This window comes from Micromonospora sp. NPDC049114 (assembly GCF_040648635.1).
Lineage (GTDB): Bacteria > Actinomycetota > Actinomycetes > Mycobacteriales > Micromonosporaceae > Micromonospora.
The window spans coordinates 1-55747 of sequence record NZ_JBEZEA010000008.1 but is presented as its reverse complement, the minus strand read 5'-3'; the positions used below and the strand labels follow the sequence as shown (position 1 = coordinate 55747).

Here is a 55747-nt window from a genome sequence, read left to right as displayed (position 1 = left end):
CGACCCGGGACCTGACCGGGCTCGCCCCGCCTGCGAAACCGGCACGCCGCTGGACCCCGGGCCGGGTGGTGGCCACCCCGGCCGCCCTGGAACACCCGCACGGGCAGCGGATCGTCGACCGGGTGCGGGCGCTGGGCATCGAGGTGGAACGGCTGCGGTCGAACCGGCTCACCGGCGTACGGGGGCAGACCGACTCCGAGACGTACGCCCGCGCCAAGGCGACCATGGCGATCGTCGTGAGCCCGCCGTCGCGGCGCGTCCTGCAACCCATCGCCCCCAGCGCCGACTGGCGCGTCGATCTCGCCGAGGGCTGCCCGGCGCACTGTCAGTACTGCTACCTCGCCGGTTCGCTCTCCGGCCCGCCGGTGACCCGGGTGTACGCGGACCTCGACGACATCCTGGCCGGGTTGGCCCCGTACGCCGGGCGCGGCACCGTGACCAGCCGCAACGCGCGCCGCGCCGACGAGGGCACCACCTTCGAGGCGTCCTGCTACACCGACCCCCTCGCGCTGGAACACCTGACCGGCAGCTGGCGGCGGGCGGTGCAGCACTTCGCCGAGTGGGACGCGCCCGTGCAGTTGCGCTGGACCACCAAGTACGCCGACGTGGACACCTTCGTCGGGCTGCCCCACCACGGCCGCACCCGGGTCCGGTTCAGCGTCAACTGCGCCCCGGTCAGCGAACGGTTCGAGGGCGGCACGGCGCGGGTGCCGGACCGGCTCGCCGCGCTGCGCCGGCTCGCGCTCGACGGCTACCCCGTCGGGCTGACCATCGCGCCGATCATCGCGCTGCCCGACTGGCGGGAACGCTACGGCGACCTGCTGGACCAGGTCCGCGCGGCGGTCGACGGGGTCCCGGAGCTGGACCTGACCGCCGAGCTGATCACCCACCGGTTCACACCGGGCAGCAAGGAGGTGCTGCTCGGCTGGTACCCGCGCACCCGTCTGGAGATGGACGAGGAGGCCCGCAGCCGCAAACACGGCAGGTTCGGCGCGGTGAAGTACGTCTACCCCCGCGACACGATGGCCGAGCTGCGGAGCTGGTTCACCGACGAGCTGACCGCCCGGGTCCCGGCCTGCCGCATCCTCTACTGGACCTGACGCGCCCCTCAGACGCCGACGGTGCCGTCGACACCTTCGCGCAGCAGGTCGGCGTGCCCGTTGTGCCGGGCGTACTCGTGGATCAGGTGCAGCATCACCAGCCGCAGCGACACGGTCTCGCCGGAGCGGGCGTTGTGGCCGGTCACGTCGAGCGACGCGGCTGCCCGCTCGATCCGGCGGGCGTGCTCGACCTCGCGCTCCCAGGCGTCGAACGCTTCGGCCCGGGTGGAAGCGCTGGCGTCGTACGCCTGCTGGAAGTCGCCGGTCTCCGACCAGACCAGGGGGATGTCCTCGCCGTCGATGACCCGTCGGAACCACGCACGTTCCACCTCCGCCATGTGCCGGACCAGGCCCAGCAGGGACAGCGTGGACGGCGGCATGGACCGCCGGCGCAACTCCTCGTCGGTGAGGCCGGCGCACTTGAGGGCCAGCGTCGCCCGGTGGAAGTCGAGGAAGGCGCGCAGCGTCTCGCGCTCGTCGCCGGTGAGCGGGGGGCCGATCCGTTCGGTGGTCATTGACGTGATCATGCCGGACGGTGCCGCCGGCGGTGGTGTCGGGCCACGCGTCAGCCGACCGAGGAGCGGGCCACCGGCGCGGCGAAGTACGTGCGCGGGTGCGGATCGTCGCGGAGGCTGTAGTGCCACCACTCGCGGTCGTAGTTGACGAACCCGGCGGCGGTCATCAACCGTCGCAGCAACTGCCGGTTGTCCCGTGCCGTGCCGGTGACGTGCGCATCGTCGGTGTGCGCCCGGACGTCGAAACAGTCGAACCCGGTGCCCATGTCGATGCTGTTGTCGGCGAAGCGCCGTCCCGCCGGCGCGGTGCACGGGACCAACCGCTGCCCCGGGACGTACGCGGGCTGGTCGGCGGGTGGCTCGTCGACGAGCGTGAGGTCCAGCGTGCTGCCCCGGCTGTGGGCGGTCGGCGCTCCGATGTAACCGTCGGCGAAGAGCCGGTCCTTGGCCAGGTCCGGATAGAACTCGGCCTTGGTTTGCTGCTCGCCGGGGCGCTTCGACCAGGCGACGAAGTCGTCGACCGCCGGTTGCGGGCGGTAGCAGTCGTACACCTTGAGGCTGTGGCCGCCGGCCAGCGCGGCGTCCTGGACCCGGCGCAGCGCCTCGGCCGCCTGGCGGGTGAGCAGGCACAGCGGCTCGGGGTAACCGGCGATCGGCCGGCCCACGAAGTTGTGCGCCGTGGCGTAGCGGATGTCGGCGTGGATGCGCGGGTCGACGTCGGTCAGCACCACGAAGCCCGGCAACCCGCCGGTCGCCGTCGGGGTCGGGGTCGGGGTCGGGGTCACCGACGACGGTACGGGGCTCGCCGTCGGCGGGAGCGGGGCCGCCGGGCCCGGACGCGGCTGCGGATGCGAGCAGCCGCCGAGCACCGCGACGAGCGCCAGCACGACGCCGCCGCTCACCCACCCTGACCTGCGCACCCGTCCTGTCTATCAGCAGCGGCAGGTGCCGCGCGCCGGATCAACAGCCGGCCGCGGCGAGCCCGTTCAACCGCCGGCCGGGACCGGAGCCGGATCGGCAATGGCCGGCGCCGGGTCGGGGGTTTCGACCAGGTGCGCGCCGAGGAAGCGCAGGGCCGCCTCGTCGTCGTCGATCCCGCCGGCCTCGTGGCCGTTGTACCGCCACACCGACAGCTCCGTCGCCCCGGCGTGGGCGTTGTGGGCGGCGTAGACCCCCGACGGCGGCACGATGTCGTCCATCAACGCCACCGAGTAGCGGGCCGGCCGGCGGCAGCGTCGGGCGAAGTTGACGCCGTCGACGTACGACAGGGTGGACAACACGCGCTCCTCGGCGTCCCGGTGGATCGCCAGGTAGTCGCGGATCTCCCGGTAGGGGTGGGCGTCGGTGACCACCACGGCACGCGGAATGTCGCAGAGGAACGGCACGAGGGCGACCACGGCCCGCACACCGCGCGCCAACGCGCCGGCCGCGAGCGCCAGCGCGCCACCCTGGCTGTGCCCGAGCACCGCCACCCGGGTCGGGTCGACCATCGGCAGGGTCCGGGCCGCGTCCACCGCCCGGACCGCGTCGGCGATCAACCGCCGGTAGTAGTAGGTGCGGGGATCGGCGATGCCCCGCGTCGCCACGCCGGGCGCCTCCGGGCCGGCGGCGCCCGGGTCCGCCGTGACGCCCCGGCTCCAGCCCGAGCCCTGCCCCCGGGTGTCCATCTGCAGATGGGCGAACCCGGCCGACGCCCAGAGCAGGTTCTCCAGCGCGTGTCCGCGCCCGCCGCCGTAGCCCACGTACTGCACGACGGTCGGCAGCGCCGTGCCGGCGCCGTGCGGCACCCGCAGCCAGGCCCGGACGGGCTGACCGGCGAACCCGGGGAACGTCACGTCGTACACGTCGATGGCTTTCAGGCCGGTCACCACGGGTTCGAGCCGGACCGGCCAGGTGGCGTCGCGGGCCTGCGCCAGGGTGTCGGCCCAGAACTCGTCGAAGTCGGCCGGGTCCCGCACCACGCCGCGGTACTCGCGTAGCTGCGCCTCGGGCAGGTCCGTGTGCATGGCGCCCCCCGCAATTTCCGGAATATTTCCGCAACTCAGCCGAACGCTAGAACCGACCTGGCGTGTCGTCAACCCCCGTCCGTGAGGCAAGATGGCGCGAGGGGCGGGCGTGCCGTTCCGGGACACTGGATGGACGACGCTCGTGGTCGTCTCTCCGGAGCGGTGAAGGAGACGCGGGTGGACGCGGACGACGGACGCAGGGTGACCATCACCGCGATCGCACGGGAGGCCGGGGTCTCGGTGCCGACCGTGTCACGGGTGCTCAACGGTCGGTCCGATGTGGCCCCCGACACCCGCGAACGCGTCGAGGAGCTGCTGCGCCACCACGGCTACCGGCGCCGCAGCAGCCGCAGCGTCCGCCGCGCCGGCCTCGTCGACCTGGTCTTCAACGACCTGGACAGCCCCTGGGCGGTGGAGATCATCCGGGGCGTGGAGGACGTCGGGCACGGCGCCGGGGTGGGCACCGTGGTCTCCGCGATCCACCGGCAGCCAACGGCGGCCCGGCAGTGGTTGCAGAACCTGCGCACCCGCGCCACCGACGGCGTCATCTTCGTGACGTCACACCTGAGCCCGCCCCTGCACGCGCAACTGCGCCGCCTCAACGTGCCGGTGGTGGTCGTCGACCCGGCCGGCGTGCCGGCGATGGACGTCCCGACGATCGGCGCCACCAACTGGGCCGGCGGGCTCGCCGCGACCGAACACCTGCTGGCGGTCGGCCACCGGCGGATCGGATTCGTGGCCGGGCCGACGCACCTGCTGTGCAGCCGGGCCCGCCTCGACGGCTACCGCGCGGGACTGGAGGCCGCCGGCGTGCCGGTGGACGACGCGCTGATCTACCCGGGCGACTTCTACCACGCCTCCGGCTTCGCCGGCGGCACGGCGCTGCTCGACCTGGCCGACCCGCCCACCGGCATCTTCGCGGCCAGCGACCAGATGGCGTTCGGCGTCTACGAGGCCATCCGCCGCCGTGGCCTGCGGGTTCCCGACGACGTCAGCGTGGTCGGGTTCGACGATCTGCCGGAAGCCCGTTGGGCGTCACCGCCGCTGACCACCGTCCGGCAGCCGCTTGTCGAGATGGGCCGGCTGGCGGTGCGGACGGTGTTGCGACTGGCCCAGGGCGAGGGCATCGACTCGCCCCGGGTGGAGCTGGCCACCGAGCTGGTCGTCCGGGACAGCACCGCCGTCCCGCCGACCGGCTGACCCCTTCGGTTCCGACGGCTCGAACCGGGGCGGATTCCGGTTCCACCTGTTCCGGTCCAGCCGCGAAAATTCCGGCCCGCCGCAGCGACGACAACAGACCTGCACGCCTCGCGGCGCGGTGGGCGACGTGGGGCCGCCCACCGCGCCGAGCGGGATCAGTGGTGGTGGTGTGCCCGGACGGCACGCCGGATGGTCACCGGCAGCGCGGGAGCGCCGTCGACCGGCGCCGGGTCCTCGGCCGTCGGCGCGATTCCCTGGGCGGCGATCCGGTCCAGGGTGGCGAGCCCGGCGGCGTCGACAGTGCCGAAGATCGTGTAGTTGGGGCGGAGCGCCGAGTCGGCGTACACCAGGAAGAACTGGCTGCCGTTGGTGTCCGGCCCGGCGTTGGCCATCGCCAGCACACCCCGGGCGTAGACCCGGCGGACGCCGGTCGGGTCGGTGGGGGCCGGCGGCAGGTCGGTCGGCAATTCGTCGCGGTACCGGTAGCCGGGGCCACCCTCACCGGTGCCGGACGGGTCGCCGCACTGCAGCACACTGAGCGTCGGGTACGCGGTGAGCCGGTGGCACGGGGTGCGGTCGTAGAAGCGCTTGCCGACCAGGTGCAGGAAGCTCTGCACCGTGCACGGCGCGGCGGCCCGGTCCAGTGTCAACCCGATCGGCCCCTGGTTGGTGGAGAGGGTCACCCGGACGCTGCCCCGGTCCGGGGTGCGGCGCGGGTCGGGCGGCAGCGGCACCGGCCGGGCGGCGGGCTCGTCGGGCGTCTCGGTGTAGGCGCACGGGCCGTGCGTGGTGCGCGGCGGGCGGGCATCGGCGGCGGACGCGCTCACCGCGTCGTCGGCCGCGCCCGGCGCGGCCACCGCGGCAGCCGACGCACCGACGATCAGCGTTGCGGCGAACGCCGTGACACCCGCGAGGCGGGTCAGCGCGCGCACCGACCGGCGGGGTGCCGCCGCGCCGGACGGCGTTTCGAGTTCACTCGACACAGGGATCCTCCTGGGCTCGTGCTGCCAGAAAGACCGGAGTCTATGGATGCCGGGGCCCGTTGTCGATCTGACCGGGCAACCGGCGGCGGCGGTGCCACAGCAACCCGCCCAGCAGTACCAGCACTCCCGCGCCGCTGAGCGCGACCACCGACCACAGCCATCCCGAGGCGGTGCCCGCCGGGCCGCTGGCCGCCGCGGGGCGGGGCGGACCGGGCGCGGCCAGCGCGGACGGCGCGGCCGACGGCGTGGCGGTCAGCTCACCCGGCTCGACCAGGCGGCCGACGTCTGCGTCGCGGGGCAGCGAGAAACCCCAGTCCAGCAGGGCCGCCCCCTGCTCCCAGCCGCGCATCGGCGCCGGCTCGGCACCGAGCAGCGTCACCACCAGCCGACGCCCGTCCCGCTCCGCCGCGCCGACGTAGGTGTGCCGCGCCAGGTCGGTGAAGCCCGTCTTGCCGCCCAACGCACCCGGGTAGCGGTAGATGAGCTGGTTCTCGTTCTGGATCTGGAAGCCCTTGGTCCGCTGCGCCGGCTGAGCCGGAATCGTCGCCAGCCGGGTGAGCGCGTACCGCCGGAAGGTCGGCTGGGCGAAGCAGGCCCGGGCGATCAGCGCCAGGTCGTACGCGCTGGTGAACTGGCCCTTGCCGTCCAGACCGGACGGGGTGACCGCGTGCGTCTGGAGCGCGCCCAGGTGGTGTGCCTGCTCGTTCATGGCCCGCACTCCCCCGGCCGCGCCGTCGGACCCGCCGCCCAGCCGGGCCAGCGCGTTCGCCGCCTCGTTGCCGGAGTTGAGCAGCAGCCCCAGCCAGATCGTCTCGATCGTGTAGCGGCCGCCCTCGACCAGGCCGACGGCGGAGGAGCCGGGTTCGATGTTCATGTCCGCCGCGGTGACGGTCACCGTCTGCGCGGGGTCGAGCCGGGGCATCATCGTGGCCGCCAGCAGCAGCTTCTGGACGCTGGCCGGGGTGCCGTACTCGTGCGGGCCGCAGCCCCCGAGCACCTGGCCGGAATCCAGGTCCGCGACCAGCCACGAGGTGGCGGTGATCGCCGGTGGCGTGCCCGCGCCGGGCGGCACGACGAGGCCGCTGGTGGCCAACCCCGCGCCGCCGACCACCCGCGCTTCGGGCACGGCGGGTGGGGGCGAGGGCCGTGGCGGGCGGGACATCGCCGGCGCCGGCACCCGTGGACACCGCACGGTCGGCACGGGGGCGGCGGCACCCGTGGCGGCGGCTTCCGTCGGGGCGACGGGCGTGGGGGCCGCCGCGGCGGCCGGGACCGGCCCGGGAGCGAGCAGGACGGCGGACGCCGTAACCGCCAGCAGCGCAGCTCTCATGTGCCCGACCCTAGTCAACAAGATCGCCCGGCGGGAGCGGTTGGCCGCTCGACCATCCGGCGGCGGCCCACTCCACCAGGAGCGTGTCGCGTCGCCGGCGACGCCGGTGGTCAGGCGACGTGGCGCAGCCAGCGTCGCTGCCAGGGTGTCTCGACAGCCTTCCGGTGGTAGCCCGCCCGGACCCAGGGCACCGCCTGCTCGGCAGGCAGGCCGTCGAGGATCGCCAGAGCGGCCAACGCCGTTCCGGTCCGGCCGATCCCGCCGCGGCAGGCCACCTCGACGCGTTCACCGTCGTGTGCCCGACGCAGAGCCGCGCGCAACGCGTCGAGTGCGTCCGCCCGATCGAGCGGCACCCAGAAGTCGGGCCACCTGATCCGGCGGTATGGCCAGGTCGGCTCCGGGCCGGGTGCCAACAGCAGGGCGAAGTCCGCAGGCGAGGCGGTCGCGGCGACGCGGCGGCCGCGCACCGCGGCCCCGCTCGGCAGTACGAGCAACCCCGTCTGCTCCGACCAGATCTGCGCGGCAGTCACCGGGACATTGTGCCGCGCACGAGGGCGGCTCATGGTGCACGGCGGACACGGAAAAGCGCCGCCCCCGACCGGGTGGTCGAGGGCGGCGCCGGTGTCGGTGTGCAGGTCGCCTCTCGGCGAGTGGCGCGACGCGGCTCCAGCCGGACGGTATTCCGCGAGGGCTATGTAGGTGAGGCCCGGGGACACTGAGTCACACCGACACTGTGCACAACCAGCGGACGCCCGCCGGTGTTCCCGCCCCAGCGCAGATCTTGGACAGTTACCGTCCGCTCGGAACGGTAACTGTCCAAGATCCGCGCCGCGCCGCGCCGCGCTGTACGGGCCGGGCCGAGCGGGCCGTCCGGGCGACCCGGCGGGTGGGCATGCCGATGGCCGGCACCCCAGGGGGGTGCCGGCCATCGGTCGGGTTGGGCTGTGGGTCAGCTGTTCCAGTACTGGCCGACCAGGTCGGCCGCCTGCTGCTCCCACTGGGCGTACGCGTCGGGGTACGCCGAGACCTGCACGGTCTGGGCGGCCTCGGTCAGCGGCATGTCCTGCCAGCCGTCAACCTGACGCAGGCCCTTGAGGAACGCGGTCGTCGAGTACTCCGGGTCGGTGATCTGCTCGGGCGTGCCCCAACCGCTGGACGGCCGCTGCTGGAACAGACCCAGCGAGTCGTGGTCGTTCATGTCGCCGAGGTGACCCAGGTTCTCCAGCTTCGACTCCTGCAGGCTCGTCGCGATCGAGATGACCGCGGCGCGCTCGGGCAGGCCAGCCTTCTTCGTGGCGGCGATGATCGCCTTGACGTTGGCGGTCTGCTCGTCGTTCAGGTCGATGTGCGACTGGGCACCCTGGGTGCCGTGCGGGATCAGCTTGCTCGTGTCGGGCTTGTCGGCCTGCACCACGGCCACCGGGCGGGCGTCCGTGCCCGGGGTGGCGACATGGGCGATCGGGCCGGCGAAGACACCACCGGCGAACGCGAGACCGGCAACAGACAGCATGCTCTTACGGAAGATCGTGTTCATGGGGGTAGCTCCTTCGGGGGTAGGAACACCCGCCTCACCGCCGGGGAGCGGCGACGCGGATGTGAGCACCTCGTCCGGCGCTGCACAAAACAGGGGAAAAGTCTGGGGGGCGGCCTGCGAACCGGGGAGGCTCGCGGCGCCGGGACCGTGTGTAACGACCACCGGTCCGGGGTCATTCCCGGCCCTCACCGGGGCCAGGTTGCGGACCCGGGGGCGGGCCCACTGTCGTTCGGGGGTCTGCAACGACCCGGCCCGGCCGGCCATTCCCCATCCGGTCGAGCGGGTGGAGGTGGCCGTGGTCCTGCGATCGTCAGGGTGTGTAACGACCCCCGGCCGGCCACGATTCCGGCCCAGGGATGCGACCGGTCACAGCCTGAAGACCCCAGGATCGAACATTTCGCCCGCGATCATCCACCCGAGTGGTCCGGAGCGGGCCGTCAGGTGACGATCCGCCCGGGACCTCGGACACCTCAGGCTCGGGATGAGCCGGACATCCCGGGAGCTAAGACGGGGTGCCCAGGTAGCGCAGGACCGCGAGGATGCGGCGGCTGTAGCCGGTCGTGTGGGCGAGGCCGAGCTTGTCGAAGATGGCGTTGACGTGCTTCTCCACGGCGCTCTGCGACACGTGCAACCGTTGGGCGACAGCGGCGTTGGTGTGCCCCTGGGCCATCTCGTGCAGGACGTCCCGTTCGCGCGGGGTGAGTCGACCGAACGGGTCGGGTCGCTCCGATCCGGCCACCACCTGGCGGACCACCTCCGGATCGAGCGCGGTGCCCCGGGCGGCGACCCGGTCGAGGGCGTCGAGGAAGTCGTCCACCTGGGCGACCCGGTCCTTGAGCAGGTATCCGATGCCTTCGGGACGGTCCGCGAGCAGGCGGGCGGCATAGCGCCGCTCGACGTACTGGGAGAGCACGAGGACGCCGGTGTCCGGCCACCGCTCGCGGATCTCCAGCGCGGCACGCAACCCGTCGTCGGTGTGGGTGGGCGGCATCCGGACATCGGTGACCACCACGTCGGGACGGGACCGGGCGACCGCCTCGACAAGCTCGTCGGCGGTGCCGACGGCGGCGACGACCTCGTGGTCCTCCTCGGCCAGCAGCCGCGTGAGGCCCTCCCGGAGCAGGGTCGAGTCTTCGGCGAGAACTAACCGCACGGCAGTTCCGCGAGCACTGTGGTCGGGCCGCCGGCCGGACTCGTCACGACCAGCCGACCGTCCAGCGCGGCGACCCGCCGAGCCAGCCCGGACAGCCCGCGCCCGGTGAGATCCGCGTCGCCGACACCGTCGTCGTGCACCCGCATGCGGACCCACCCCTCCCGTACGCCGATCTCGACCGTGACCAGGTTAGCGGCGGCGTGTTTCGCGGCGTTGGTGAGCGCTTCGCAGGCCACGAAGTAGAGCACCGTCTCGATCTGTCGTGCGGGGCGCAGCGGCAGGTCGCAGCGGATCCGCACCGGCACCTCGGAACCGCGGGCGACCATGGCGAGCACCTCACCCAGGTCGCTGGCGTCCAACGCCGACGGGTAGACCCGCCACGCCACCTCGCGCAACTCCGCGACGGCCCGCTGCACGTCCTCGTGGGCCTGGGTGACAAGGGCGCGGGTGCGGTCGGCGTCGCGGGCGCGGCGGGCCCTCCCGAGCAGCATCCCGAGGGCGACCAGCCGCTGCTGGAGACCGTCGTGCAGGTCACGTTCGATGCGCTGCCGTTCGGCGTCGACCGCCGCGATGACCGCTGCCCGGCTGGTGGTCAGCTCCTGCACCCGCCGGGTCAGCTCCGCCCGGTGCCCCGGCCGCAGCAGCCGCCCGGCCAGCCGGACGTCCAGCGCGGCGATGCTGGCGAGGGCCTGGATGTTGAGCAGGAGCAGCACCGCGCCGACGGCGACCTGGGACAGCGCGTCGAAGAGGCTCAACTCTCCGCGTACCGCCGCGCGCAGCACGATCCCCGCGAGCACCAGGCCGATGCCCAGCACGGCGTACGCCAGCAGGCCGAGCGTGCCGGGCAGCAGCCGGGCGGCCAGGTAGCCGACCTGCCGCCGGGTCGCCACCTCGTGCGCCGCGGGCGGCTCGTCCGCGCCGAGCAGACCGGCGAGACGCCGACGTTCCAGGCGTACGAGCTGTCCCGCGCACCGTCTGGTCAGGTCGGTGGCCCGGCGGCCGGCCGCGGGCGCGAGCGCGGACACGGCGAGCGCGACCGCCGCGACGGCCAGGAAGCCGAGCTCGACGGCGGCCGTGGCACTCCCGACGGCGACGCCGAACGGCAGCCGCAGCCGAGTCCACCACGGGCCGGTTGGCCGCTCCCCGGTCATCTGGCGTCCCTTCGGGTGGCGCCCCTTTCGCTCCGCTTCACCGGAGACCTCCGCGAGACGCTAGCGCTCGTCCGAGGCCCAGGAACTCCCCCGGTAGAGGGTGCCCCGACCGCCCGGATCCGGCATCCCCGACGGCGGCGCACCATGGCGAGAAGACCCCGGGTCCGAGCCGGAGCGGTCGGCCGACGCGGGGTTTCGCGCCGAGCGGCGGGCCCGCAGCACCCGCGAGCCGACGAACCAGGCAACGGCCGCGACGCAGGTGACGATCACGACGTTCTGGAGAGTGCCGACGTAGCCCTCGACGAGGTGCCAGTTGTCGCCGAGCAGGTAGCCGGCGAGCACGAAGGTGGTGTTCCAGATCAGGCTGCCCAGCGTCGTGTAGAGCAGGAAGGTCCGCACCGGCATTCGCTCCACCCCGGCCGGGATGGAGATCAGGCTCCGGAAGATCGGGATCATCCGGCCGAAGAACACCGCCTTCACGCCGTGCCGGAGAAACCACGCCTCGGTCCGGTCCACGTCGCTGAGCTTCACCAGCGGCAGTCGGGCGACGATGGCGCGCATCCGCTCCCGGCCCAGGGACGCGCCGATCAGGTAGAGCGCCAGCGCGCCCAGCACCGAGCCCAGCGTGGTCCAGAAGATCGCGCCGACCAGGCTCATCCGCCCCTGTGCCGCCACGAAGCCGGCCAGCGGCAGGATGACCTCGCTGGGGATCGGCGGGAACAGGTTCTCCAGCGCCACCGCCAGTCCGGCGCCCGGCCCGCCGAGCCGTTCCACCAGATCGCTGACGTAGCCGACGATTCCGCCCTCGGGCGGTTCGGCCGCGGCCGCGGGGGTTCCGGTGGCGAGGACGGCGTGCGACGTTCGAATCATGTCCCCACGCTACGAACCGATCCTGAGAATCGACCATGAGGCGGACCATCGGACCCCGCGGGTCGCCCACACCGGCGGGGGTGCGGAAAACCGCACCCCGTTGCGGCTCGCGGTGGCGCAGCCGCCGTGCGTACCCCTGGATGTCGCAGCGAACGCGCGGGCACACGCCGACGCGGTCCGCGCGGCGCGCGCCCGGGTGGTGGTCTTCCCGGAGCTGTCCCTGACGGGGTACGAGGTGCAGGGCCCGGTCGTGTCGGTCGACGACCCCCGGTTGGCGCCGCTTGTCGACGCGTGCGCCGAGGCGGGCACCCTGGCGCTGGCCGGCGCACCGGTGGCCGGTGACCACATCGGGGTGCTGGCGGTGACCGGCGACGGGGTGGCCGTGGCGTACCGGAAGATGTGGCTGGGCGGCGCGGAGGCGCAGCGGTTCCGCCCGGGCGACACACCAGGTGTGCTCGAGGTGGACGGGTGGCGGATCGGGCTGGCGGTCTGCAAGGACACCGGCGTCGCCGCGCACGCGCAGCGCACGGCCGCACTCGGGATCGACGTGTACGCGGCGGGGGTGCTGGAGTCGGCGCGCGACGCGGCGGTTCCGGACGAGCGGGCACAACGGATCGCCACGACACACCGGGTCTGGGTGGCGGTGGCGAGCTTCGCCGGGTCCACCGGCGGCGGCTACACCGAGGCGGCGGGCCGGTCGGCCATCTGGACGCCGCAGGGTGACGTGGCCGCCCGGGTGAACACGGCGCCGGGCGAGTGGACCGCGACGACCCTCCATTGAGGACTGATTCGGTGCGGCCCGATCGGCGTCACGGCGCTTCCGCGTCGGTCGGCTCGTGCGTTTCGCGGTTGCTCGTGGACGGCGGCCTTGACATGCTTCGGCCCATGACCGGTTTCCCGCCGACCTTCGCCGACGATGTCGTCGATCTGCCGTCCCAGGCGCAGGTCGAGGCGTTTCTCGACGAGCACCGCCGCGCGCTCAACAGTTCCCTTGACGGGCTCACCGAGGAGCAGGCGCGACGCTCGTTGGTGCCGTCCCGCACGACGCTGCTGGGGCTCGTGAAGCACGCGGCCTTCGTCGAGAAGGTCTGGTTCGACGAGGCCGTCACCTGCCGGCCACGCGCCGAGATCGGCATCCCGGCGACGCCGGACGAGTCGTTCATCCTGGCCGACGGCGACACGATCGCCACCGTCCAGCAGGCGCACCGCGAGGCGTGCGAGGCGTCCCGCCTCGCGACGGCGTCCCTGGGCCTGGACGACGTGCTGCGCGGCCACCGGCGTGGCCCGCTGCCGCTGCGCTGGGTGTACCTGCACGTGCTGCGCGAGCTGGCTCAGCATTGCGGGCACGCGGAGATCCTGCGCGAGCAGGTCCTCAGCAGCGACTAGGGCGCCGGCGCGGCGTTACTGGATCGCGCGCTGGCCGACCCGGGCGGTGTCGCCGAAGCGGCGCAGGGTCCAGCGGGCCGGCGGCCAGCCGCCGGTGTCGTGGTCGGTGACCCACTCGGTGATCGAGGCCGGCGGCACGTCCAGGTCGAACGCCCGGAAGATCGGCTGCGCGGCGAGCGCGTGGAAGGCGCCCTCGACGGTCTCGCTGTGGCCGACCAGGACCACGGTGCCGCCCCGGTGCCGGTGCGCGATCTCCATGATGGCGCGGCTGACGCGCACCACCAGTTCGGCCCAGCTCTCGTTGCCGTCCTCGAAGGGCCGGAACACTCCCCCGCCCGGCACCGCGTGTTCGGTACGGAAGCGCGTGACCGGCAGCCCGTCGGCGTACGGCGGGGTGTGCCACGTGCACAGACCGCAGTCGGCCAGCGGGCGGACGCCGAACGCCGCGGCGATGGGCTGCGCGGTCTCGACGGTGCGCCGCAGCACTGACGAGTACACCGCCACCGGCCCCTCGACGGCGTAGTCGTCGACGAGTCGCTGGGCAAGCCGGTGTGCCTGGTCGTGGCCGAGCGGCGTCAGCCCGCGGCATCCGTGCGGGCCGCCCACGATCCCGTCGACCTGGTGGAGCGACTCGCCGTGCCGCACGAAGATCAACCGTGTTCGCATCGGCCCATCATGCCAGCGACGCACGCGGATGGATCAGCCGTCCGTACGAGATGACAGTCGTCAGCCGGCGTCCAGCACCTCGCGCAGCCGCGCGGCGAACTCCTCGGGCTTGCCCGCATAGCCGAACTCGCCTCCGAGGAAGCCGCCGTGGTGACTCGGGAACACCACGGCCTCCTGGCCGAGCAGCGCCGCCGTGCCGAGGGCCGTACGGGCGGTGTAGGTGCCCGCCGACTCCTCACCGACCGCGATCACGATCCGGGTCGACGACGCCGTGAGCACGCTCGCGTCGGGGCGGTAGTCGGTGATCGCCCACGAGCTCTTCGACAGCAGCGGATTGTCGCGGCTGCCGTCGTCGTCGGTGGGCATGCCGACCATCGCCGGGTCGGGCGCGGGCTGGGCGAAGTAGGCGTCGGTGAACTCGCCCTGCCACGACGTCATCGCGATGAACGAGGCCATGCCGGCGCCGAATCCCTTCGCCTGGTACGCCTCGTAGAAGCCGTTCCGAGCGCGTTCGGCCGCCGCGGCGTCCGGGAGCACCGCGTTGATCGGCGGCTCGTGGGCCACCAGCGTGACGACGTCGCCGGGGTGGGTCGCGACGAGTTCGAGTGCGGTCACGGCACCGCCGCTGCTGGCGAACACGTCCACCGGGCCGGCGTCGAGCGCCTCGATGAGCAGGTGGAGGTCGGCTGCCTGCTGCTGCGGCGTGTGGTCGGACCGGCCGTCGGTACGGATGCTGCGGCCGAGCCCGCGCGGGTCGTAGGTGACGACGGTGCGGTCACTGAAGTGCGGGGCGAGCGCGTCGAAGCCCTCCGCTGTCATCGGCTGGCCGATCATGAGCAGCGCGGGCCGCCCGCCGCCCGGGGGCAGTGGGCCGCGGACGTCGTAGACCAGCTCGACGCCGGGCACGGCGAGGGTGTGCGTCTGCTTCGTCGTCATGCCGGTGAGACTACGACAGATGCCTCAGCCGTCGGTGCGGCCGGCGGGCAGCCCGCGGGCCTGACTGAGCAGCGCGTCGAGCTGGGCGCCCGTCTGCCGCGGCAGCCGGCCACGGTCCACCAACTCGGCGATGGTGTCCCGCAGGTCGGCGATGCGCCGCTCGCGGTCCTTGGACCGTCGGTTCACGTCGGCGAGGTCGTCGCGGAGGTCCTGGGCGGTCTTGCGGTCGACATCCCCACGGGCCACCGCCGCGGCGAGCACCTCGGTGAACTCGTCGCTGACCTGGCGGAAGCTGACCGGCACCTGCTGGCCGACCGTCGAGGGCGCCGCGCTTGCCGTCGACGGCGCCGGCGACGCCGATGCCGATGCCGGCGGCTTCGGTGACTGGGTGCTGGGCGCGGGCGCCGGGGCGGAGGTCGACGGCGGGGCCGCCACCTGCGCGGGCCCGGGAGTGTCGGGAGTGTCGGGAGTGTCGAGGCCCTGGGTGAGCACCGCGCCCAGGCCGACCAGCATGGCGAGACCGGCCGCGACGAGGAGGCCCAGAGGTCGGCGCGATCGGCGGCGGGCCGGCACGGCCGGAGCCGGCACGGGCCGGGCGGCCGAGCGGTCGATCAGCGTCGGCGGGTGGGCCGCCGCGGCGGACGGAACGATGCGCAGCAGCTCGGTGGGGGGCTCGACCGGTTGACCGGCACCGAACCGGCGGGCCAGCTGCGCGGCGCTCGGCCGGCGGGCCGGGTCGGCGGCGAGGCAGGCAAGGGTCAGGTCGGCGATGTCGGCGGGCAGGCCGTCCACCCGCAGCGGCGGCACCGGCGTGCCCCGCCGGTGCACCTCGAGGGCGTCCTCCCAGCTCTGCACGGGCAGGGGCGCCTGGCCGGTGAGCGTGCGGTAAAGCAGCGCGCCGAGGGCGTACACGTCGCTGGCCGGGTCGGGTGGGCCGGCGGTGAGGCGCTCGGGCGCGAAGTACGCGGGTGTGCCCATCAGCGGCTCGCCGGACTGGCTGTCCAGCCCGCCGAGCGCGGCGATGCCGAAGTCGAGGACCTTGGCGCCGGTGTCGGTGAGCATGACGTTGCCCGGCTTGACGTCGCGGTGCACCACGCCGATGCGATGCGCGGCGGCCAGCGCGGCGGCGATCTGGCCGGCCACGCGGACGGCCTCGGGCCAGGGCAGCGGGCCGCCGCGCAGCCGGTCGCCCAGGTTGTGGCCCTCGACCAGCTCCATCACCAGGTACGGGACGACGACGCCGCCGGCCAGGGTCGCCTCGGCGTAGTCGTACACCTGGGTGACGTGTGGGTGGGTCAGCCGGGCGGCCGCGCGGGCCTCGCGCTGGATGGTGGCCCGCAGTTGCGGGTCGGCGGCGAGTTGCCCGGCCAACACCTTGATCGCGACCGGCCGGCCGAGGACCTCGTCGTCGGCCCGCCACACCTCGGACATGCCACCGAGCCCGATCCGCTCGTGCAGGACGTAGCGGTCGTGGAGGCGGAGGGTGGGCGTGAAGGGTGACATGGCTCCACCAGTCTGCCTGGCGAGTGCCCCTTCGACCACTCTGCGTGCCCGACCCGGCACCGTTCGTCCCGCCTGTGCCGAAATGGGTCAGGAGCAGCGGGTCACCGTGGGCATCGGTCGGGGCTGGATCCGGTCGGCGAGCCGGCGCAGGGCGACGGCGGTCACCTGTCGGGTCGGGGCGAGCAGCGGCCGGCGCTGCCGTTCGGCCTGGACCGGGGCGTCCGGTCGGGCCGAGTTGACGTGTCGGTTCATCGCGTCGAGAGCGGTGACGTAGCCGGTCGGGAATTCCATGGTCAACTCCTCGGGACAGGTCCGGTGGAGGCCCGGACGACGAGTGCGGTGGGCAGCAGCACGTGACCGGCTGCGGCGTCCGCGGGTGGGTCGAGCAGCAGTTCGGCGGCGATCCGGCCCTTCTCCTCGGCCGGCTGCCGGACGGTGGTGAGGCCGGCCGACGCGGCCTCCGGAATGTCGTCGAAGCCGGTCACCGAGACCGGCGGGTTGGTGCCGCCCGGCCGCTGGGCCAGCGCGTCGAGCACACCGAGGGCGAGGATGTCGGAACCGGCCAGCACGGCGGTCGGTGGCACGGGCCCGTCGAACAGGCCGGCGACGGCGGCGGCCGCGGCCTGGCGGCTGTTGCCGAGGGCGTTGACCAGCGTCAGTTCCGCCCAGTCGACGCCGACCTCGGCGAACGCGTCGGCGAAGCCGGCGAGCCGGCCGCGGGTGGTCGGGTGCCACGCCTCGTGCGCACCGGACAGGGTGACGGGGCCGGCGGGCGCGTCGGGCAGCACGGCGTCGGCGAGCAGGGCCACCCGGCGGTGACCGAGGCCGGCCACGTGCGCGGCGACGCTGCGCGCCGCGGCCCGCTCGTCGATGCCGACGTACCGCTCGTCCGCGCCGGCGTCGTCGCGGGGGGCCGTGCTGACGTACGGCAGTCCACGCGCCCGGATCACGTCCAACGCCCACTCCTCGTCGGCGACGCAGTAGACGCAGAAGCCGTCGACTGCGGCGTTCTCCACCGCGCGGCGGGCGTCGGTCTGCGCGGGTGGGAGCGGCACCAGCAGCATGCTCGTGCCGTGTCGCTCGGCGGCGCCACTCACCCCGGTGAGGAAGCTGATCGCGAAGGGGTCGGTGAAGGCGTACGACAGCTGCGACGTGAACAGGACCCCGATGGAGCCGACGAAGCCGCGGCGCAGGGAGCGGGCGGTGGGGTTGGGCCCGGGGTAGCCCAGTTGACGGGCGGCGTCGAGGATCCGCTCGCGCAGCGCCGTGGAGAGCTGGTCGGGACGGCTGTAGGCGTTGGACACGGTGCTGCGGGAGACACCTACGGCGTCCGCGACGGCTTGCAGTGTTGGCTTCACCCGGCACCTCTCTGTATCGATTCAGTCTGAATCGATACAGAGACTAACCCGACGAGTTGGCGACGGTCAATACGAACCTGCGAACCCGCAGGGCCACCCCGGATGCGACTGCCGCCCCGGGCGGGCGCTCACTGCGGGTAGAGCTCCTCCAGCAGTCGACCGAGGATCTCCGGCGTACGCTCCGGCGGCTCGGCCTCGACGCACAGCCGCTCCATGGCCACTGCGTAATAGTCGAGGTCGTCGCGCTTGTCGAGGTAGATGGCGCTGGTGAGCTGTTCGATGTAGACGATGTCCGGCAGCTCCTGGTCACCGAAGCGCAGGATGGTGAACGCGCCACCGGCGGCCGCGTGGCCACCGGCGGCGAACGGAATGACCTGGAGGCGGATGGTGGGCGACTTGGTGGCCTCGATGAGCGCGACGAGCTGCTCACGCATCACCTCGGCGCCGCCGATCGGACGGCGCAGCGCCGCCTCGTCCACCACGGCCCAGAGCTGCGGCGGCTTGTCCCGGTGGAGCAGTTGCTGGCGCTGCATCCGCAACTCCACGCGGCGATCGATCTCGGCGACGCCGGCCGCCCCGTGCCCGAGCAGCACCACCGCCCGCGCGTACTCCCGGGTCTGCAACAGGCCGGGGACGAACTGCACCTCGTAGCTGCGGATCAGCGCAGCCGCCGCCTCCAGGCCCAGGTACGACTGGAACCAACTGGGCAGCACGTCGCCGTAGCGGTGCCACCAGCCGGGGCTGTTGGCGTCCCGGGCGAGCTTCAGCAGCGCCTCGCGCTCGCCCTCGTCGCTGACGCCGTAGAGGGTCAGCAGGTCGGACACGTCGCGCTCCTTGAAGCCGACCCGACCCAGCTCCATCCGACTGATCTTCGACTCAGAGGAGCGGATCTCCCACCCGGCGCCCTCCCGGGTCACTCCGCTGGATTCCCTCAGGCGGCGCAGTTGGGCGCCGAGCAGCATGCGCAGCACGGTTGGCCCGGTTGTCGGACCGCCCTCGGCGGGAACCATCGTCACGTGCGGACCTCCGGATACCGACCACGCGGCCGGGCACCCAGCCCGGCCGACGTGTAAGCATGCCATGGACCGACAGTGAGGTGAACTCCTCCGTACCGGCGATTCAGTCCCGTCCCCGGGACGGCCTTCGGCGACCGGTCAGTTGATCAGGTGATCGAAGTCGCCGTCGCGTGCGCCGAGCACGAACGCGGCGATCTCGTCCACTGTGTAGATCAGTGCCGGCCCCTCCGGATGGCGCGAGTTGCGGACGGCGATGCCGGCTCCCCCGGGCAGTTCAGCGAGTTCGACACAGTTGCCGCTGGGGTTGCTGCGGCGGCTCTTCTGCCAGCTCAGCGGGGGCAACTGAGTAATCGGAACGCCATTGGGTGGCTGTTGCATGAGAGGCGTCTTTCTGCTCACGAGCCCGCCGGTGCCCGTGGGAGGAGCGGTGACGGCGAGGGTGCGGTATCGACAGTGGATCGTTATGCACGTGCATCTGCTATTGCATCTGCACCGGACGGCGAGCATGATAACGCACGTGATCGGTGCTTATCCGTTCACTTTGCGTTACCCCGACTGGGGCAACCACCAGGGAAAACTGGCCCCGACGCGGCACCGCGCCGCGCAGACCGACGGCTGGAGGCGGTCGCGGCGATGGGAGGTCTCGTGCCGGATCCGATGAGCGTCGCCTCCGGCATCTGTGCGGCGGGAGCCCTGCTCTCCTCCTGGCAAATGCGCCGTCGGGCCCTGCGGGCCGAGGCCGAGATCGGGCACCTCCAGGCCGAGTTGGCCGCCGAACGGCACGCCGCCAGCCACGACCCGCTCACCGGGCTGCCCAACCGACGCGCCTTCTACCGCCTCGCGGCCGCGCTGCTCACCAACGCCGACGGCCAGCCGCTGATCGCCATCGTGCTCGACCTCGACGACTTCAAGCAGATCAACGACCGGTACGGGCACGCCGCCGGCGACCAGGTGCTGATCAGCGTGGCCGAACGGCTGGCCGGTTTCGCCGGGGACAACCTCGTCGCCCGCCTCGGCGGCGACGAGTTCGCGGGCCTGCTCGCCAGCCCGACTGTCGACCGGCGCTGGATCGAGCACGCCACCCGCCGCCTCAGCGAGACCGTCGCCGCGCCCATCCGGCTCAACGGGTGCAGCGTCCGCGTCACCGCCTCGGTCGGGCTCGCCCCGGTGACCGGTCCGGCCCAGCTCACCGATGCGCTCAGCCGCGCCGACGCGGCCATGTACCAGGCGAAGAGCCTCTCCGGCCCGCGGGCGCCCCGCCAGCTCGTCGACAGCGCCCGCCTCGCGGAGTGGTGACAGGACGGCCTCAGGCGGCGGGTCCGCCTCAGACGGCGGGTCCGCCGAACCACCGGGGCAGCTGAGCGACCAGGTCGGCCTGATCGTCACCGGCCCAGGCCACGTGGCCGTCCGGCCGCAACAGCACCGCGGGTACGTCCAGTTCCGCGCTGACGTCGACGACGTGGTCGACCCGGTCGGCCCACCCGTCGACCGAGAGCCGGCCGGTCTGATCGAGCAGCAGCCCGCGACCGCCGTGCAGCAGCTCGTAGAGCCGTCCCCGCTTCAGCGGTACGTCCCGCAGGTGCCGACCGACCAGCTCGTGGCCCTCGCCGAAGTCGTAGCGCACCCCCAGGCCGGTGACCTTCTCGATCAGGTACCGGTTGACGTCCTCGAAGTCCATCAGCTCCGACAGCAGGTGGCGGACCGCCTGCGGCCCCGGCTCGGGGGACAGCAGGAACATCTGCGCGCGGGTGTTGACGAGCACGTCGGCGGCCACCGGGTGCCGCTCGGCGTGGTAGCTGTCCAGCAGCCCGTCGGGCGCCCAGCCGTTGATCTCGGCGGCCAGCTTCCAGCCGAGGTTGACCGCGTCCTGGATGCCGAGGTTGAGCCCCTGCCCGCCGGTCGGTGGGTGGATGTGCGCCGCGTCTCCGGCCAGCAGCACCCGGCCGACCCGGTAGCGCTCGGCCAACCGGGTGGCGTCGCCGAAGCGGGAGAGCCAGCGTGGCGAGTGCACGCCGAAGTCGGTGCCCGCGTACGCCCGCAGTTGCTGTTGGAACTCCTCGATCGTCGGCGGGACGGAGCGGTCCGCGGCAACCTCGGCGGCGGGCACGAGAACCCGGTACACGCCGTCCCCGAGCGGCCCGAGACCGAACCGCAGGTGGGTCTTGCGGACCTCGGCCACCACCTCGGCCACCGTCTGCGCCGGTACGCCCACCTCCATCTCGCCGAGCAGCGAATCGACCCGGCTGGGTTCACCGGGAAAGCCGACACCGAGCAGCCGACGGACCGTGCTCCGGCCGCCGTCGCAGCCGACGAGATAGCGGGACCGCAGCGGCGTACCGTCGGCCAGCTCCGCCGTCACCCCGTCGTCGTCCTGACTCAGGCCGACCAGTTCGCTGCCGCGGCGGACCTCGACGCCGACCTCGACGGCGTGCTCCGCCAGCAGCCGGTCGGTGGTGGTCTGCGGAATACCGAGGACGTACGCGTGGGCACTGTCGAGACCACCCGGCGACGGCTTGGGAATCGCGGCGAAGTAGCCACCGAGCGGATGCCGCGTGCCCAGGGCGAGGAAGCGCTCCAGCAGCCCGCGCTGGTCCATCACCTCGATGCTGCGCGCGTGCAGACCCAGCGAACGGACGTAGCGGGTCGGTTCGGCGTCCTTCTCCACCACGACCACGCGCACACCGTGCAGTCGCAACTCGCTGGCCAGCATCAGACCGGTCGGCCCGCCGCCGGCAATGATCACATCGATCACGAGATCCCCCGATTTTCCCACGTTTGGGCTTCGGGTGGAGATTCTGCGGCATCACCCGGGTCTTGCCGCAAGACCCCGGGTGCGATATAAGTTGGAGGTGGCAGGGAGCGCGACGTCCCTGCCATTTCTGTTTCTCCTCGCGCCTACCCGTCAGCGCATTGTGGACAGGTGGCGCTGCAGGGCGGCGTACGACTCGGCGGCCCCCTGCGCCATCCCGGACCCGGCCATGCCGTCGCGCTGTTCGGTGGTGTCGAACCGGGTGGTGCCGGTGAGGACCGTGCGGCCGTCCTGCTCGGTGAAGACCAGCGTCTCCACCGCCACCTGACCGGGCATGCCCTCGAACTCGAACGTCTGCACGATCCGCTCCGGCTCGACGATCTCCCGGAACTCGCCCCGGAAGGCGTACGCGTTGCCGTCGGGAGCGTGCTCGACGAAGCGGTAGCGGCCGCCCTCGCGGAAGTCGATCTCGACGTCCAGCGGGTTGCCCCGGCCCCACCAGTGCCTGAGGTGTTCGGCCTGGGTGTGCGCGGCGAAGACGAGGTCGCGCGGAGCGTCGAAGGACCGGGTCATCGTGATGTCCCGGTCGGAGGACATGTCGATCGTCAGGTCACGGGTTTCGGTCACGGCTGGTCTCCTTCAGGTCGCGTAGGTAGTCGTCCAGGGCGTCGTGGCGCTCGTCCCAGAGCCGGCGGTACTGGTCGACCCACTCGGCGAGGGTGCGCAGCGGTGCCGGGTCGAGCCGGCACCGCCGCCACTGCGCCTCGCGGGTCCGCACGATCAGCCCGGCACGCTCCAGCACGGTGAGGTGCTTGGAGACCGCCTGGAGGCTGATCGGGAACGGCTCCGCCAGTTCGTTCACCGTCGCCTCGCCGGTCGCCAGCCGGGCCAGGATGGCGCGGCGGGTCGGGTCGGCGAGCGCGGCGAACACGGCGCTGACCGGATCTGCTGTCATGTCGCTTTCAACCACCTAGATGATTAACCGATGGGTTGAATCTACAGCTCAACGGTCGTCTGTCAACCCGATCAGAAGAGGACGCGGCGTCGCCCTGGTGAGTCGCCCCGGAGACCGGGTATGGGGAAGCCGGCCGTCCCGTCGCCGAGAGGAACCCGTCGTGGTGAGCATTCGCGCCATCGTCCTCAACTGCACGCTCAAGCCGTCGCCAACCCCGTCCAGCTCCGACCAGTTGGGTCGCGAGGTGCTGGCCGAACTCGCCCGCCAGGGCGTGGACGGCGAGATCGTGCGGGTGGTCGACCACGACGTGCGCTTCGGGGTGTCGACGGACGAGGGCCACGGCGACGGCTGGCCCGCGATCCGCGCCAAGCTGCTCGCGGCCCAGATTCTCATCATCGCCACGCCGATCTGGCTGGGCCAGCCCGCCAGCGTCACCAAGATGGTCCTCGAACGTCTGGACGCCGAACTGTCCGAGACCGACGACGAGGGACGGCTGCTCACCTACGGCAAGGTGGCCGGCGTCGCGGTCGTCGGCAACGAGGACGGCGCGCACCACAGCATCGGCGAAGTCCAGTGCGCGCTCAGCGAGGTCGGCTTCACCATCGCGGCGGCCGGCGCTACCTACTGGGTCGGCGAGGCACTGCACAAGGTGGACTACCGCGACGCCGGCCCCAAGCCGGACACCACCGGCCGCACCACCAAGGCCCTCGCGCTCAACAGCGCGCACCTGGCCCGGCTGCTCGCCGAGCAGCCGTACCCGCCGCCGGAGGCGCAGGGCGCCGCGGTGGGCCCGAGCCGCGAGCCCGTCTGACCGCCGCGCGCTTCACAACGCCGACGAGCACCGCCCGCATCGAGGCCGTGGTCGGCCGGGCGCCCGGGGCTCAACGAGCCGTGGCGTACGGTTTCCACGTCACCTGTCGAGCTGCCCTACGTGTGGGGCACGGGCGCGCTCCAGATCCGCACACCGCCCCACCGCCGGGCACGCTCCAGATCCGCACGCTGCCCCACCGCTGGGCACGCTCCAGACCCCGCACACTGCCCCACCGGTGGGGCAGCTCGACAGGGCCCGAAGGAACCTCGACAGGGCGCGCTGCGACAGTGCGCCAACGGGGTTTCGGTCAGCGCCAGCCGTAGCCGGCGCGCAGCGCCTGCCCGACCCGGTCGAACCGGGGCCGGTCCAGCACGGCGCCCTCGCGGCGGATGCTGTCCTCACGCATGGTGAGCACGCGGTCCAGCCGGACCCAGCTCGGCCGCTTGTCGCGGTCCCACTCGCCGGGACCGAGCGCGAACCAGTGCCGCTGACCGTCCCGCTCGCTCTGGCTCGACAGCATCAGCCCGAACAGCGTCCGGCTGTGCCGTCCGACCACCAGCACCGGGCGGTCCTTGCCCTGGCGGGGGTCGTCCTCGTACGGCACCCAGGTCCAGACGATCTCGCCGGGGTCGGCCTGGCCGTCCCGCTCGGGCGCGTAGGTCAGCTCCCGACGCTGCAACGCGCTCACCTGGCGAGGGCGGGCCACCCGCGCGGGAGCCGGCCCGGTACGCCGGGGCGACGGGATTGCCGCGCCCACCCGGGAGATGCGTTGCGCCACGTTCCTCAAGAGACCAGCCACGGCGGGCAGCCTACCGGCCCCGGCGCGGCCGGCCGGCGTCGGCGCACTGCGGCAGACTGGCCCGATGGACGAACTGCCCGACGACCTGCCGATCCTCGAGCGGCGCGCGGTGCGCGTGGTCGTTCGCGACGACGCCGACCGGGTGCTGCTGTTTCACACCCGCGACCCGGACCATCCCCGGCTGGGCACGTGGTGGGAGCTGCCCGGCGGCGGCATGGACCCCGGTGAGACGTACCGGGACACGGCCGTGCGGGAGCTGCGCGAGGAGACCGGCATCGTCATCACCGCCGACCAGGTTGGCGCACCGACCTGGCGACGACGGGCGAGTTTCCTGCACCGCCAACTGCGGCACGTCCAGGACGAGCTGATCGTCGCGGTACGGCTGAACGGGCCCGGGCCGGACGTGGACGAGGCGTACCGGCTCGACTACGAGCGGGAGGACTACTTCGGCTTCCGGTGGTGGCCGCTGCCGGAGGTGGTGGCCAGCGGGGAACGGTTCTATCCCGGCCAGCTCCCCCGGCTGATCACGGCCTTCCTGGCCGGCGAGCAGATCGACGAACCGTTCGAGCTGTGGTCGTGAGCGGGGCCGGCGAAGATGCCGGACGCGGATGCGACGGGCAGAGTGGGTACATGACGACGGACCTGCACGCGCCGCTCTCCGCGTACGCCGGGCGGCTGCACGCCACGATCGGCGACCGGCATCACGTCGCCTCCCCGCTCGGGGCCTGGCTGCTGCTCGCCCTCAGCGCGGCGGCGACGGCCGGCTCCGAACCGGCGGGCGACTCCGAGAGGGCGGGCAACTCCGGCTCGGGGGCCGAGGGGCTCGCGGCGGCGCTGGGCACCGACCTGGCCAGCGCGGCCACCGTGGCCCGCGCGCTGCTGGATGCGCCGCATCCACTTGTCGCGTCGGCCACCGCACTCTGGCTCCGAGCGGGCCGGCGCACCGACGAGCCGGCCGGGTGGCGGGCGGCGCTGCCGGCGGCGACCGAGGTCGGCACGCTGCCCGACCAGGCCGGGTTGGACGCGTGGGCACGCGAGCACACCCTCGGCCTGATCGAGACGTTCCCCCTGAAGGTCCACCCGGACGTCGTCTTCGCCCTGGCCAGCGCGCTGGCCACCCGGATCTCCTGGGCGCAGCCGTTCGAGGTCACCGACGCGCGTGCGCTCGGCCCGGCCAGCGCCTGGGCGCGGGACCTACGGCGAGCGCTGCGCAGCCCGGACCACGGGCACCAGGGGGCCATCGTCACGACCGATCGGGCCGGTGACGTGATCGTGCACGCCGCCCGGGCCCAGGCGACCGACGGCGCGGGGCTGGTGGTGCTCTCCGTGGCCGCCGCACCGCACGTGCCGGCGACCGATGTGCTCGCCGCCGCGTACGACCTCAGTGCCGGCGCGGCCGGCGGCGCGCAACCGCCGGGACGGCGCTCGCTGTTCGACCTGCCGCTGGGCGACACCGCGCTGTGGACGCTGCGGGAGGAGCGGGTCCGGACCCGCGCCCGCGACGGCCGCGAGGAACGACACCGGGCGGTGCTCCCCTGCTGGTCGGCCCGCAGCGAGCACGACCTGACCGCCGAGCACCTGGGTTTCCCGGCGGCGACGGCGGCGCTGGCCGGGGCGCTCGCCCAACCGGTGCAGGGCTTCGAGGCGCGGCAGGTGGCGATGGCGCGGTACGGCCGGTACGGCTTCGAGGCGGCGGCGGTGACCGGCATGTTCGGGACGGTCAGCCTGCCGCCGGAGGGCGTCGCCCGCACCGCCGAGCTGCGCTTCGGCCACCCGTACGCAGTGGTGGCCGTCGCCACCGACACCACTGCCGACGGCGCCACCGGGCCGTGGCACGGAGTGCCGGTCTTCTCGGCGTGGATCAGCGAGCCCGAGGACCTGCCCGACGCCGACGTCTAGGCACCGGCGCGGTTCCCGGCGACGGTCAGCGGGTGGACGGGTCGGGCACGATGGGCGGATCGGTCGCGGTACCGCCGTGGTCGTCGCGGGGCAGTCGCGCGACCATCTCCCGGAACTCCCGTACGGTCACCGCCTCCCGCAGGGTCGCGAAGACCGCTCCGGTGCCGGCCCGTGCCGTGGCCGGGTCCACCCCGGCGCGCTGGCCCACCCGGCGCAGGAACTCCGCCGGGCCGGCGTCCACCGGCGGCGGCGCGACAGGCCCACCGACGTCAGCCCCACCGACGTCGAGGCCCACACCGGTGTCGAGTCCGTCAACGCCACCGGGCGGGCTCGGCGGCGCGTCGTCCAGGTAGCCGTCGACCTCGTCCGGAAGGTGACCGGTGAGCTCGTCCGGCGGGCCGCCCGTGACTCGCTCGGCCATCGTCTGGAGCACCGCGCGGGCGAGCGCCGCGGCCTGCTCGGTCGGCAGGCCGGACCGGCGGGACACCGCGTCGATGAAGTGCGGAAACCCGTCGCCGCCCGCGCTGTCGGTCACGCCGCGCGCTTACCCCGGGCCGCCGACGCCAAACGACGCCGACGGCACGACAGCGCAGCAAACCAGCGCAGCAACCAGCGCAGCCGACCAGCGCGCCCGAGCAGCCGTCAGCGCAGCAGGTCCGCCGCCAGCAGGTGATCGAAGATGAGCTGGTCGACCGGGGAGGTGCGGTGCCGGTCGGCGTACCCGAGCCAGGCCATCTCGGCGATCTCACTGGCCGGCTGCAGCCGCCCCCGGTAGCCGGCCCGGTAGCAGGTCATCCGCACGGTGATCCCGGTCGCGTGCCCGTGCGCCTGCGCGCTGAACGTGCCCAGGTGCACGGCGCTTCGCACGTCGACCTCGACGCTCAACTCCTCGTCGATCTCCCGGCGCAGGGTCTCCAGGTCGCTCTCCCCCGGCTCGCGCTTGCCCCCGGGCAGGTACCACACGTCCTTGCCCTGCGAACGGGTGCTCAGCACCCGGCCGTCCTCGATGAGGGTCCAGGCCACCTTGTCGATCTCGCGCACGCCGCCTCCCGCCCCGCTGAGAGCGGGCACGCTACCACCCGGCGCCGGCCGCGAGACAGTCAATCGGCCAGCAGGTCGAGCAGCAGCGCGGCGGTCCAGCCGAACGCCGGTGAGCCCAGCCCGGCGCCCGTGTCGGGGTGGAAGTACTCGTGGCAGCCGGCCCCGGCGACCAGGTCGATCATCGAGCGGCGCAGGCCGGCCGCCAGCTCCGGGTGCCCGTGGGTCAGCAGGCCGCGCCGCACCAGCCAGCCGATGTTCAGCCAGCTCGGCCCGCGCCAGTAGCGCAACGGTTCGAAGTCGGGCGCAGTGCGGTCGTAGGTGGGCAGCGGCCGGTCCATCCACCGGGCCACCCCGAAACGCGGTGACCGGGCCTCGACGACCAGCGCGTCGACCTGCCGGGCGGGCAGGCCGGGCAGGATCAGCGGCGTGAGCCCGAGCACGGTCCGCGCGCCGACGAGCCGATCGGTGCGCAGGTCGCGGGGCTGGAAGGTGCCGGTGCCCGGGTCGTACAGCCGGCGTACCAGCGCCTCGGTGACGCGGTCCGCACGGACCCGGTGCGGGGCCGGGTCCGCGCCGGTCAGCGCGGCGATCTCGGCCAGCGCGTGCTCGGCGGCCCCGAACGCCGCGTTGAACAGCGGGCACTCCACCAGGAACGGATGGCCGTCGGCCAGGTCGCGGTCGGCGTAGCCGTGGTCGCGGTAGGCCGCGACGATCGCCAGGTAACGCGCGTAGTCCAGGTCCGTGGGGCGGTGCGCGGCGTCGGCGTGCGCGGTGTCGTGCCTGCGGTACGCGCGCATGACGGCCGCGTCCGCGTCGACCGCGGCCATCGGCTCGTCCCAGGCGGGGCTGTTGTCCAGACCGGACTCCCACGGGTGTACGACGCACACCAGCCCGTCGCCGGCGACGTCCCGCCGCGTCGCCAGGTACCGCTGCTGGGCGACCAGCGCCGGGTAGAGCCGGCGCAGCGCGGCCAGCCCGGCCGGATCGGGTGCCCGCCGGTACGCCAGCAGCGCGGCGAGCGCGTGTACCGGCGGCTGGACCAGGCCGGAGGTGTCCACCGTGGGCGAGCCCTCGACGTCGGACGAGCGCCACAGCTCCGGCCCGGGAAAGTACGCGCCGACACGCAGCGCCGGGTTGAACACGATGTGCGGCACCCGCCCGTCCGCCCACTGCGCCCGGAACAGGCTCGTCAGCTCCTGCCAGGCCCGCTCGGGACGCACGTGGGCCAGGCCGACCGCGATGAACGCGGAGTCCCAGCTCCACTGGTGCGGGTAGAGCGTGCGCGACGGGACGGTGTGGTCGTGCTCCCAGTTGGCGTCGAGGGTGGCGACGGCGAGCCGCCGCAGCCCGGCCAGGCCGGCCGGCCCGCCGGTACGGGTGGGGACGGCACCGGCGCTCATGCGGCGGCCCGCCGGGGCAGTGCGTGCCGCAGCACCGCGGCGGCCTGTTGCAGGGCCCGGACCGGGTCGCCGCGCAGCCGGCACTCCAGAGCCAGCCACCCCCGGTAGTCCAGCTCCAGCAGGGTCCGCACGAGGGCCGGCCAGTCCAGGTGCCCGGCGCCCGGCTGGTACCTGTTGGAGTCGCTGACCTGCACGTGCCCGAGGTACGGCGCGGCGGCGCGCAGCGCCCGGTGCACGTCGTCCTCCTCGATGTTCATGTGGAAGGTGTCGGCGACCACCCGCACCGAGGGCAGTCCGAGCGCGGCGCAGAGGGCGACCGCCTCGTCGAGCCGGTTGACCATGTGGTCCTCGTACCGGTTGAGGGGTTCGAGGAAGAGCGTGACCCCCTCGGCGCGGGCGTGTTCGCCCAGCTCGCCGAGGGCGTCGAGGAGCACCTGGCGGTCGCCGGCCGGTGGGCGCGGCGGCTCGAACGGCGGCAGCCGTCGGGAGAACATGCCCCACGCGGCCGGGGTCATCGCCCCGACGCCGCCCAGCTCGGCGATGACCGAGAGCTGGGAGCGCAGGTTGCGCACGGCGTCGGCGGACCGGGCGCTGTCGAAGTCGCCGATGAAATGGTCCATCTCGACGCAGACGGTGGGCATCACCACCCCGGCGGCGCGGGCCCGGCGCAGCTCGGGCAGTCGAGCGGCGAACGCGAGGTCACCGCGTGCGCGTAGCTCGATGCCCTGGTAGCCCAGGGCGGTGGCGAGGGCGTACTTCTGGATCAGGTTGGTGCCCGGCAGGAGTTGTTCCTGGCAGGCAAGCGCGATGGTGGTCATCTAGAACCTCAACACCACTTGGAGGACGTCACCGGCGCCGCGGTCGAGCAGCGCGAGGGCGTCGGCGACCGCGCTGGCGTCGACGATGTGGCTGACCAGCGGCAACGGGTCGACGCTGCGCTCAGCCACCAGGTCCATGAAGGTCTGCGCGACCCGGTCTCCGGTCCACCGGCCGGCCATGCTCGGCGCGGGGGTGGGCCCGGAGACCTGGGCGGCCACCAACTGGATGCGGTTGTGGTGGAACTCCTCGCCGAGGCCGAGCGCGTCGGCCTGGCCCTGGTAGAAGCCGGCGGCCACGACCCGGCCGGCGTGTGCGGTGGAGCGGATCGCCTCGTGCAGCGCCGGGTACGCCCCGGACAGCTCCAGGCAGACGTCCGCGCCCCGGCCGCCGGTGGCCTCGCGGAGCACGGCGGCGGCCGACCGGGTCGCGACGTCCACTGTGGACCGCGCGCCGTAGCGGCTGGCGTACGCCAGCCGGCCGGGCACTTGGTCGACGGCGACCACCCGGGCGCCGGAGAGCACGGCGAGCCGGGTGGCGAGCAGCCCGATGACGCCCTGCCCGAAGACGCCGACCCAGTCGCCCAGGTGCAGGTCACCGGCGAGCACGGCGGTCAGTGCGATCGCGCCCGGCCGGGCGAAGACAGCCGCGAGCGGGTCCAGGTCGGCGGGGAGCGGCCGGACCGCGTCGGCGGCGAGCACCGCCTCGGCCCGGTGCCCCCAGATGCCCCACACGAGCTGCCCCGGGTGCCTGTCGACGACCTCGGGCGCCACCTCGACGACCTCGCCGACCTCCTCGTAGCCGAAGCCGATCAGCGGGTACGGCACGGGGGTCTGGCGGGGGACGAACATGCGGGCGGCGTCGTCCCAGTCCTTGCTGAGCCGGGGATTGCTGCCCCGGTAGAGGGTCAGCTCGGTGCCGGCGGAGATGCCCGAGTAGCAGGTGCGGACCCGGACCTGGCCCGGGCCGAGCGGATCCGGCGGGCAGGGCTCGAGGCTGATCCGTCGAGGCCCGGCGAGAGAGACCACCCAGTTGCCCATGTGTCACATCCCGGTAGCACTGGGTTCCAGGATAGCAAAAAATCGCTATATGTCTTGTCATTGATCTATCGAAGGTGTTGAATCCCGTATGTACCCTTCGAGAGGAGTGCCACCGATGTCAGCACCTCCGAGGCGGATACTCGCCACCACCCTGATCATGGCACTGACCGCGTCCACCCTGCTGGCCTGCGGAGATGACGGATCCGACAGCAACAGCAAAAAGATCACCGTTTGGAGTCTGGAAGACGTCGCCGACCGCGTCACCGCCACCAAGGCGATCATCGCGGACTTCACCGCGAAGACCGGGATCCAGGTCGACCTCGTGACCGTCAACGAGGACCAGTTCCCGTCCCTGATCGCCGCCAACGCCGCCGCCGGCGACCTGCCCGACGTGGTCGGCTCGGTCTCCCTGGCCGGCATCCGTACGCTCGCCGGCAACGAGCTGCTGCACGCCTCGGCGAACGCGGAGGTCGTCGACAAGCTGGGCCGGCAGACGTTCTCCCCCCGGGCGTTGGAGCTGACCTCCGACGACGGCAAGCAGCTCTCCGTGCCCAGCGACGGGTGGGGGCAGCTGCTCGTCTACCGCAAGGACCTGTTCGCCGCCGCCGGCCTGCCCGCCCCCGACACGTACGAACGGATCACCACCGCCGCGGCGAAGCTGAACACCGGCGGCGTCGCCGGCATCACCGCGGCGACCTCGCCCAGCGACGTGTTCACCCAGCAGACCTTCGAGCACCTGGCCCTGGCCAACGGCTGCCAGCTCACCGACGACTCCGGCGCGGTGACGCTCGACTCGCCGCAGTGCGTCGAGGCGTTCCGCTTCTACGGCGACCTGATCCGCACCAGCTCCGTGAAGGGCGCACAGGACGTGGACACCACGCGGGCCACCTACTTCGCGGGCAAGGCCGCCATGGTGATCTGGTCGCCGTTCATCCTCGACGAGCTGGCCGGGCTGCGTAACGACGCCAAGCCGACCTGCCCGCAGTGCCAGGCCGACCCGTCGTTCCTGGCCAAGAACAGCGGGTTCGTCACCGCGATCAAGGGCCCCAACGGCACCGAGCCCGCGCAGTACGGCGAGATCAGCTCGTGGGCCGTGCTCGACGGCGCGGTGACCGACCCGGCGAAGTCCTTCGTGGAGTACATGCTCGGCGACGGCTACCCGCGCTGGTTCGGCATGTCCCCCGAGGGCCGGTTCCCGGTGCGCAAGGGCACCACTGCCGAGCCGGAGGCGTTCCTCACCGCCTGGAACACCAGCCAGGCCGGCGTGGACGCCAAGAAGCCCCTCTCCGACGTGTACGGCGACGAGGTGCTGGCCACCCTGCGCAGCAGCCCGGACACCTTCGGGCGCTGGGGGCTCAGCCAGGGGCAGGGCAAGCTGGTCGGCGCCATGCTCGGCGAGCTGCCGGTGCCCAAGGTGCTGGGCGACCTCACCTCCGGCAAGACCGACGCGGCGGCCGCCGCCGGCCGGGCCAAGAAGGACGTCGAAGCGATCAAGGCGGGCGTCAATTGACCACCACCGCCCCCGACACCGGCCGCTCCCCCACCAGGGAGCGGCCGGATCGGCCCCGCCGCCGACCACTGACGCTTCGCCGCCGCGAGTCCCGTGCCGGGCTGGCGCTTGTCGCGCCGACCCTGCTCGTCACCATCGCGGTCATCGGCATCCCGATCATCTGGACCGTCGTGCTCGCCTTTCAGCGGGTCCGGCTCGCCACCCTGCGCAAGACCGGGCTCTTCGGCGAGTTCACCATGGACAACATCGACCGGGTGCTGCACACCCCCGGCTTCGCCGACACGCTGTGGGTCACGCTGCTCTACAGCGTCGGCGGCACCGTCGGGTCGATCGCGCTCGGCCTGGTCGCCGCCCTGGTGGTACGCCGCCCGTTCCGGGGCCGCACGCTGGTGCGGGCCTCCATGCTGCTGCCGTACGTGGCGCCGGTGGTCGCGGTCACCTTCGTCTGGCAGGTGATGCTCGACCCGCAGCTCGGCATCGTCAACCACTGGGGTCAGCGCCTGCTGGGCTGGGACGCGCCCGTGCCCTTCCTCACCCAGGAGTCGACAGCCCTGGCCACGGTCATCGTGTTCGAGGCGTGGCGCTACTTCCCGTTCGCGTTCCTGTTCCTGCTGGCCCGGCTCCAGGCGGTGCCCGGTGAGCTGGAGGAGGCCGCCCGCGTCGACGGGGCCACGCCCACTCAGCGGTTCCGGCACATCCTGCTGCCGCAGCTGCTGCCGGTGATCGCCCTGCTGGGGGTGCTGCGCTTCATCATGACGTTCAACAAGTTCGACGACGTCTACCTGCTCACCGGCGGGGCCGCCGGCACCGAGGTGGTCAGCGTCCGGGTGTACGAGTTCCTCACCGCCCGTACCGACGTCGGCGCGGCGGCCGCGCAGGCGGTCGTGCTGGCCGTGGTGCTCATCGTGTTCGTGCTGATCTATCTGCGCTTCTTCGGACGGAGGGTCAGCTGATGGACCGGGACCTGGTCGAGACGGTGAGCCTGCGCTGGCTGCGCCGCCTGGTGATCGCCGCGTTCCTGGTCGTCACCGTCTTTCCCTTCTACTACATGCTCGTGCTCTCGGTACGCCCCATCGAGCGGCTGCTGCTCGACCCGGGCTCGCTGGTCGTCGGCTTCGGCGAGTTGACCGTCGCCACGTACGCCGAGGTGCTCAAGGCCACCGACGACGGCGGTCAGGGATTCCTCACCTTCATCCGCAACAGCGGCATCGTCTCGGTCGCCGCGACAGTGCTCACGCTGCTCGTCGCGATCCCCGGCGCGTACGCGGTGGCCCGGCTCCGGTTCTTCGGCCGGCGCCAGGTCGACTTCCTGTTCCTGGCCGTCTACCTGTTCCCGTCGATAGTCATCGCGATCCCGCTGTTCGTGGTCTTCAGCCTCGCCGGGCTGCGTGGCTCGCTGTTGGGCCTGGTGCTGGTCTACATCTCGCAGACGCTGCCGGTGTCGGTCTACATGTTGAAGAACTACTTCGAGACCATCCCGGTCAGCCTGGAGGAGTCGGCGGCCATCGACGGCGCCGGCCGACTCGGCATCATCCGCCGGGTCAGCCTGCCCCTCGCCGCGCCATCGATCATGGCGGTCGCACTCTACGACTTCATGATCGCCTGGAACGAGTTCCTGTTCGCCCTGCTCTTCCTGGTCGACAAACCGGACCGGTGGACCGTGTCGCTCGGGCTGTCCCTGCTCTCCGACGGCGTGGAGGTGCCCAAGACGGTGCTGATGGCCGGATCGGTCGTCCTCACCCTGCCCATCGTGATCCTCTTCTTCGCCAGTGAACGGCTGCTCACCGAGGGCCTGACCAGCGGCGCGGAGAAGGGCTGAGGTGTTTCCCTGATCGGTGGCAGCCCAGCGACCCGGCACGCCGACCCCGTCGCCGCTGAGCTGCCACCGATCGGGGCGCCTGCCGGACCGGCCCATCGCGCCCCGACCGGCCCGGTTACGGTGGCCGTATGGCCAACCCGACCCGCTGGGCGACCGACACCGGTCCAGAGCACTCACAGTGGTACATCGACCGGTTCCGCAAGCTCGCCGCCGAGGGAGCGGACCTGGCCGGCGAGGCCCGACTTGTCGACACGCTCGTCGCCCCCGGCTCGCGGATCCTCGACGCCGGCAGCGGCACCGGCCGGGTCGGCGCGGCCCTTTCCCAGCGCGGGCACACAGTGGTCGGGGTCGACGCCGACCCCGCACTGGTGGAGGCCGCCCGCGCCGACCACCCCGGCCCCCACTGGCTGGTCGCCGACCTCGCCGAACTGGACCTGCCGGCGCTCGGCGAGGCGGAGCCGTTCGACGCGGCCGTCCTCGCCGGCAACGTCCTCGCCTTCGTCGCCGCCGGCACCGAGCCGGAGGTGCTGCGCCGACTCACCGGGCACCTGCGCCCCGACGGCGTGCTGGCGGTCGGCTTCGGCACCGAACGCGGCTACCCGCTGACCGCGTTCGACGCCGACGCGATAGCCGCCGGGCTGCGCCTGGAGCACCGCTTCGCCACCTGGGACCTGCGGCCGTGGCGCGACGACGCGCCGTTCGCGGTCAGCATCCTGCGCCGTCCGGCCACCTGACGCCCGACCGGCGGGCCGCCGCCCGCCGCCCGGGCGACACCACCACGGGCATCAGGACGGGGCGGCGACGGCCCGGGCCGCGGCCGGGTCCAGGGTCGCGCCGGCCGGCACGAGGCTGACCAGGCCGGCGGGCAGCCGCACCGGCCGCACGTCGCGGTAGCCGAGCATCGCCAGCACCTCCCGGTCGGCCAGCACGTACCGCCGGCCCAGGTCGGTGACCACGGACACCGCGCCTCCGGACGCGCCGGGCGCCGCCGCGGCCTCGACCACCGCCCCGCCACCCGGCTGCACCACCACGTGGTCGGCCAGCGCCGCGCCGCCGCCCGGCGCGGTCCGCGGGACGGCCGCCAGGTCCGGCAGCCGTACGCCCCGCAGCACCTCGCCCGTGCCGCCGTCGTCACCGACCCGGGCGCAGATCGCCGCGTCGTCGGAGCTGGCGAGCCGGGGCGGCACGGGCGGCGGCGCGGTCGGGCCGCTCGGCGCGAGATCGGGCAGCGTGGGCAGGGCGGCGAACCGGCCCAGCGTCATCGGTTCGGACTCCCCCTGCCCGGTGCGGGCCAGCAGCAGCCCGGCCTGCAACTCGGTGATCCCGGCCAGCCCGTCGTCGAGCGCCACCGCGTACTGCCGGCCGCCGCCGGAGTTGCGCACCAGATAGACCTGACCGATCGTGGCGCCCGGCACGCGGGTGGAGGGTCGGCCCTCGCCGGGCAGCGCCAGCGGGGCCAGATCGACGCCTGCGGGAAGCGCGTTGAGCAGGGCGGGCGCGACCGGCACCGCGCGCGTCCGGGTGGTCGCCAGCGCGGCCAGCACCCGGTTGGGATCGCGGACCAGATACCGGCGCTGGTGCCACACGAGGTGCAGGCCGCCGTCGGGATGGCGCAGCAGCAGCGCGTCGTCGCCCAGCGGCCGACCGCCGTCGGGGTCGGTGCCGATCAGCAGCGCCGAGCGGGGGTCCTCGCTGCCGGCCGTCGAGCAGACCGTCCACGCCGAGGTCGCCAGCCGGCCGGGGGCGGGCAGCGAGTCCGGTGCGTCGGCGATGCCCAGGGGCAGACCGCGCGGCACGTCGTCGATCGAGCGTCGGGAGACCAGCACGGTCTTCGAGGAGTCCGCGCCGACGATCAGCAACGCCGACGCGTAGTTGAGCACCGGGTGCAGCTTCTGCTCCCGGTAGACGAACCGGGCGCCGGACTCCTTCTCCACGATCACCGCGCCGGGGTCGCGCCAGCCCTTGCCACCGCCAGCGAACAGGCCGTAGAGCGCCGAACCCCCGAGCCCGATCGCCGCGACGAGGACGCTGGCCAGGCCCGCGCCCGCCAGCCGCCGAAACGGTGACTGGGCGGGGTCGGTCTCCCGCATCACCAGTGCGGCGACCGCCCGCTGGACGCTGAACTGGTAGGAGTGCAGCTGATCCTGCCGCGACGGCATGAGGTCCCTTCCGCTGGTTCGACCGGGCCACAGGATATGCGCTGCGTCGATGTCCCGTGGACCCTGCGTGGCCGTCCCGGCCCCGACCGGTACCATCCGGGGACGAATCCGGCGGCGAGAGGGCACCCGTGGGCGCGCGTTTCGAGGAGCTGGCCTGGCGGGAGACCCCGATCGGCGCGATCAGCCTGCGGCGGCGCCGCGATCCGGCGCTGCAGGTCGAGGTGTACGAGGTCAAGCTCGACGACGAGTACCTGATGTCCAGCCTCTTCCCCGTCGCCGAGATCGAGCTGGCCCGACTGGGCCTGGCCGAACTCACCGGCGACGCCCTCGACGTGGTGGTCGGCGGCCTCGGGCTGGGCTACACCGCGTGCACCGCGCTGGCCGACCCGCGGGTGCGTGCACTGCTCGTGGTGGAGGCCATCGAGGACGTCATCGACTGGCACCGGCGAGGGCTGCTGCCGTTCGCGGCCGGTCTCGCCGAGGACCCCCGGACCCGGTTCGCGCGAGCCGACTTCTTCGCCGCGGTGGCCGGCGACGACGGGTTCGACGCCGAGGAACCCGGGCGTCTCTTCGACGCGGTTCTGCTCGACGTCGACCACTCGCCGCGCAACGTCCTGCACCCGAGCCACGCCCCCTTCTACACGCCGGACGGGCTGCGCCGACTCGCCGCGCTGCTGCGCCCGGAGGGCGTCTTCGCGCTGTGGTCGGACGACCCGCCGGACGACGAGTTCATCGCAGCGCTCACGGAGGTGTTCGCGACCGCGCGGGCGCATGTCGTGCCGTTCGCCAACCCGCTGACCGGCGGCCAGTCCGCCAACACGGTCTACGTCGCCCACCGCTGAATCCCGCCCGCCGCTCACCGGTCAGCGAGCCTGTCACGGACGACCACCGGTCACGATCACGCTCGCCCAGCGCGGTGTCGCGCGGCGCGTCCACGGCGGGATGGCGTTTCAGGTGGGCGGGATCGGGAAGGTGGCCCCGGGGTCGCCGCATCTCGCGCCGCGGCCGGGTTACTGGAGGTCGCGATGCGTGCCCTGCTCTGGGTCGTCGGTGTGGTCGCCGGCGTGCTGATTCTGCTCGGGCTGCTCCTCGAGGCGGTCCGCTGGCTGATCATCATCGGCCTGATCGCGCTGGTGATCGTGATCATCCTGGGCGTGGTCAAGGGACGGCAGGCCATGCACCACCAGACCCGCCGACGGTGACGCCGGCGCGGCTCAGAACCAGTCCGCGCGCATGTCGAGCGTGGTCCGGTCGAGGCTGTCCAGCAGGTCGAACTGCGGGCCCGTCCGGGGCAGCTCGGCCGTGAAGAAGTAGCGGGCCGCCTGCCACTTGCCGGCGTGGAAGGCGTCGCCGTCCTCCCGGGGCGGCAGCGCCAGCACCTGCTCCAGCCACATCCAGGCGATCACCACGTGCCCGACCGCCTCCAGGTAGACGCTGGCGTTGGCCAGGGCCAGCACCGGGTCACCGCCGGACCAGAGCCGCCGGGTGACCGCGACGATCCGGTCCACCGCGCCGGCCAGCCGGTCGGCCAGTTCGGCCGCCTCTCCCCCGGCCCGGCGGCCCCGGCCGACGGTGTCGCCGATGGTCTCGGTCAGCAGGAGCAGACCCGCGCCGTCGCGCATGGTCATCTTGCGCCCCAACAGGTCAAGCGCCTGGATGCCGTGGGTGCCCTCGTGGATCGGGTTGAGCCGGTTGTCCCGGTAGTGCTGCTCGATGTCGTGATCGCGCGTGTAGCCGGCGCCGCCGAGTACCTGGATCGCCAGGTCGTTGGCGGCCAGGCACCACTGCGAGGGCCAGCTCTTGGTGATCGGGGTGAGCACGTCCAGCAGCAGGTGCGACCGCTCGCGGTCGGTCTGCTGCGGGGCGGTCTGCTCCTCGTCGAGCAGCCGGGCGCAGTAGAGCACCAGGGCCAGGGCACCCTCGACGTAGCTCTTCTGCGCCAGCAGCATCCGCCGTACGTCCGGGTGGTCGATGATCGGCACCTGCGGGGCCGCGGGGTCCTTCGCGTCGACCGGCCGGCCCTGCGGCCGCTCGCGGGCGTACGCCAGGCTCTTGAGATAGCCGGTGTAGCCCAGCGCCATGGCACCGGCGCCGACACCGATCCGGGCCCCGTTCATCATGTGGAACATCTGGGCGAGCCCCTGGTGCGGCATGCCGACCAGGTGGCCGACGGCGCCCGGGCGACCGGCCGGGGTGTGGCCGCCGTCGCCGAAGCTGAGCAGGGTGTTGGTGGTCCCCCGGAAGCCCATCTTGTGGTTGAGCCCGGCGAGCACCACGTCGTTGCGGTCGCCGAGCGACCCGTCCGGCTCGACGAGCACCTTGGGCACGATGAACAGCGAGATGCCCTTCACCCCGGGCGGCCCGCCGGGAATCCGCGCCAGCACCAGGTGGACGATGTTCTCGGCCAGCTCATGGTCACCGCCGGAGATCCACATCTTGGTGCCGTAGAGCCGGTACGTCCCGTCCGGCTGCGGCTCGGCCCGGGTGGTGATGTCGGCCAGCGAGCTGCCCGCGTGCGGCTCGGACAGGCACATGGTGCCGAAGAACCGGCCCTCCAGCATGGGTCGGACGTACGTGTCGACCTGCTCGGCGCTGCCGTGCGCCAACAGCAGCTTCGCGTTGCCCAGGGTCAGCATCGGGTACGCCGAGGTGGCCACGTTGGCCGCCTGGAACCAGGCGAAGCAGGCGGCGGCGACGGCCTGCGGCAGTTGCAGACCGCCGACCGAGGCGTCCAGCCCGGCGGTGAGCAGACCCGTCTCGGCGAAGCTGTCCAACGCCGCGCGCACCTGCGGAATCAGCCGCACCCGCTGCCCGTCGAACGTCGGTTCGGCAAGGTCGGCGGCCCGGTTGTGCGGGGCGAACTGCTCGGTGGCCACCCGCTCGGCGAGGTCCAGCGCGTCGTCAAAGGTCTCCCGGGAGTGCTCGGCGTAGCGAGGGCGCTCGACGAGCTGCGACACCCGCAACCAGTCGTGCAGCAGGAAGTCCAGGTCACGGCGGGACAGCAGGGTGGACGGCACGGAACTCCTCGGCGGGCTCGGGTCTGTCGGGCGGGGGCGGCGGCCCGGCGTCGCCCCGACCCATCCTGACCGATCCACCGGGAGCACACCACCGCCGCCCGTCGGCGGGCGTCATTGTCGTACCCGTCGGCTAGCGTCCCTGCCCGTGACCGCACCCGGAGACGTCGACCCCGAGGTTCTCGACCGGCTACGCCCGATCTGTCGCGGGTTGCCGGAGACCTACGAGGAGCCGGCCTGGGTGGGCACACGTTGGCGGATCCGCCGGCGCACCTTCGCCCACGTGCTCACCGTCGACCCCGACCGTCAGGGGGCGCACGCGCGCGCCGCCACGCTCGACCGGCCGGCCTGCCTGTTGGTCTTCCGATCACCGCTCGACGAGATCGCCGGTCTCCTGAGCGTCGGGCACCCCTTCTACAAGCCGGACTGGAGCCCGAACGTGCTGGGCATGATCCTGGACGCGGACACCGACTGGGACGAGGTGGGCGAGCTGCTCACCGAGAGCTACCGCGTGCAGGCGCCCAAACGGCTCGCCGCACTTGTCGACGGGCCCGGCTGAACGCGCCCGCCGCCCGCCGTCTCGGCGTTTCGCCGGGGCCGGCACGGGGATACCGCGCCAACGGTGGCGGGTCATCGACGGGAATCGGCGACGCCGCCCGTCGCGTGAGGAGCGGCAGATGTCCAGGCTTGGCACCGAGGAGGACCTTCGGTTGACGCCAGTGCTCGTCGAGGACCGGGTGTGCACAGGTGTGACCACCCTGCGGGGGCGGGTCTTCCTGAGCTACCCGGCGGCGGACCGGCCGGGCGTGCAGGTGGCGGAGGCGCTGCCGGACGGCGGCCGCAACCCGTACCCGGACGCCGCGTGGAACGAGCCGGACCAACCGCCGGACGGGACGTTCGTGCACGTCAACGGGTCGCGGGCGGGCCCGGACGGCCGACTGTGGATCGTCGATTCGGGGTCCCGGCAGCTCGGCGGTGAGCAGGTGCCCGGCGGCGCGCGGCTGATCGCCGTCGACGTGGCCAGCGACCGGGTAGATCGGGTCTACCACCTCGACGACGCGGTGCGCCCGCACAGCTACGTCGACGACGTCCGGTTTCACGGCGACACCGCGTACCTCACCGACGCCGGCATGCCCGCCCTCATCGTGCTGGACCTCGATTCGGGTCGGTGCCGACGGGTGTTGGACGGGCACCCGAGCACGGTGGGCGGGCCCGTGGTCGCCGACGGCCGGGCGCTGCGGGATCCCAGCGGCGCCGAGGTGTGCCTGAACGCCGACCAGCTGGAGGTGTCGCCGGACGGTCGGTGGCTGTACTACCAGCCGGCCTCGGGTGGGATGTCCCGGATCGGCACCCGCTGGCTGGACGACCCGACGCTGTCCGCGGAGGAGTTGGCCCGGCGGGTCGAGCCCTGGTGGGACACGCCCAGCACCGGCGGGACGGCCATCGACGCGCTCGGCACCATCTACGTCAGCGATGTGGAACGACGTCGCGTGCTCGCCCTGGCGCCGGACCGCAGCGTCCGTACGCTCGTCGCCGACCCGCGCCTGGCCTGGGTGGACGCGATGTGGCTCGACGCCGAGGGTCACCTCTGGCTGCCGGCGGCCCAACTGCACCTGACCGCCGGCCTCAATGGCGGCCACGCGGCCGTCGACTATCCGGTCCGGATCTACCGGATGCCTGTCGACGCCGGTCCGCCCCCGATCGACCACGCCTGATGGCGTTATTCCTGAAAAGCGGTCGGTGCGGATCACGTCGTGTCGCCGTCACAGACCTCAACCATCCATTGTGTACGGCAGCTGGTGCCGGCCGGCGACGGACCACCTGCCGGTCACCCGCTGCCGGCGCAGATCGCCGCTCGCCTCGGCGCGACCTGCGGTGGGCGGGAGTCCTCGATATCCTGCCTCGCATGCATCGAAGCCGTGTGTACGCGTTGCTGATCGACGCGCCCGAGGCGGAGGCCGCGCGGGCGGCGGAGTTCTGGTCGGCGGCGCTCGGCGTCGACACCCGGACCCATCCGGCCGAGCCGCAGTTCGTCGGCCTGCACGAGGCGTTGCCGGGCCTGGTCACCGCCGTCCAGTCCGTTGACGACGCGCCGCGCTACCACCTCGACATCGAGACCGACGACGTGGCGGCGGAGACCGCCCGACTGGTCGGTCTGGGCGCCACCGAGGTGTCGCAGTGGTTGGAGTGTCGGATTCTGCGGGCGCCCGGCGGGCACCTGCTCTGTGTGCTGCCGGTCGAGAGCCCACCCGAGGTGTTCGACGCCCAGTCCCGAACCTGGTCGTGACGCGCCGGGCTGTCGGAGGGCGGCGCTAGGGTTCCGGCCATGGCGGATGTGGTGTTGGTGGCGGGCGCGTGGCTGGGATCGTGGGCGTGGGACGAGGTGGTGCCGGGGCTGCGGGCCGCCGGCCACCGGGCCTGTCCCCTGACCCTCTCCGGTCTCGCCGAGAGGCGGGGCGTGCCCGCCGGTCAGCAGACCCACGTGCAGGACATCGTCGGCGAGATCGAGCGACGCGACCTGCGCGACGTGGTGCTGGTCGGGCACAGCTACTCGGGCATTCCGGTCGGTCAGGCAGCCGGGCGGATCGGCGACCGGTTGACCCGGGTGGTCTACGTCGACGCGGAGGTGCCGGTGGACGGCCTGTCGTTCGCGTCCGGCTGGTGGCAGGGCCAGGCGGCGTTCGAGTCGGTGCTCGCCGACAACGGCGGCGACTGGCCGCCGCTCGACGTGGCCGAGTTCGACGGTCAGGGGCTCACCGACGAGCAGATCGCGCGGCTGGTCAAGGGCTGCACCCCCCACCCGGGCGCCACGCTTACCGAGCCGGCCGTGCTGGCCCGCCCGCTGGGCGAGCTGCCGACGACGTACGTCAAGTGCCTGCTCGACGGGCCGGAGCCCAACGACACCGTGTCCGCGCTGCTGACCAGCGAGCAGTGGCGGCTGGTCACGATGGCGACGGGCCACTGGCCGATGTTCTCGCAGCCCGACGAGCTGGCCCGGTTGCTGGTGGAGCAGATCGGCTGACTCTCCGCGTGCGCCGGCCCGGCGGGTCAGGTCACGGCGTCGTCGAGGGTCCTGATGCGGCGCACCGGGGACGCGAGCAGCCACAGCACGGCGAGCATGCCGCCCACTCCGGCGACGACCAGGGTCGGCCGCAGCCCGATGGTGGTGCCCAGCGCGCCGCCGACCAGCGCGCCGAGCGGCCGGATGCCGTAGTTGACGGCGCTGTACGCGCCGGCCCGACGACCGCGCGCGTCGTCGGGTGTGACGGCGGTGAGCAGGGCGTTGAGGTTGACGTCCATCAGCATCACGCCGACGCTGGACACCAGCTCGATGGCCGCGAGCATGGCCACCTTCGCCCAGGTGGGGCCGGCGACCAACGCCGTCAGCGCGAGCGGCGCGGGGAAGACCACCGCGCCGATCATCGCGGTGCGGCCCAGCCCGATGGCCCGCGAGACGCGGGGCGCCAGGGCCGCGCCGGCGAGTCCGCCGAGCGCGCCGATGCCGAACGCGACGCCGATCGCGCCGGCCGACAGGCCGAGTTCACGGTTGGCGTAGAGCACCAGCAGCGCCGTGGCGATGAAGGTGAAGAAATTGACGGTGCTGGTGCAGCCGAGCGCGGCACGCAGCACCGGGTGGCGCAGCACCAGCGCGAAGCCCTCGCGGACCAGGCCGAGCGTGGACGTCCGCCGTGGCGGCGGAGGCGGCTCGGTGACCGGGATGCGCCGCAGCAGCAGCGCGGACGCGAGGAAGGACACCGCGTCGACGAGGATCGCCACCGGCGCGCTGAGCGCCTGGACGAGTCCACCGCCGACGGCCGGGCCGGCGATGAACGAGAGGGACCGGCTCACGCTGAGTTCGCTGTTCGCGTCCACGTACGCCGACCGCGGCACCAGGGCGACGAAGAACGCCTGTTGTCCCAGGGCGAACAGTACCGCCCCGGCGCCGGTGAGCAGCGCCACGAGGTACAGCTGGGTGAGGGTGACCGCCCCGAACAGGTAGGCCGCGGGCAGGCTGAGCAGCACCGCCGCGCGCAGCAGATCCGCGATGATCAGGAGTCGACGCTTGTGGGTGCGCTGGTCCACCCACGCGCCGAGGAACAGGCCCAGCAGGTTGGGCAGCCAGATCAGCGCGGTGAGGACGCTGACCTGCACGGGCGTCGCGGCGAGCAGGGAGACGGCGATCAGCGGCAGGGCCAGCTCGCTGACCCGGTCGCCGAACGCGGTGATCGTCTGGCCGATCCAGAAGGTGCGGAACCGCCGGTCGCGTCCCAGCGCCGGTGCGGGTGGGGCGTCGAGCGCCGTCATGACGTGGACGAATCGTCGCTGGCCTCGGGCAGCAGGTAGCGCAGCATCCGGACGAGCTGGGCGCCGTCCGGCGTCGTCTCGTCGTCCTTGCGCCGCACGTACGGGGCGAGCAGCTCCTCGATCGCCTCTTCCAGGTGCCGCAGCTCGTCGGGTGTGGCGACGAAGCTGGTGTCGGCCACCCCGGCCAGCCCGCGCCACTCGGCGTCCAGTCGGGGTTCGTCGTGCAGTAGCCACTGCTGGGGCGCGTCGGCGTAGCGGGCGAACATCTCGCCGCGCAGCTGTCGGGCCGCGGCCTGCCCCTCGGCGTCGTCGGGCAGCGTGAAGCGGAAGCCCCGGGCGGCCGCCTGCCACCAGCGCTCCCGCTTGCTGGTGGCGCCGTCTGCGTCGGTGACGAGGCCGAACGTCGCGAGGTGGCGCAGGTGCCAGCTGACCACCGACGGCGTGGCGCCGACGTGCGGCGACAGGCCGGTGGCCGTGGCCGGGCCGTGCCGCTGGAGCCGGTCGAGGATGGCCAGCCGGACGGGGTGCGCCAGCGCCCGCAGCGCCTGCGGCTCGGTGATCTCGAAATCCCCGTACGGATTCTTGAGAGACATGTTTCGAAAGTAGTCTCTCAGGTCTGCCGGAGCAACCCCCGGGCCGCCGCCTCGCCCTGGGCACCCCCCGTTCAGCCGCCCAGGGCGAGGCGAGGATCAGGTGACGTTCGGCAGGTCCGTCGGCGGGATCACGCCGTTGGCGATCGGCAGACCCGTCCCGTACGCGGAGACGCCGCCGAGGGTCGCCCTGGTCAGCGTGGTGCACCCGGTGAGGGCGACGGTGTCGCTGGTCCGTTGCACGCCGAGCACGAACATCGCTCCGGTGTTGTACGAGAAGTCCTCGAACGGCGCGGTCACCAGCAGCTCCGGCGTCCCGTCGTTGGTCACGTCGAGGATGCGTACCGTGCTGCCGAACGCCTCGCTGGGCTGCGGGTTGGCGTTGATCAACGAGTGGCCCTCCTGGAACGTGGAGTCCAGTCCCGACTGCAGGCCCGACGCGCCGCCGAGGAAGACGTGGACCATGCCCTGCCCGCTGCCCGCGCCGGAGTCCTCCCCGGGGACGCCGACCGCGAGATCGTCCGCGCCGTCGTTGTCGAGGTCGCCGACCGCTAGCGCGGCGCCGAACTGGTCACCGGCCTCGGCGCTCCCGCCCACGCCCGGTGAGCTCTGCGAGATGACAAGCGTGCGCGCGCTGCTGATCAGGTCGGTGCCGCCGCGCAGCACGACAAGGGCACCGGACCTGCTGGGACCGCCCTTGTACTGGTCGGCGTAGACCACGACGTCGGCGTTGCTGCCGCCGTGGAAACGACCGATCGCGACGCTGCTGTAGCTCCCGCCGGTCTTCGTCTTGTCCACACACACCGACGTGCTGCCGGTCACCGTCACACCGCCTGCGGAACCCTTGAGGGCATACACGCAGCCCTGCGCACCCGTCGTACCGCTGACGTCCTCGCCCTCGACGTTGATCACCAGGTCGTCACGGCCGTCGCCGGTGAGGTCGCCAGCCGCGACCGATGAGCCGAAGTGGTCGTTCTTCTCCGCAGTCCCCCCGATGCCGCTGGTCTCCTGCCCGAACGCGGCCGCGTTGTCGACCCGCAGGCCACTGCTCCCCCCGTACAGCACCCAGACGCCACCGGCCGCGCCGACGGTGCCGATCGCCTCGCCCGGGGTGCCGACGGCGAGATCGGCGTACCCGTCGCCGTTGAAGTCGCCGGTGGTGAGGCCCGCGCCGAAGTAGTCGTTGGTCTCGGCGTCACCGGGGACGGTGCCGCTGTTCTGGGTGATGAACGCGTTGCCGTTCGCGATCAGGCCGAGGTACGGCGGCGTCGGCTGCCCGTACAGGATTGTCACCGCGCCGGCGTTGGCGACCGCGCCGATGGACTCCTTCGGATTGCCGATGGCCACGTCCGCGCGCCGGTCACCGTTGAAGTCGCCGGTGACGATCTGCGCGCCGAAGTTGTCTGTCGTCTCCGGCGAGTCGAGCACCGACGGGTCGTTCTGGTGCAGGAGCGCCACGGGTTGCCCGGGGACCGTGCTGCCGCCGGGGATCACGTAGACCGACCCGCCGACTTCGTTCGGCGCGGTGGGGTCGGGGAACCCGACGGAGCGGGCGCCGCTGGCCACGACGATGTCCGGGATCCCGTCGCCGGTGACGTCGGCCCGGCTCGCCGGGCCCGCGGCGGCCGCGATGCCGACGTCGGCACCACCCTCGACGGCGGGCTGTGCGGCTGCGGACGGGCCCGGCACCGCGACCGATGTCAGGACCGCGGCGACCACGGCTGCGGGCAGAACTCTCCTGCGTTGGTTCACGAAGATTCTCCTCTGGGTACTCGAATTCCTCACGGCCTGGTCCGGAGGTCGTAGAAGCGGTACGCGGCCCGGGCCGACAGGCCGGGCATAGCAGTGCTCGTGACATCGATGCCGGCCTCGATCGACTCCGTCACGCACTTGCCGCGGGACTCGTACGAGCAGGTGTCGATGGCCATGGCGACCCCGGACACTGCCTGCGCCGTCGCGCCCAGCTGGGCGACGCGTTGGGCTGCTGGGCCGACGCCGCCACAGCCGTAGAAGGCGGCGCACCCGACGGCCACCCCGGAGCCGACGACGTTCACGGCGGCTCCGATGGCGTGCGTCCATTCGAACGCGCTGCGGTGCTCGTGCACGAACCGCGCGACGACCCAGTGCTTCCTGGGCGGCTGCCGGTCGCGCTGCGGCAGCGAGTGGCAGCCGCGCTTGAGGTTCCAGCAGACCGACATGCGGTCCGATCGCTGGTAGACCCGCCGGTAGATGCGCGCCTCCCGCCGCTCCGACCGGTAGGCCAGTTGGCGGTAGCGGTTGCGCTGCTTCTTGTTCTTCGTGCTCGCCGCCAGCCGGAGAAGACCCGCCATGCGTTGCGGGCAGTCGCCCGGAATGCAGAGCCCACTCGGGTCACTCAGGGTCGTGGGGTTGTTGTCGGCGTACGCGTAGGCGTTCTGACTGGCCGGGTTGTCCGTGTTCAGCAACGGGTCGGGGCTGGTGAGCCGGCCGGTGAGCGGGTCGTGCTGACGGTTGTCCAGGGCGACCAGCGACGTCGACGCGTCCTCGACCTTGCCCAGGTAACCGCGATCGGTGCCGCTGATGGTGTCGCCACCACGGTGCGCCCCGTACGGCAGGTACCGCTGCCGGGAGACACCGTCGCCGCTCACGCGGTGTGTGGCGCCCGGCGTCGTGGCGTCGACGGCGAACTGGACGCTGCCCTGCTCGTCGGTGAGCAGGAAGCGGACGCCGCCGGAGGTCCGCATCGCCGCCAGGTCGTCGCCCAGTTGGTAGAACCGGGTGGCGGAAACGGAGCTGGTGAGGACGAGTTCCACGCCGTCGAGATACAGCGTCGTGGCACCGGGGGCCCGCCGGATCAGCCGCGTCCCGTCGGCGTCGTAGACGTAGCCGGTCGTGGCCCCGGCGGTGGTCTGTTCGGTGAGCCGCCCGCCCTCGTCGTACGACGAGGTGGTGGTGACCCCGTCGACGGTGCGCGAGGTCTCCTGGCCGTCGGCGTCGTAGGCGAAGGTGTCGGCGCCGACAGCGCTGACGGCCTGCGGTCGGACCGCCTCCGGTCCCGGTTGGGGGTAGCGGTAGGTCCGCGACTCGCTCCCGGACGTGACAGACGTGATGCTTCCGGTGGGGTCGTAGGCGTAGGTCAGCCGGTACGGGTCCGGTCCGCCGCCGTCAGCTGATCCGGATCCCCCGGCGCAGGTCCCCGCCGTGGTGGTCCAGGCGTCGGTCAGCCGCTGCAACCCGTCGTAGCCGAAGCACTCGGCCTGCCCGGTGGTGCCGTCGGCCACCTGCCGCACGTTGCCGACGGCGTCGTACCCGTACTCGTCGGACTGCACGGTGCGGGGCGTCGACGTGTCGGCGCCGGCGGTGGCGCCGAGGCCGACGAGCCGCCGCTCGCCGCGGTCCTCGTAGCGGTAGCTGCGGCGCACCTCCCCCGCGCCGCCGTAGTCACGGCTCTTCACCGGGCCGAACTCGTGGTACGCCGTGCCGCTGACGTAGGTGCCCAGCTCGCTGGCGAGGGTGTCCGCAACGCCGGTGCCGGTGTAGCCCTGGTGCACGGTCTCCTGGGCCAGACCGTTGCCCGCCGGGTAGGTGGTGTCCGTCAGGTGGTCCGCGCGGTCGTAGCCGTAGGTGATCTCGTACGTGCCGGCGAGGCTCTTCTCGCTCGTCGGCACGACCCATCGCCTCCCGGTGACCCGGTAGCGGTCGTCGTAGCTGGCCACCTCGGTCCGGTACCTGTCGGTGCCGACGTGGCGGGTCGTGGCGGCGAGCCGTCCCTTCCCACCGGGAACCGTGTCGTAGGTCCACTCGGCGAGCCTCGTGCCGGTCTGCACGTCGCCGGACCAGGTGACGCTGCGCCGCCCGAGGGCGTCGTAGCTGTAGCTGACCTTCTTGCGCAGGGCGTCGGTGGCGGATGCGACCCGGCCGACGCCGTCGTAGGTGTAGGTGGTGAGTCCGGCGTTCGGGTCCTTCGCGGTGAGACGCTGACCGAGCCAGTCGTAGGTGTAGGCCGAGACGTCTCCGGCGGGATCGGTGACCGACGCGAGGTCACCCCGGGGGGTGTAGGTGTACGAGGTGGTCGGTGCCCCGGGTTGTGGCGTCGACACGCCGGCCGGCAGGTTCTGCTGGGTCTGGACGACCCGGTCGAACGCGTCCTGCCAGCTGCCGGTCCGGCCGCCGACCGGTGGCGTGACGATCGTGCCGTTGCCGAAGTTGTCAGTCGTCGTGCGTGCCGTGGCCGCGCCGAGTCCGTACACGGTCGAGAGGGCCTCCCGTTCCAGCGCGTCGTACTGCCGCTCGGTCCACGACGGGACCGTCGAGGTGGCCGGGTTGAGCAGCAGGTCCGGGTTGTCCCCCGCGGCGGTGCTGTTCCACATCGGCTGGGACGTGCCCGCCGTCAGACCCCGGTCGTCGTACGCGGTGACGGTGACGGTGCGGCCGGACCCGCTGGGGGCGGGCGCCTGCACCTCACGGGTACGCCCCAGACCGTCGAGGTAGGTGTGGGTGGTCAACCACTCGACCCGCGTCCCGGCCAGGGTCTGCAACTGGCGGGCCGTCACGACTGTGGGCCTGCTCGGCTGCTCGGCGCCGGTGGCGGTGATGCGGTAGGTGAACTCGTACGAGGGCGTGGTGGTGCCCGTCTGCTGCTCCGTGGGCAGCCACACCTTGCGCAGCCGCCCGACGCCGTCGTACGCCGATGTGGTGGTGCGGCCGTTGACGTCGACGTTCCTGTCCTCGGTGTCGTCGAAGGCGGGCGACGGGTAGCTGGTGGCGGTGAAGCCCTTGGGGTCGGTGACGCTGACCCCGTCGCTCGGGAACCCGGTCGCCGGTCTGTAGCCGGTGCGGGTGACACCGTCGGGGTTGGTCTCGGTCAGCTCCCGCCCGTAGTCGTCGTAGGTGTTGCGCACCCAGTTGTACGTGCCGTCGGCGGTGTGGGAGCGGACCTCGGTGGGGTTGCCGTCGGTCGGCTCGTTCACTCCGTCGCCCGGTCCGGTGGCGCCGTCGTAGAGCGTCACGGTCCGGTCGACGACCGGGCCGGGGCACCGCAGGCTCTGGCCGTCCGGGTCGCCGGCGTGGGTCTCCCTCCGTTCGACGAAGTCGAGCATCCACTGCCCGGCCGCGGTGTTCTGGGCGTAGCCGATCTCGGTGCACACGCTGTCGGCGACACCCGTCTCGCCGAGGTCGGCCTCCCGGGTAACCAGGCCGCCGTTGCCGACGGAATAGCCGTCGGACCGCTTGGCCCTCTCGCGCCAGGTGCCGTCGCCGCGCCGGTCGCGCCGGTACTCGTAGGCCGGGCGCACCATGTGCACGTCGTGGGATCCGGGCCCGTCGGCGATGATCCCGGAGTCCCAGTAGGTGCTGCGCGAGGACTCCAGCTCGGTCAACGAGTTGTCGGCGTTACGCCGGTAGCGCTGTTGTTGCAGCACCGTGCCCGCCAGCTGCGGGTCGTCCGGCCAGGGCTGGCCCGTGTAGTCCTTGACCGCCTCGGTGCGGGCACTGCCGGAGCCGAGCAGGTCCCCGTTCATGCCTCGGAAGTACCGGGTGTCGGTGATGCTCTGGCGGTCCGCTCCGCCGCTGCCCTCGGTGACCCGCACGGTCTGGTAGCCACGCCAGTCGGTCCAGTCCATGTCCTTGGCGGCGACCGTCAGCTCGTCGTCGCGGTGCCACGCCGGCCACGGCACGAGCTGGTCCACCCCGTACGCGTAGGAGGTGCTCATGGTCGGTGAGCCGCCCACCAGGTCGACCTGGTCGACCTTGGTCACCAGGTACCTGTGGAACACGCCCTTGACGGGGTTGGTGGCGCCCTCCGGCTTGAAGCGCACCCGGAAGCACTCGTAGCGGTTCTGGTCCCACAGCACCCCCGCCTCCCACCCGGTGTTCTCGCCGCCGGCCGGGCAGGTCGTGGCCGGGGACGCGTGTCCGTAGCTGACCCGGGTCTCGCCGCCGAGGCCGTTGCGCACCACCGACAGCCGTCGCATCTGCAACTGCTGCGCGGTGGTCGTGTAGTCCTGACGGTTGCCGAGGAAGATCCCGTCGAACGCGACAGGTGGCAGTGTCACCGTCTCGCCACCCCACAGGCCCGTCTGCTGGATGCTGTTGAGCCACAGCGACGGCGTGGTGCCGTCCGGGGTGGGCGGGAAGGCGAACGTCGGCCGCCACCGTGTCGTCTCCTGCCACGTCTGTGCCTGCGCGTTCCACACCTGGGCCGAGATCAGGTCCAACCGGCTGGTGCTGAAGAACGTCGGTGAGTACTTCGCGCAGCCGGCGCCGTCGGCGCAGACCAGGTCGGTCGGCACGTCCGGGTACGACGTGGCGTTGGCCGCCGAGACGGCCGGGCAGGAGGCGGTCGGGTTGGCGATCCGCTGGGTGCAGCGGCCGACCGCGGTGAAGTCGACCTGCGCGCTGGGGTGCTGGCCGGCCAGCATGCCGTACTCGATCCGGTCGAGGTGGCCGCCCCGGTCGTAGCGGTAGGTGGCGCCACCGTTGGCCTGCCGGTAGTTGTTGGTCTCGGGCGTCCAGTACACGGCCGTCACGTTCTCGTTCGCGTCGACCACCGTGTCGAGGTTCCAGCGCCAGGTCTGGCGGCAGGGCACCGGCGCGGTCGAGTGGCACGGCTCCCCCGCGTCGTCGCCGACGACGGGCACGGTCCAGTTCGAGTCCTTCCGGTTGCCGAAGGTGTGCTGCTCGCCGTCCGGTGTGGACACCACCCAGTACTCGCCGGTGTTGTCGTCGTTCGACCCGTTGAACCGATGCTCGATCTTCCAGCCGCGGTCGTCGCGCATCCGGTAGGTGCCGTCCGCCGTCTTGATCAGCTCGGTGGAGACCCCGTCCAGGGACAGCACGAACGCGGCGCCGTCCTCGTCCCCGGAGTACGGCGACACCCAGCACAGGTCGGCGTGGTACGCATCTCCGTCCTCGACGCAGGACCGGTACCGCCGCTCGATGAATCCGATGCCGAGGTTCCACCCGAGCCCGACCCAGGACGCCTGGTTGTTGGTCGAGGACGTACGTCCGTCCACGGTGGAGGAGTCGTAGTCGAGGGACAGGTCCGGGGCGTCGCCTCCGACCGAGGGTGGCAGCCGCAGCGGGTAGGACTCGGTGAAACTGCCGGAGTTGGTTCCCGCGGTCCACTTCTCGGCCGGGGACAGGTCGGTCGCGCGGTAGTCACCGGTTCCGGTCCCCGACGCGGCGGCGGTCACCGCGTACACCTGATCGGGGCCGCTGTCGACGTCCGCCGACAGGCGGCCGGCGGCCAGGTCGTTGCGGGCGGCCACCGGAGCGGGTGTCCGGACGCACTCGCGGGTCACGCACTGCGGAACACGGACCAGCCGCAGCCGGTCGGCGAGGTTCCCCCCGTAGCCGTAGCGGAAGCGCGAGTAGTCGACGTCGAGGTGGACCCGGCCCGATCCGCCGGCGCGACGGGACAGCCTGAACGCCGTCCCGACGCTGTCCAGCGCCGCCCGGCTCTCCTGGTCGAGCAGCTCCACCCGGACCTCGGCAGGCGCGTCTCCGGTCCCGGTCGCGGACACTTCGATCGGCAGCGAGCCGGCCCGCACCGGATGTCCCGGGGCGAGCGTGACGTCGACAGTGCCGGCGGCCGGCCAGTGCGGTGCCGGCAACGGCGTGGCCGCGTCGGCCTCCGGGTCCGGGGTCGTCCGGACGCGGGGAACCGTCCTGCCGGGCACCGAGCGCTCCCGGGGCGAGCCGGAGGCGGCGTGGGCCGGCGTCGGGGCCACCACCGTCGTACCGGCTGCGGCGACGATCGCGACGACGCTCACCGCGCCGAGCACCCACCTGGCGAGATAACGTCCGGTACGCATGGGTCTCCTTACGTCCACGCGGCCGAGGCGGGGCCGCCGGCTCGCTGCGCCGCGGGCCCGGGCGGCCCGAAGCCCCCGTGCGACTGGCGCGCACGACAGCGATCAGGGCGTCAGCTTGCGCGGCACCGGGACCACGCCGCCCGCCATGTCGGTCGATCGGAGACGTCTCGGGACCTCTCCCCTGAGGACCTGCACGAACGCGGCCGACACGGGTACGTCCCGGGATATCGAGCGACGACGTTGAGTCACGTTGGCCGGGGCGCTAATCTGACAACCGGTCACATTGCCGACGGCGAATGGTCCGATTCCCTTGACGAAGACCCGCTCGCGATCCCCACGGGGGTTGGTGGCGCCGCGGAGCGCGTCGTGAGGTGGCGGACCCTGCCGGGGACGCTGGACCAGCACGCGCATCTTCTGGTCGTCCGGTTACGACAGCTCAAGGATCACAGCGGGCTGAGCCTGAAGGCTCTGGGGACGAAGACGGCGTTCAGCGCCTCCTCCTGGGAGCGGTACCTCAACGGCAAGGCGCTGCCGCCCGAGACGGCGGTCGTCGCCCTCGCCGAGATCACCAGAGCCGATCCGGTCCCCCTGCTCGCTCTGCTCGCGGCAAGTCAACGGGTCGAGCCACCGTCCACCGAGGTCCCGGCGTCCGGTGACGCGCACGGGCCGGAGCCAGATCGGGCCGAGCCGCGGGTCCGGGTCGCTGCGCTGTCCGTCGCCGGGGGCGCGCTGCTGCTCTCCGCCGTCACCTCGATCCTGTTGCTCGTCGATCCCTGGCGCGAGGACGACCCCGCGGTGGCGACCGACGTCGGCAGGTACGCGTGCACGTACACCCAGCAGGGTGACCTGCTGTTCGCCGGCAACAGCACGACGACGTCACACCTGGTGATGCGCAACAGCACCGGTCCGGACGCCGCCGAGGTGCAGTGTCTGCTGCGACGCCACAACCTGTCCCCCGGCGAGGTGGACGGGTACTTCGGCGAGCACACCGAGGCCGAGGTGAAGCGGTTGCAGCTGCAGGATCATCTGCCCGCCGACGGGATCGTCAGCCAGCAGACGTGGCAGTTGTTGCGGCATGTGCGATGAGCGAGGGACCGGCGATGGCGTACCCACCGAACGCGACCCGCTGGCGCGCGCTCCCGCGCACGCTGCCCGCGCCGTGCGCCCTCCTGGTCACCGAACTGCGGGACCTGAAGGACCGTAGCCGCCTGAGTCTGGACCAGCTGGCGGCGACGACCGCGATCAGCAGGTCGTCGTGGGAACGCTATCTCAACGGCAAGCAGTTCCCGCCCCGCCAGGCGGTCCGGGCGCTGTGCGAGGCCGCGGGTGAGCCCGACGACAGGGCTCTGAGGTGCTGGGACGTGGCCGACGCGGCCTGGAGCGGCCGCGCGCAGACCGCCACCGGTGCGACGAGCGCAACCGACGTCGCGCGCACCGACGCACCGCCCCGGCGGCGCCCCGCGCGCACGCGCCGAGCGCTGCTGGCCGCCTCCGACCTGGTCGCCACACGTCCGGTGGCCAGCGCGGTCGGGGTCGCCCTGGCGTGCGCGGCGATGGTCACGCCGGCCGCCGTGGTCCACGCGTCCCGCGCCGCCACCGTCGCGGGCTCCCGCCCACCCATCTGCGAGCTGCAAGCCTGCGAGGGCCGCAACCCCCGCACCACCGCCTGCGAGGACCCTGTCACTGTGGCGTCCCACACCGCGGCGGACGGCACCCGGCTGGAGATCCGCCTCAGCCCGAGCTGCCGGGCCGGTTGGATCCGCACCTGGCCCACGCACGCCGGCTTCCGCCTTGAGATCAGCGGACCGGACGCCCGCCCGCAGACCACCGTCACGGCGGCCCCGACGACGGACCAGCAGGTCACCACCACGGCGATGATCGCCGCACCCGACCCGTCGAGCCTGCGCGCCTGCTACTACCCCGCCGGCGACCAACCGGGACGGGAGTGCTTCGGCGTCACCGACTGACGGTGCCGCCGCTCAACTCACCCCGAGCCGGGCCAGCGGCTCGACGAGTTCCCGCTCCTCGTAGCTCAGGTGCGACAGCAGGGCGTCGGTCAGCAGGTTCACCGCGGCGCGCAGCTCGGCCAGCCCGTCCGGCGCCCCGACGTACGCGACAAGCGCCTTATCGACACCCTCGAGCACGTCGTGGATGACGTGGTGCTCCTGCTCCAGCCGGTCGACCACCGGGCGCAGCCGCGGGTCGGCCTGCCGCAGCCGCGGAAAGAGGGCCTGGTCCTCGATGGTGTGGTGGGTGGTGACGATGCGGCAGTAGGACTCGCAGTACGCGCCCAGCGTCCACCGGTTCTGCCGCATGGTCATCGTGTTGATCTGCGAGCGCGCCGCGCCGGCGTCGATCTCGCCCGCGGCGACCTGCTCGATCAGGTCGTGGATCTGGGCCAGCTCGCCGCGCAGGCCGTCGTGCACCTGCACCAGGTGCTGGCCGGTGGCCTGCTCGTGTGCCGTGTAGGTGCGCGTCGGGTCGGGCGCGGGCCCGGTGGGACGGGCGGACTCGTCCCAGACCTGCCGGTCGCTGAGCCGCCGGCCGTCGTCCGGGGTCGGCACCACAGCGAAGGCCCCGGCGGTCACCCGCGCGCGGGTCGGCCGCGCGGAGCGCGCGACGAGCGCCGCCGGCTCCGCGGCCACCACCGGCTCGGCGGGAGTACGCGTCGACGTGGCGCCACCGTCGCGTTCGGCCGCGACCAGTTCGCGCACGGCGGGGGCCACCTCGCCGGCGAACCGGCGCAGGTCGTCGGGGTCGTCGCTGGCGAGGATGAACGTGCCGACGCCGTCGCCCAGCGCCAACTCGACCAGCTCCCGCACCCACTGTTCGGCGGGTCCGTGCAGCGGGCCGCCCCCGGCCGACGAGAAGGTGCCGGAGATGTTCAGCAGCCGGCGGACGTCGCGGGGCGAGCGGCCCGCCTCCTGCGCGGCGTCGTCGATGATCTTGTTGCCTCTGGCCAGGTCACCGGGCTGAAGGTAGTCCAGTGACGGCAGCCAGCCGTCGGCCCGGCGACCGGTGAGCGCGAGCATGCGCGGCTTGTACGCCCCGAGCCAGATCGGCACCGCGTGGGCCGGGGCCGGGCCGCGCTTGGCCCCGACCACCCGGTGGAACTCGCCGTCGACCCGCACGCCACCGCGCGCCGAGGCGTCCCACATCTGCCGGATGACGTCGATGCCCTCCTCCAGCGCCCGTACGCCCTGCCCGGGCGTCAGCCGCCGGCCGCCCATCGCCTCGATGGCGTCCCAGAACGCCCCCGCGCCGAGACCCAGCGCGACCCGACCCCCGCTGAGCAGGTCGAGGCTGGCGACGCTGCGGGCGAGCACGGCGGGCGGGCGCAGCGGCAGGTTGGTGACGTTCGCCGACAGGTGTACGCGGTCCGTGCGCGCCGCGACGAAGCTCAGCAGCGTCCAGGTGTCCAGGAACCGCGGCTGGTACGGATGGTCCTGGAAGGTGACCAGATCCAGCCCGACCTGCTCGGCCAGGACCGCCAGCCCGACCGTGCGGTCCGGATCGTCGTTGCCGGGCGTGGTGAACGATCCGAAGACCAGGTCGTGGCCGTAGTCGCTCATCGTGCGAGCCTCCCGTCGTCCGCGACGCGTCGGACGATGCGTCGTGACCCCAACCTTATGCCAGACAGAACATCTGCTGCCAACAAGGTTTGTGATCCTGCGCTATTGTCGGGGCATGACGGGTGCCAGCGATCGGCCGGACCGGCCCGATCCCCTCGACGACGATCTGGGCTGGATGCTGGGAATCGTGTTCCGGGGCTACATCCGGGCAGCCGAGCACACCCTTACCGATTTCCCCGGCGGCCCGCGCGGTTATCAGGTGCTCACCGCCGCGGCCACCGGGCCGGCCCGCAACCAGGGCGCGATTGCCGAGGAGCTGGGCATCGACCGGACGGTGCTGACGTACCTGATCGACGACCTCGAACGCCCGGGATTCGTCGCCCGGCGGGCGGACCCGGCCGACCGGCGCAGCCGGCTGGTGGACGTCACCGACGCCGGGCGGGCGGCGTGGGAGCAGCAACGCGAGGCGCTGCGGCAGGTCGAGGCGCACCTGCTGGGGGCGCTCACGCCCACCGAGTCGGCGACCCTGCGCGCACTGCTGCAACGCATCGCCTGCTCGACGCAGGCGATCGACCCGCTGCGCGACCTCTGCCAGGCGGTCGCCGAGGTACGGCCCGAGCCCGAAGCGCCGACGCCGAGCCGGCCGGGCGCACCGCCCGAGCGCGGTCGACCGCGCGCTTCCCGAGCACGCGGCGACGCCTGACCGGGCGGTGATCCGCGACGGCGCGGGGGCGGGGGGGGGGGCCGCCGCCGCACCACCGTCGAGGG

General features: G+C 72.9%; 54 protein-coding genes (1 of these 54 cut by a window edge). 21 read left to right on the top strand and 33 right to left on the bottom strand.

The window, feature by feature from the left end; all coding sequences use genetic code 11:
- Positions 1-1100: the 3' portion of a spore photoproduct lyase family protein gene (locus AB0B39_RS22225; protein WP_357575243.1), read on the top strand. The gene continues 88 nt to the left of window position 1, outside the view; the window shows 1100 of its 1188 coding nt (coding positions 89-1188); its start codon lies beyond the left edge, outside the window; its stop codon occupies positions 1098-1100.
- An 8-nt stretch (positions 1101-1108) separates the two neighbouring features.
- Here the strand turns inward: AB0B39_RS22225 and AB0B39_RS22220 are convergent, their stop codons facing one another.
- From AB0B39_RS22220 to AB0B39_RS22210, 3 genes are all read right to left on the bottom strand, one after another.
- Positions 1109-1615: a DinB family protein gene (locus AB0B39_RS22220; protein ID WP_357489848.1), complete on the bottom strand. Its 507-nt coding sequence runs from the start codon at positions 1613-1615 to the stop codon at positions 1109-1111.
- Positions 1616-1665: 50 nt separating this feature from the next.
- Positions 1666-2517: a M15 family metallopeptidase gene (locus tag AB0B39_RS22215; RefSeq protein WP_357575242.1), complete on the bottom strand. Its 852-nt coding sequence runs from the start codon at positions 2515-2517 to the stop codon at positions 1666-1668.
- A gap of 84 nt (positions 2518-2601) precedes the next feature.
- A complete protein-coding gene (locus AB0B39_RS22210) occupies positions 2602-3621 on the bottom strand; it encodes an acetylxylan esterase (protein ID WP_357489844.1) in 1020 nt (339 codons plus the stop codon).
- Between the two features lie 177 nt (positions 3622-3798).
- On the opposite strand from AB0B39_RS22210, the gene AB0B39_RS22205 reads away from it, so the two are divergent.
- Positions 3799-4821 carry a LacI family DNA-binding transcriptional regulator gene (locus AB0B39_RS22205; RefSeq protein ID WP_357490591.1) on the top strand — a complete coding sequence of 341 codons (1023 nt, stop codon included), beginning with the start codon at positions 3799-3801 and terminating at the stop codon, positions 4819-4821.
- A 155-nt stretch (positions 4822-4976) separates the two neighbouring features.
- On the opposite strand, the gene AB0B39_RS22200 is transcribed toward AB0B39_RS22205, so the two are convergent.
- From AB0B39_RS22200 to AB0B39_RS22170, 7 genes are all read right to left on the bottom strand, one after another.
- Complete coding sequence (locus AB0B39_RS22200; protein WP_357575241.1) at positions 4977-5804, bottom strand: peptidylprolyl isomerase; 828 nt, start codon at positions 5802-5804, stop codon at positions 4977-4979.
- Positions 5805-5844: 40 nt separating this feature from the next.
- Positions 5845-7134 carry a D-alanyl-D-alanine carboxypeptidase gene (locus AB0B39_RS22195; RefSeq protein ID WP_357575240.1) on the bottom strand — a complete coding sequence of 430 codons (1290 nt, stop codon included), beginning with the start codon at positions 7132-7134 and terminating at the stop codon, positions 5845-5847.
- Positions 7135-7244: 110 nt separating this feature from the next.
- Positions 7245-7664 carry a protein-tyrosine phosphatase family protein gene (locus AB0B39_RS22190; RefSeq protein WP_357489838.1) on the bottom strand — a complete coding sequence of 140 codons (420 nt, stop codon included), beginning with the start codon at positions 7662-7664 and terminating at the stop codon, positions 7245-7247.
- Between the two features lie 419 nt (positions 7665-8083).
- Complete coding sequence (locus AB0B39_RS22185) at positions 8084-8668, bottom strand: hypothetical protein (protein WP_357489836.1); 585 nt, start codon at positions 8666-8668, stop codon at positions 8084-8086.
- A 502-nt stretch (positions 8669-9170) separates the two neighbouring features.
- Positions 9171-9821, bottom strand: a complete 651-nt coding sequence (locus tag AB0B39_RS22180; RefSeq protein WP_357489834.1) for a response regulator transcription factor — start codon at positions 9819-9821, stop codon at positions 9171-9173.
- A complete protein-coding gene (locus tag AB0B39_RS22175) occupies positions 9812-10972 on the bottom strand; it encodes a histidine kinase (RefSeq protein ID WP_357575239.1) in 1161 nt (386 codons plus the stop codon). The genes AB0B39_RS22180 and AB0B39_RS22175 overlap by 10 nt, the downstream gene beginning before the upstream one ends.
- Before the next feature lie 60 nt (positions 10973-11032).
- Positions 11033-11842 carry a DedA family protein gene (locus tag AB0B39_RS22170; protein ID WP_357575238.1) on the bottom strand — a complete coding sequence of 270 codons (810 nt, stop codon included), beginning with the start codon at positions 11840-11842 and terminating at the stop codon, positions 11033-11035.
- Between the two features lie 100 nt (positions 11843-11942).
- On the opposite strand from AB0B39_RS22170, the gene AB0B39_RS22165 reads away from it, so the two are divergent.
- Both AB0B39_RS22165 and AB0B39_RS22160 read left to right on the top strand, forming a co-directional pair.
- Positions 11943-12623 (top strand): carbon-nitrogen hydrolase family protein, encoded by a 681-nt coding sequence (locus AB0B39_RS22165; protein WP_357575357.1) that lies wholly within the window; start codon positions 11943-11945, stop codon positions 12621-12623.
- Positions 12624-12727: 104 nt separating this feature from the next.
- Positions 12728-13228, top strand: a complete 501-nt coding sequence (locus AB0B39_RS22160) for a DinB family protein (RefSeq protein ID WP_357575237.1) — start codon at positions 12728-12730, stop codon at positions 13226-13228.
- Between the two features lie 15 nt (positions 13229-13243).
- On the opposite strand, the gene AB0B39_RS22155 is transcribed toward AB0B39_RS22160, so the two are convergent.
- From AB0B39_RS22155 to AB0B39_RS22125, 7 genes are all read right to left on the bottom strand, one after another.
- The gene (locus AB0B39_RS22155) at positions 13244-13894 is read right to left on the bottom strand and encodes a histidine phosphatase family protein (protein WP_357575236.1); all 651 of its coding nucleotides are present in this window, start codon (positions 13892-13894) and stop codon (positions 13244-13246) included.
- Positions 13895-13954: 60 nt separating this feature from the next.
- On the bottom strand, positions 13955-14830 hold the full coding sequence (locus AB0B39_RS22150) for an alpha/beta hydrolase (protein ID WP_357489824.1): 876 nt from the start codon (positions 14828-14830) through the stop codon (positions 13955-13957).
- Positions 14831-14854: 24 nt separating this feature from the next.
- Entirely contained in the window at positions 14855-16333 is a 1479-nt protein-coding gene (locus tag AB0B39_RS22145; protein ID WP_357575235.1) for a serine/threonine-protein kinase, read from the bottom strand.
- A gap of 87 nt (positions 16334-16420) precedes the next feature.
- The gene (locus AB0B39_RS22140) at positions 16421-16624 is read right to left on the bottom strand and encodes a hypothetical protein (protein WP_357575234.1); all 204 of its coding nucleotides are present in this window, start codon (positions 16622-16624) and stop codon (positions 16421-16423) included.
- A gap of 2 nt (positions 16625-16626) precedes the next feature.
- Positions 16627-17691, bottom strand: a complete 1065-nt coding sequence (locus AB0B39_RS22135) for a LacI family DNA-binding transcriptional regulator (RefSeq protein WP_234588182.1) — start codon at positions 17689-17691, stop codon at positions 16627-16629.
- Between the two features lie 128 nt (positions 17692-17819).
- Positions 17820-18707: a helix-turn-helix transcriptional regulator gene (locus AB0B39_RS22130; protein ID WP_357489818.1), complete on the bottom strand. Its 888-nt coding sequence runs from the start codon at positions 18705-18707 to the stop codon at positions 17820-17822.
- A 138-nt stretch (positions 18708-18845) separates the two neighbouring features.
- Positions 18846-19085: a DUF397 domain-containing protein gene (locus AB0B39_RS22125; RefSeq protein ID WP_234588179.1), complete on the bottom strand. Its 240-nt coding sequence runs from the start codon at positions 19083-19085 to the stop codon at positions 18846-18848.
- A gap of 267 nt (positions 19086-19352) precedes the next feature.
- On the opposite strand from AB0B39_RS22125, the gene AB0B39_RS22120 reads away from it, so the two are divergent.
- Positions 19353-20003, top strand: a complete 651-nt coding sequence (locus tag AB0B39_RS22120) for a GGDEF domain-containing protein (RefSeq protein WP_357489816.1) — start codon at positions 19353-19355, stop codon at positions 20001-20003.
- 28 nt (positions 20004-20031) lie between these two features.
- Here AB0B39_RS22120 and rox read toward each other — a convergent pair whose 3' ends face one another.
- From rox to AB0B39_RS22105, 3 genes are all read right to left on the bottom strand, one after another.
- Complete coding sequence (rox, locus tag AB0B39_RS22115) at positions 20032-21459, bottom strand: rifampin monooxygenase (protein ID WP_357489814.1); 1428 nt, start codon at positions 21457-21459, stop codon at positions 20032-20034.
- Between the two features lie 150 nt (positions 21460-21609).
- On the bottom strand, positions 21610-22083 hold the full coding sequence (locus AB0B39_RS22110; protein WP_357489812.1) for an SRPBCC family protein: 474 nt from the start codon (positions 22081-22083) through the stop codon (positions 21610-21612).
- Positions 22067-22411: a metalloregulator ArsR/SmtB family transcription factor gene (locus AB0B39_RS22105; protein ID WP_357489810.1), complete on the bottom strand. Its 345-nt coding sequence runs from the start codon at positions 22409-22411 to the stop codon at positions 22067-22069. The genes AB0B39_RS22110 and AB0B39_RS22105 overlap by 17 nt, the downstream gene beginning before the upstream one ends.
- Before the next feature lie 160 nt (positions 22412-22571).
- On the opposite strand from AB0B39_RS22105, the gene AB0B39_RS22100 reads away from it, so the two are divergent.
- Positions 22572-23222 (top strand): NAD(P)H-dependent oxidoreductase, encoded by a 651-nt coding sequence (locus AB0B39_RS22100; protein WP_357489808.1) that lies wholly within the window; start codon positions 22572-22574, stop codon positions 23220-23222.
- A gap of 307 nt (positions 23223-23529) precedes the next feature.
- Here AB0B39_RS22100 and AB0B39_RS22095 read toward each other — a convergent pair whose 3' ends face one another.
- Positions 23530-24021 carry a type II toxin-antitoxin system PemK/MazF family toxin gene (locus AB0B39_RS22095; RefSeq protein WP_234588172.1) on the bottom strand — a complete coding sequence of 164 codons (492 nt, stop codon included), beginning with the start codon at positions 24019-24021 and terminating at the stop codon, positions 23530-23532.
- 64 nt (positions 24022-24085) lie between these two features.
- Between AB0B39_RS22095 and AB0B39_RS22090 the strand changes: the two genes are divergently transcribed.
- Positions 24086-24601: an NUDIX domain-containing protein gene (locus AB0B39_RS22090; protein WP_357575233.1), complete on the top strand. Its 516-nt coding sequence runs from the start codon at positions 24086-24088 to the stop codon at positions 24599-24601.
- Positions 24602-24651: 50 nt separating this feature from the next.
- A complete protein-coding gene (locus AB0B39_RS22085; protein ID WP_357575232.1) occupies positions 24652-25920 on the top strand; it encodes a hypothetical protein in 1269 nt (422 codons plus the stop codon).
- Positions 25921-25945: 25 nt separating this feature from the next.
- Here AB0B39_RS22085 and AB0B39_RS22080 read toward each other — a convergent pair whose 3' ends face one another.
- The 5 genes from AB0B39_RS22080 to AB0B39_RS22060 all read right to left on the bottom strand — a co-directional run bounded on the left by AB0B39_RS22080 (position 25946) and on the right by AB0B39_RS22060 (position 30217).
- Positions 25946-26455 (bottom strand): DUF2267 domain-containing protein, encoded by a 510-nt coding sequence (locus AB0B39_RS22080; RefSeq protein WP_357489802.1) that lies wholly within the window; start codon positions 26453-26455, stop codon positions 25946-25948.
- 107 nt (positions 26456-26562) lie between these two features.
- Positions 26563-26961, bottom strand: coding sequence for an NUDIX domain-containing protein (locus AB0B39_RS22075; RefSeq protein WP_357575231.1), 399 nt, complete (start codon positions 26959-26961; stop codon positions 26563-26565).
- A 59-nt stretch (positions 26962-27020) separates the two neighbouring features.
- Positions 27021-28361: a hypothetical protein gene (locus AB0B39_RS22070; protein WP_357575230.1), complete on the bottom strand. Its 1341-nt coding sequence runs from the start codon at positions 28359-28361 to the stop codon at positions 27021-27023.
- Entirely contained in the window at positions 28358-29179 is an 822-nt protein-coding gene (locus tag AB0B39_RS22065) for a sugar phosphate isomerase/epimerase family protein (RefSeq protein ID WP_234588163.1), read from the bottom strand. Before AB0B39_RS22065 ends, AB0B39_RS22070 begins: the two co-directional genes overlap by 4 nt.
- On the bottom strand, positions 29180-30217 hold the full coding sequence (locus tag AB0B39_RS22060; protein ID WP_357489796.1) for a zinc-binding alcohol dehydrogenase: 1038 nt from the start codon (positions 30215-30217) through the stop codon (positions 29180-29182). It lies immediately after the preceding gene.
- A 115-nt stretch (positions 30218-30332) separates the two neighbouring features.
- On the opposite strand from AB0B39_RS22060, the gene AB0B39_RS22055 reads away from it, so the two are divergent.
- From AB0B39_RS22055 to AB0B39_RS22040, 4 genes are all read left to right on the top strand, one after another.
- Positions 30333-31727 carry an extracellular solute-binding protein gene (locus tag AB0B39_RS22055; protein WP_234588161.1) on the top strand — a complete coding sequence of 465 codons (1395 nt, stop codon included), beginning with the start codon at positions 30333-30335 and terminating at the stop codon, positions 31725-31727.
- Positions 31724-32680 (top strand): sugar ABC transporter permease, encoded by a 957-nt coding sequence (locus tag AB0B39_RS22050; protein ID WP_357575229.1) that lies wholly within the window; start codon positions 31724-31726, stop codon positions 32678-32680. The genes AB0B39_RS22055 and AB0B39_RS22050 overlap by 4 nt, the downstream gene beginning before the upstream one ends.
- The gene (locus tag AB0B39_RS22045) at positions 32680-33546 is read left to right on the top strand and encodes a carbohydrate ABC transporter permease (RefSeq protein WP_357575228.1); all 867 of its coding nucleotides are present in this window, start codon (positions 32680-32682) and stop codon (positions 33544-33546) included. The genes AB0B39_RS22050 and AB0B39_RS22045 overlap by 1 nt, the downstream gene beginning before the upstream one ends.
- A gap of 128 nt (positions 33547-33674) precedes the next feature.
- Entirely contained in the window at positions 33675-34280 is a 606-nt protein-coding gene (locus AB0B39_RS22040; protein ID WP_357575227.1) for a class I SAM-dependent methyltransferase, read from the top strand.
- A 51-nt stretch (positions 34281-34331) separates the two neighbouring features.
- On the opposite strand, the gene eccB is transcribed toward AB0B39_RS22040, so the two are convergent.
- Complete coding sequence (eccB, locus tag AB0B39_RS22035) at positions 34332-35705, bottom strand: type VII secretion protein EccB (RefSeq protein WP_357575226.1); 1374 nt, start codon at positions 35703-35705, stop codon at positions 34332-34334.
- A gap of 128 nt (positions 35706-35833) precedes the next feature.
- On the opposite strand from eccB, the gene AB0B39_RS22030 reads away from it, so the two are divergent.
- Positions 35834-36547, top strand: coding sequence for a spermidine synthase (locus AB0B39_RS22030; protein WP_234583913.1), 714 nt, complete (start codon positions 35834-35836; stop codon positions 36545-36547).
- A gap of 183 nt (positions 36548-36730) precedes the next feature.
- Positions 36731-36907: a hypothetical protein gene (locus AB0B39_RS22025; RefSeq protein WP_234583914.1), complete on the top strand. Its 177-nt coding sequence runs from the start codon at positions 36731-36733 to the stop codon at positions 36905-36907.
- Between the two features lie 12 nt (positions 36908-36919).
- Here the strand turns inward: AB0B39_RS22025 and AB0B39_RS22020 are convergent, their stop codons facing one another.
- Positions 36920-38722 (bottom strand): acyl-CoA dehydrogenase, encoded by a 1803-nt coding sequence (locus AB0B39_RS22020; RefSeq protein WP_357489784.1) that lies wholly within the window; start codon positions 38720-38722, stop codon positions 36920-36922.
- Between the two features lie 145 nt (positions 38723-38867).
- On the opposite strand from AB0B39_RS22020, the gene AB0B39_RS22015 reads away from it, so the two are divergent.
- From AB0B39_RS22015 to AB0B39_RS22000, 4 genes are all read left to right on the top strand, one after another.
- On the top strand, positions 38868-39278 hold the full coding sequence (locus tag AB0B39_RS22015; RefSeq protein ID WP_357489782.1) for an MmcQ/YjbR family DNA-binding protein: 411 nt from the start codon (positions 38868-38870) through the stop codon (positions 39276-39278).
- Between the two features lie 118 nt (positions 39279-39396).
- Complete coding sequence (locus AB0B39_RS22010; protein ID WP_357575225.1) at positions 39397-40434, top strand: L-dopachrome tautomerase-related protein; 1038 nt, start codon at positions 39397-39399, stop codon at positions 40432-40434.
- Positions 40435-40625: 191 nt separating this feature from the next.
- On the top strand, positions 40626-41006 hold the full coding sequence (locus tag AB0B39_RS22005) for a VOC family protein (RefSeq protein WP_357575224.1): 381 nt from the start codon (positions 40626-40628) through the stop codon (positions 41004-41006).
- Between the two features lie 39 nt (positions 41007-41045).
- Complete coding sequence (locus tag AB0B39_RS22000; protein WP_357575223.1) at positions 41046-41741, top strand: alpha/beta hydrolase; 696 nt, start codon at positions 41046-41048, stop codon at positions 41739-41741.
- 26 nt (positions 41742-41767) lie between these two features.
- Here AB0B39_RS22000 and AB0B39_RS21995 read toward each other — a convergent pair whose 3' ends face one another.
- The 4 genes from AB0B39_RS21995 to AB0B39_RS21980 all read right to left on the bottom strand — a co-directional run bounded on the left by AB0B39_RS21995 (position 41768) and on the right by AB0B39_RS21980 (position 51407).
- The gene (locus AB0B39_RS21995; protein ID WP_357575222.1) at positions 41768-43024 is read right to left on the bottom strand and encodes an MFS transporter; all 1257 of its coding nucleotides are present in this window, start codon (positions 43022-43024) and stop codon (positions 41768-41770) included.
- Positions 43021-43617, bottom strand: coding sequence for a helix-turn-helix domain-containing protein (locus tag AB0B39_RS21990; protein ID WP_357575221.1), 597 nt, complete (start codon positions 43615-43617; stop codon positions 43021-43023). The genes AB0B39_RS21995 and AB0B39_RS21990 overlap by 4 nt, the downstream gene beginning before the upstream one ends.
- Before the next feature lie 96 nt (positions 43618-43713).
- Positions 43714-45366, bottom strand: a complete 1653-nt coding sequence (locus AB0B39_RS21985; protein ID WP_357575220.1) for an FG-GAP repeat protein — start codon at positions 45364-45366, stop codon at positions 43714-43716.
- 29 nt (positions 45367-45395) lie between these two features.
- A complete protein-coding gene (locus tag AB0B39_RS21980; RefSeq protein WP_357575219.1) occupies positions 45396-51407 on the bottom strand; it encodes an RHS repeat-associated core domain-containing protein in 6012 nt (2003 codons plus the stop codon).
- A gap of 366 nt (positions 51408-51773) precedes the next feature.
- On the opposite strand from AB0B39_RS21980, the gene AB0B39_RS21975 reads away from it, so the two are divergent.
- Entirely contained in the window at positions 51774-52493 is a 720-nt protein-coding gene (locus AB0B39_RS21975) for a helix-turn-helix domain-containing protein (RefSeq protein WP_357489766.1), read from the top strand.
- 14 nt (positions 52494-52507) lie between these two features.
- Complete coding sequence (locus AB0B39_RS21970) at positions 52508-53374, top strand: helix-turn-helix domain-containing protein (protein WP_357575218.1); 867 nt, start codon at positions 52508-52510, stop codon at positions 53372-53374.
- A gap of 12 nt (positions 53375-53386) precedes the next feature.
- On the opposite strand, the gene AB0B39_RS21965 is transcribed toward AB0B39_RS21970, so the two are convergent.
- Complete coding sequence (locus AB0B39_RS21965; RefSeq protein WP_357489762.1) at positions 53387-54979, bottom strand: LLM class flavin-dependent oxidoreductase; 1593 nt, start codon at positions 54977-54979, stop codon at positions 53387-53389.
- Positions 54980-55094: 115 nt separating this feature from the next.
- Here AB0B39_RS21965 and AB0B39_RS21960 point away from each other — a divergent pair, with 115 nt between their 5' ends.
- A complete protein-coding gene (locus AB0B39_RS21960; RefSeq protein ID WP_357489760.1) occupies positions 55095-55682 on the top strand; it encodes a MarR family winged helix-turn-helix transcriptional regulator in 588 nt (195 codons plus the stop codon).
- The last annotated feature ends 65 nt before the right edge of the window (positions 55683-55747 follow it).

What these genes read in the sequence shown, in the direction of transcription:
- AB0B39_RS22220 (WP_357489848.1), bottom strand. Translation starts at nt 1,615, where the DNA reads ATGACCACCGAACGGATCGGCCCCCCGCTCACCGGCGACGAGCGCGAG.
- AB0B39_RS22210 (WP_357489844.1), bottom strand. Translation starts at nt 3,621, where the DNA reads ATGCACACGGACCTGCCCGAGGCGCAGCTACGCGAGTACCGCGGCGTG.
- AB0B39_RS22195 (WP_357575240.1), bottom strand. Translation starts at nt 7,134, where the DNA reads ATGAGAGCTGCGCTGCTGGCGGTTACGGCGTCCGCCGTCCTGCTCGCT.
- AB0B39_RS22185 (WP_357489836.1), bottom strand. Translation starts at nt 8,668, where the DNA reads ATGAACACGATCTTCCGTAAGAGCATGCTGTCTGTTGCCGGTCTCGCG.
- AB0B39_RS22175 (WP_357575239.1), bottom strand. Translation starts at nt 10,972, where the DNA reads ATGACCGGGGAGCGGCCAACCGGCCCGTGGTGGACTCGGCTGCGGCTG.
- AB0B39_RS22170 (WP_357575238.1), bottom strand. Translation starts at nt 11,842, where the DNA reads ATGATTCGAACGTCGCACGCCGTCCTCGCCACCGGAACCCCCGCGGCC.
- AB0B39_RS22160 (WP_357575237.1), top strand. Translation starts at nt 12,728, where the DNA reads ATGACCGGTTTCCCGCCGACCTTCGCCGACGATGTCGTCGATCTGCCG.
- AB0B39_RS22155 (WP_357575236.1), bottom strand. Translation starts at nt 13,894, where the DNA reads ATGCGAACACGGTTGATCTTCGTGCGGCACGGCGAGTCGCTCCACCAG.
- AB0B39_RS22150 (WP_357489824.1), bottom strand. Translation starts at nt 14,830, where the DNA reads ATGACGACGAAGCAGACGCACACCCTCGCCGTGCCCGGCGTCGAGCTG.
- AB0B39_RS22145 (WP_357575235.1), bottom strand. Translation starts at nt 16,333, where the DNA reads ATGTCACCCTTCACGCCCACCCTCCGCCTCCACGACCGCTACGTCCTG.
- AB0B39_RS22140 (WP_357575234.1), bottom strand. Translation starts at nt 16,624, where the DNA reads ATGGAATTCCCGACCGGCTACGTCACCGCTCTCGACGCGATGAACCGA.
- AB0B39_RS22125 (WP_234588179.1), bottom strand. Translation starts at nt 19,085, where the DNA reads ATGCAACAGCCACCCAATGGCGTTCCGATTACTCAGTTGCCCCCGCTG.
- AB0B39_RS22105 (WP_357489810.1), bottom strand. Translation starts at nt 22,411, where the DNA reads ATGACAGCAGATCCGGTCAGCGCCGTGTTCGCCGCGCTCGCCGACCCG.
- AB0B39_RS22090 (WP_357575233.1), top strand. Translation starts at nt 24,086, where the DNA reads ATGGACGAACTGCCCGACGACCTGCCGATCCTCGAGCGGCGCGCGGTG.
- AB0B39_RS22085 (WP_357575232.1), top strand. Translation starts at nt 24,652, where the DNA reads ATGACGACGGACCTGCACGCGCCGCTCTCCGCGTACGCCGGGCGGCTG.
- AB0B39_RS22070 (WP_357575230.1), bottom strand. Translation starts at nt 28,361, where the DNA reads ATGAGCGCCGGTGCCGTCCCCACCCGTACCGGCGGGCCGGCCGGCCTG.
- AB0B39_RS22065 (WP_234588163.1), bottom strand. Translation starts at nt 29,179, where the DNA reads ATGACCACCATCGCGCTTGCCTGCCAGGAACAACTCCTGCCGGGCACC.
- AB0B39_RS22060 (WP_357489796.1), bottom strand. Translation starts at nt 30,217, where the DNA reads ATGGGCAACTGGGTGGTCTCTCTCGCCGGGCCTCGACGGATCAGCCTC.
- AB0B39_RS22055 (WP_234588161.1), top strand. Translation starts at nt 30,333, where the DNA reads ATGTCAGCACCTCCGAGGCGGATACTCGCCACCACCCTGATCATGGCA.
- AB0B39_RS22045 (WP_357575228.1), top strand. Translation starts at nt 32,680, where the DNA reads ATGGACCGGGACCTGGTCGAGACGGTGAGCCTGCGCTGGCTGCGCCGC.
- AB0B39_RS22040 (WP_357575227.1), top strand. Translation starts at nt 33,675, where the DNA reads ATGGCCAACCCGACCCGCTGGGCGACCGACACCGGTCCAGAGCACTCA.
- eccB (WP_357575226.1), bottom strand. Translation starts at nt 35,705, where the DNA reads ATGCCGTCGCGGCAGGATCAGCTGCACTCCTACCAGTTCAGCGTCCAG.
- AB0B39_RS22025 (WP_234583914.1), top strand. Translation starts at nt 36,731, where the DNA reads ATGCGTGCCCTGCTCTGGGTCGTCGGTGTGGTCGCCGGCGTGCTGATT.
- AB0B39_RS22010 (WP_357575225.1), top strand. Translation starts at nt 39,397, where the DNA reads ATGTCCAGGCTTGGCACCGAGGAGGACCTTCGGTTGACGCCAGTGCTC.
- AB0B39_RS22005 (WP_357575224.1), top strand. Translation starts at nt 40,626, where the DNA reads ATGCATCGAAGCCGTGTGTACGCGTTGCTGATCGACGCGCCCGAGGCG.
- AB0B39_RS22000 (WP_357575223.1), top strand. Translation starts at nt 41,046, where the DNA reads ATGGCGGATGTGGTGTTGGTGGCGGGCGCGTGGCTGGGATCGTGGGCG.
- AB0B39_RS21995 (WP_357575222.1), bottom strand. Translation starts at nt 43,024, where the DNA reads ATGACGGCGCTCGACGCCCCACCCGCACCGGCGCTGGGACGCGACCGG.
- AB0B39_RS21990 (WP_357575221.1), bottom strand. Translation starts at nt 43,617, where the DNA reads ATGTCTCTCAAGAATCCGTACGGGGATTTCGAGATCACCGAGCCGCAG.
- AB0B39_RS21980 (WP_357575219.1), bottom strand. Translation starts at nt 51,407, where the DNA reads ATGCGTACCGGACGTTATCTCGCCAGGTGGGTGCTCGGCGCGGTGAGC.
- AB0B39_RS21970 (WP_357575218.1), top strand. Translation starts at nt 52,508, where the DNA reads ATGGCGTACCCACCGAACGCGACCCGCTGGCGCGCGCTCCCGCGCACG.
- AB0B39_RS21965 (WP_357489762.1), bottom strand. Translation starts at nt 54,979, where the DNA reads ATGAGCGACTACGGCCACGACCTGGTCTTCGGATCGTTCACCACGCCC.
- AB0B39_RS21960 (WP_357489760.1), top strand. Translation starts at nt 55,095, where the DNA reads ATGACGGGTGCCAGCGATCGGCCGGACCGGCCCGATCCCCTCGACGAC.